Origin of the sequence: Lactiplantibacillus plajomi (assembly GCF_005405405.1) — a bacterium.
Lineage (GTDB): Bacteria > Bacillota > Bacilli > Lactobacillales > Lactobacillaceae > Lactiplantibacillus > Lactiplantibacillus plajomi.
This window is the reverse complement of record NZ_BJDZ01000020.1, coordinates 1-49,529: the sequence shown is the minus strand read 5'-3', so window position 1 is coordinate 49,529 and position 49,529 is coordinate 1. Positions and strand designations below refer to the sequence as shown.

Genomic DNA, 49,529 nt, shown 5'->3' with positions numbered 1-49,529 from the left:
CAGTTTTAAAAATCAAAAGCGTAAGCAAATAGGACGAGAAACCAAAATTCGGTTTCTCGTCCTATTTGCTTATACAGAGGCTAGTTATGTCACAGCCCCGTTTTTGACTGAATTAATCCATAAATTGGAAAGAGTAATCTAAAATTTGAATCGTATCGTCGTTTTGCGCACCGGCTGCCCGCAACGCGTCGTCGACACCCATCCCACGTAATTGACGCGCAAACCGCATCAGACTTTCTTCGTGGTCGAGGTTGGTCATCTTGAAGAGCTTTTCTAGCTTTTCACCAGATAAGACGAACAAGCCCGGTTCCGGATTATCAATCGTGAAGTCCTGACTGGCTTCGGTCGTGTAATCCCGGTGCTTCAAGTCATCAACACCCTTGATTGGGAATTGTGGCGTCTGATCGAGTAAGTCGGCCGTTTGCGCCAATAGCGCCTTGATTCCTTGTTGCGTAATTGATGAAATCGGGTAAATAGCCGGCGTCGTTGCCAACGTATCGTCCGCCTTTAACTTAGCCGTAAACTTGTCCAAATTAGCTTGGGCATCCGGCATGTCCATCTTCGTTGCAACGACGATTTGTGGTCGCTTCAACAAGTCCGGGTCATAACTAGTCAATTCATGATTGATTTTGAGGTAATCCTCGAACGGATCATTTTCTTCAATTCCGCTCATATCGATTAAATGCAAAATAACGCGGGTCCGTTCAATGTGACGTAGGAACTGAATCCCAAGTCCGACCCCGTTAGCGGCCCCTTCAATTAATCCGGGTAAGTCCGCCATCACGAAGTCACGACCGTCATCTAGGCGGACCATCCCTAAGTTAGGCACCAGGGTTGTAAAGTGGTAAGCCGCAATCTTAGGCTTGGCACTCGTGACAACCGACAATAACGTTGATTTACCAACGGACGGGAAGCCAACTAGGCCAACGTCGGCCAGCACTTTCAATTCCATTCGAATGGTTAGTTCATCACCGGGTTCACCGTTTTCTGAAATTTCCGGTGCCGGATTTTTGGGGCTCGCGAAGTGAATGTTACCGCGGCCACCGCGGCCACCCTTGGCGACGACCAACTGCTGGTCCTTATCGGTAATGTCACCGATTAATTCACCGCTATCAGCATCGGTCACGACCGTACCAAGTGGAACGTGAATAACCATGTCCTTGGCTGAACGCCCGGTCATTTGTTTAATCATCCCGTTACCGCCGTTATCGGCCTTAAACTTGCGCGTATACCGGAAATCCATCAGCGTGCGTAACCCTTCATCAGCCACTAACACGACGCTACCGCCACGACCGCCGTCACCGCCAGCCGGGCCACCGTTAGGCACGAACTTTTCACGGCGGAAAGCAACCATGCCGTTACCACCGTTACCGGCCTTTACATCTACTTTAACTTGATCAACAAACATGTCTTTTTCCCCTGTTTCTTCTATATTATTTATCTACGAAAATGCTCGTGCGAAATTAGATACCTGACCTAGTATACAAATCTTCCGCCAAACAGTCAAAAGTTCCGCAGAATCCGTGGGTTCAGGCTGACCGAATTTTTAAAAAGGTGCAAGTCATGACCGGTTTTGAACTTTTTTGACGTTTTTTGGTGTTTTTTGTTGCGTTTTGACGGTGCAACGGGTATATTATTATGCGGAGGGATTTGAAAATGCTTACAGAGGAACGACAACAGTACATTTTAAATACGATCCGCTTCAAGGGCATTATTAAAATCAAGGACATTGTTTCGAACACGAACTGTTCAGAGTCAACGGCCCGCCGTGACCTCCAGCAGTTAGAGGAACAGGGTGAATTAGTTCGCGTCCACGGTGGCGCGAAGTATATGAACTCACTCCAAGAAGAACCCGCGATGAACGATAAGGTTTCGCGCAACGTCGACGCAAAGGACCGGATTGCGCAACAGGCGGTCGCCAACATTCAAGTCGATGACGTCATTTACTTAGACGCCGGTACCTCGACTCTGGCAATGATTCACCACCTTAATCCGAGTTATAACCTACGCGTTGTCACTAACGGGGTCGTGCACGCGTCAGCCCTGGCTGACATGGGCATTCAAACCTACCTACTAGGTGGCAAGCTGAAGGACGTGACCAAAGCGGTCATTGGTCCCGAAGCCGTCAAATCGTTGCAGGAATACCGCTTCAACAAAGTCTTCTTGGGAATTAACGGTGTCCACCCGAAGTTTGGGTTAACAACGCCCGATCCCGACGAAGCGGTCGTTAAAAAGACCGCAATTGCCCAAAGTGAAGAAAGTTTCATTTTGGTCGATAGCTCCAAGTTTGACCACGTTTCGTTTGCGCGCGTCGGTGATTTATCCAGTGCAATTATCATCACCGACCAGTTAACCCCAACGTTGGCTGAGCAATACCAACCACTTACAGCGATTCAGGAGGTTCAATCATGATTTACACCATTACCGTCAATCCATCGATTGATTACGTGGTTCAACTACCCCACATGGAACTGGGCAGTGTCAACCGGTTAGCACATACCGCCAAGTTACCTGGTGGCAAGGGCATTAACGTGTCCCAAATTTTAAACGACCTTGAACAACCGAACCAAGCGCTCGGGTTCCTCGGCGGTTTCACCGGTACGTTCATCAGCGACGCCCTCAAGCAAAAGGGCTTGGATTGCCACTTCACGAAGATTGCTGACGATACCCGGATCAACGTTAAGATTCACGCCGACGAAGAAACCGAATTAAACGGTGCCGGTCCGGACATTACGGCGGCGGAAATTGATGCGTTCTACCAGGAACTCGCCCATTTGACTCCCGCTGACGTGGTCGTCATGTCCGGGAGCCTGGCGCCTAGCCTACCCGACAGTTTCTATTATGATATTATTCAAAAAGTTCAGGCTGCCGGTGCCAACTTCGTGATCGATACGACTGGTGAAGCCTTAAAGAAGACCTTGCCGAGTCACCCGCTGGTGGTTAAACCTAACAACCATGAATTGGCAGACTACTATCACACCACCTTCAATAGCCAGGCGGACATCATTGCCGCTGGTAAACGGATGTTGAGCGAAGGCGCCCAACACGTGTTGATCTCAATGGCCGGTGATGGTGGGCTCCTGATCACCAAGGACGCGGTTTACTTTAGCGCCGCCCCTAAGGGTAAGGTTATCAACTCGGTCGGTGCCGGTGATTCAATGATCGGTGGCTTCGTCGGGACCTTTGCTAAGACCCACGACGCGGTCGAAAGTTTCCGTTACGGTTTAGCCTGTGGTTCCGCAACCGCCTTCTCCGAAGACATTGCGACCCGCGCCAAGATCGACGAAATCTTACCACAAATTAAGATTGAACAATTAACTAACTAATCCACTCAGAAAGGACTGTTATCACATATTATGGATATCCGCGACTTACTATTAAAAGACGTCATGATCATGGACATGCAAGCCAAGACCAAGGACGAAGCGATTAATGAATTAGTTCATAAATATGCCGAACAAGGCGTCATTAACGACGAAGACCTTTACAAGCAGGACATTATCAAACGGGAGGCTGAATCCACCACTGGGATCGGTGACGGTATCGCCATGCCCCACGCTAAGGATAAGGCCGTTCAACGTGCAACCGTCCTCTTTGCGAAAAGCAAGGACGGGGTCGACTTTAACGCCCTCGACGGTCAACCAGTGCACCTCTTCTTCATGATTGCCGCTCCCGAAGGTGCTAACAACACCCACTTGGCCGCCCTCGCCTCACTTTCCAGCTTACTGATCAACCCGGACTTGGTTGCGAAGCTGAAAGCCGCAACGACACCCGACGAAGTTCAACAACTCTTCGCCGACGCCCAAGCTGCTAAGGAAGAAAAGGACGCCAAGGACGAAGCTGCCCAAGCTGCTAAAAAGGCTGCTGAAAGCAGTGCTAAGGCGACCGAAAAGCGCCCTTACATCGTTGGGGTCACCGCTTGTCCAAACGGGATCGCCCACACCTACATGGCCGAAGCCGCTTTGATCAAAGCCGGTGAAGCCGCTGGGGTTGACATCAAAATCGAAACGAACGGTTCCGAAGGGGTCAAGCACTTACTGACCGCCGACGAAATTGCGAACGCTGACGGGGTCGTGATTGCCGCTGATAAGAAGGTCAAAATGGCCCGCTTTGACGGTAAGCACCTCGTTAACCGCCCCGTTATCGACGGAATCAACAAAGCCGACGCCCTCGTTCAAGAAGCCCTTTCCGGCAAAGCCCCAGTTTATCACGATGCCGATGGTGGTGCCGCTGATGACGAAGGCGAAGGCAACGCTAACGGGAGCATCTGGGGCGAAGTTTACAAGGACTTAATGAACGGGATTTCCCACATGTTGCCATTCGTTGTTGGTGGTGGGATTTTAATGGCCCTCTCCTTCATTATTGAACAATTCGCCGGTAGCAAGAGCCTCGCCTTTACCTTCTTCAACCAAGCTGGTAACATGGCGTTCGCCTTCATGGTTCCCGTTTTGGCCGCTTACATCGCCGAATCAATTGGTGACCGCCCTGCCCTAATGCCTGGGTTCGTTGGTGGGTTTATGGCCACGGTTTACACCGGCGCGTACGGTGGGGTCTACACCGCTTCAATCGCTGCTAACGCTAAGAGTCCGGCTGGGTTCTTAGGTGGGTTAGTTGCCGGGTTCCTTGCCGGTTACATTACCGTTTGGATGAAGAAGTGGACCAAGCACATCCCACAATCATTGGATGGGATGAAGCCAATGTTGATTTTCCCAATCTTAGGCTTACTGATCATCGCCGCTTTGATGTTCTTCATCGTTAACCCGATTTTCTCCGTTATCAACCAGTGGATCACCCACTTCTTGAACTCAATGGGTACCGGGAACGCGGTCATCTTGGGATTAGTCCTCGGTGGCATGATGTCGATCGATATGGGGGGCCCATTCAACAAAGCCGCTTACGTCTTCGCTACCGGTGCCTTTACCGCGACGAACGATGGTAACTTGATGGCCGCCGTTATGGCCGGTGGGATGGTACCACCGTTGGCCACTGCGATTGCCACGTCATTCTGGCCGAAGAAGTTCACCGACGACGAGCGTAAGGCCGGGATTTCAAACTGGTTACTCGGGATTTCCTTCATTACCGAAGGGGCCATTCCGTTTGCTACGGCTGATCCGCTGCACGTTATCGGTTCAAGTGTCGTTGGGGCCGCCGTTGCCGGTGGTTTAACCCAACTTTGGAACGTTTCCGTTCCAGCTCCTCACGGTGGCCTTTGGGTCTCACTCCTGGCTACTAACATCTGGGGGTACATCGCCGCAACCGTTATCGGTGCTGTGATTGCCGGTGTCATCCTTGGAATTTGGAAACCAGCTAAAAAAGCCGCTTAAGTTAAAATAACCGTTTAATCAAAGTTCTCCGCAAACTAATTGCGGAGAACTTTTTTTATTCCAAACAATTTGTTTCCAACCAAAGCTGGTAAACGCGTATAATTAATTTATTAATAAATGAGAAACGAGACGATAACCTTGACCTTAAAACGCACCCTCACCACTTGCGGCCTACTCGCCCTACTCTTCCTACTCTTCCTAGGCGGATGTCACGCTAAGTCGGCGGCCCGTCCGGCACCTAGCAACGCCCGGCAGATAACCGCCATGGTCCTAAGTGATAATCATACGATTGCACCAACGCTTCACGATAACGGTAATTCCTTTGACACCTACGCGGCCAACGACGGCGGTGCCGACTTAAAATACAGTGCAACCATCCTGCGCGCCTTCGTTCAGCAAGCATTAAAAACCAAGCCGGACGTCGTAATTCTCAGCGGTGATCTAACCAATAACGGCGAACGTGCTAGCCATGACTACGTTGCTAAACAATTAAAGCGCTTACGCACCGCGCACATCCAACCCTACGTCGTCCCTGGAAACCACGACATCAATAACCCGATTGCCCGCCGGTTTAAAGGTAAACAACAGTTCGAAGTCGACGGTGTCAGCCCCGAACAATTTAAAAAGGTTTACCACCAGGACGGTTACGCCCAAGCCGCTGAAACCGACAGCAACTCCCTCAGCTACCTGGTCAAACCCGGCAAAAAGACCTGGTTTTTAATGCTGAACTCCGCTATCTACCGCGGTAACTACCAGCAAGGCAGTGCAACCGTTGGCGGTGGCCTTAACGATGGCACTCTCAAATGGGTCAAACAAGTCGGCCAACGGGCTAAAAAGCAAGGGGCCACCGTGATTCCGGTGCTCCACCACAACACAATGGACCACACCATGATTCACCAGGACTACACGATTGGTTACGCGGATCAGGTTCGCGACGTCTTCACCAAGGCGGGCATCAAGTTATCACTATCCGGGCACATTCACGCGCAAAACATTACCCACCAGCAAGTTAACGGGACGCGCTTAACTGACATTGCGAGCGGTTCGCTCATCATCGCTCCACACTACTACGGCACGTTGACCGTCAACCAAAAAAGCGGGCAAGCCCGTTACCACGCGACCCGGCTTAACGTCAGTGATTATATTCAAACCCACCAGGGGAAAACGGCGGCGGCCACCTACCGCAAGTACGACCACGACGTCCTGTACGCCTCTGGCTACAACGCCGCCCTCGCCCAACTTTACGAGGGCCGCGGTGAGAGTAACCTGTCTACGGCCAAAATGAAACGCCTCGCGGACGGGATGGGCCGGGCTAACATCGCCATGTTCCGCGGGACCCCGATTAAAGACGCCAAACTACTCGACGAATGGCAAGCCATGCCGAAAGACACGCCCTTTCGCAGTTTCATTTTGAGAACTAACAGTCTGAAAAATAATTTGAATTGGCGGGGCGCCACCCGCTAAGCTGAAAAATGGCTGTTGACGGTCCAAGCCGTCAGCAGCCATTTTCTATACTTCATTTCGCCCAGACAGCCGCTCAACAAAAAAAGCATCGAATGTTAATCATCCAATGCTTATCGTTTACGTTCGGGTTAAAAGTCGTGACTAACGGACTACGTGGCACCCTTTTGATAGTGCTTCGGTGTCACCCCGGCGCCCGCTAACGAGAACTTAACGGTCTGGGCAACGTTCTTAGAAATTCCCAGTTTCTGAATTTCTTCGACCGGCGCCGCCGCGATTTTTGGCATCGAGCCAAATTTACGTAACAACTTATTGCGGGTCTTTGGGCCGACCCCCGGAATCTCATCTAGCCGTGAACTGAGTGAGTGCTTCGTATGGACTTGCCGGTGGAACGTGATGGCAAAGCGGTGAACTTCGTCTTGAATCCGCTGTAACAAGTAAAAACCCTGACTTTTAGGATCCAAGTGCAGGTGCTGGTCCCCAGCCGACTTTAATAAATCGGCCGTCTTATGGTGTTCATTTTTAACCATCGCCGCCACCGGGGTGTCAATACCCAACTCGTTTTCCAACACGTCCTTAGCCGCGTCCAGTTGAATATCGCCACCGTCCATTAAAATCAAGTCGGGCAGCGGCGCGTGTTCCTTTAAGAGCCGCGTGTACCGTCGGCGAATGACTTCACGGGTCGAAGCCGCCTCGTCCGCGTGGTCCACGGATTTCAGCTTATACTTGCGGTACAGTTTCTTATTCGGCTGGCCATCCGTAAAGACGACCATGGCCGAGACCAGGTCCGCCCCCTGAATATGCGAATGGTCAAAAGCTTCGATTTTGTGACCTTCCGGAATACCCAACGCATCGGTAATTTCCTTCATCGCACCGGTCGTCTTCCGTTCATCCAGCTCCAACAAGCGGAACTTTTCCTCCAGCACGATGCGCGCATTTTTTTCAGCCATTTCTAACAGATCGCGCTTTTGCCCACGCTGGGGGGTCCGAACCGGAATACCTAAAATATCACTCAGGACTTTTTTATCCAAACCCTTTGGAACTAGCACTTCCCGTGGTAAGACGTTATTCTTACGATTATAAAATTGCAAGATAAAGCTGGTGAATTCTTCGTTAGCGGTGGAAACGACCGGAAACAGCCGCTTTTCGCGCTTCATCAACCGGGCCTGGCGGATAAAGAAGACTTGAATCGACAGCCAGCCCTTATCCATGAAAAAGTTAAACAGGTCGCGTGGCGTATTATCGTTCGAAATGATTTTTTGCTTTTCAACCGTCATTTCAATGTACGTCAACTGGTCACGTAACTCCGCCGCCCGTTCAAATTCCAACTCCGCCGAGGCCGCTTCCATCCGCTGCGTCAATTCCCGCTTAACGGTATCAACGTGACCGTTGAGGAACGATTTAATATGTTGAATCTGCTCCGCATAGGCGCTTTCGGGAACCGTCTTAAAGCAGGCCCCCAAGCACTGCCCCATGTGGTAATACAGACACGGCCGGCCCTGATAACCATGGCACCGGCGCAACGGGTAAACTTTCTGAATAAAGTTGACGGTTTCTTGGGCCGCGTACACGTTCGGGTACGGCCCAAAGTAGTAGCCGCCGTCTTTGCGAACGTCGCTGACGATCAAAATCTGCGGGTCGCGTTCGTTCGTAATCTTAATGTACGGGTAACCGGTCCCCTTTTTAAGCTTAATGTTGAAATACGGCTGGTGCTTTTGAATCAGAGTAATTTCTAACAGGAACGCTTCCTTATCGGTCGACGTCACGATAAATTCGAAGTCCGCGATTTCAGAAACCAACCGCGCCGTTTTACCAGTGTGGCTACTCTTGAAGTATGACCGCACCCGGTTTTTAAGGTTCTTCGCCTTACCCACGTAAATGATCTGGCTGTTGAGATTTTTCATTAAATAACAACCAGGCAAATCTGGTAAGAGCGCTAGCTTATGTTCAATGTGTGCTGAAGCCATTGGGCGCCGTCCTTCCTTTTTAATTTAGTATTACTAGTATACCGCCCGCCATGACGGGGCTCAAGCAAACTGCCCGGAGAACCCGGGTAGGCACATAAAAAACGCGGTCACGTCGAATTAAGACGTCACCGCGTTTGGGCCCGTGAATAGGAGCTCGGGTTATTAGCTTATATTAAAATCTTGGATAAGAAATCTTTAGCACGTTCAGTTTGCGGATTGGAGAAGAACTCGTCCGGCGTACTGTCTTCTTGAATATAGCCGTCAGCCATGAACCAGATACGGTCGGCCACCGACTTGGCGAAGCCCATTTCGTGAGTAACGACGACCATCGTCATCCCGTCCTTCGCCAATTCCTGCATAACGTTCAACACTTCACCAACCATTTCGGGGTCCAAAGCGGAGGTTGGTTCGTCAAACAGCATCACTTCAGGATTCATCGCTAACGCGCGGGCAATCGCGACCCGTTGGGCTTGGCCCCCGGATAAACTACTTGGGAACGCATCCGCGTGATCTTCCAAACCGACCCGTTGCAATAATTCGTGGGCCGTTTTAGTTGCGGACGCGTCGTCCACGTTTTTAACCTTCATCGGCGCCAACTTAATGTTTTCCAGCACCGTCATGTTTGGAAAGAGGTTAAAGCCTTGGAACACCATCCCCATCTTTTCACGGAGGGAGTTAACGCTCTTAGTATCCAACGTCGTTAAGTCCTGACCCTCAAACGCGACCTTGCCACTCGTCGGCGTTTCCAACAAGTTCAGGCACCGCAAGAAGGTACTCTTCCCACCACCGGAAGGGCCAATGACCACGATCACCTGACCGGGTTCCACCTTTTCCGTAATGTCTTTTAAAACGTGATTATCGCCAAAACTCTTAGCGAGTGATTCAACTTCGATTACTGGTTTAGTCATGTTGCATTCTCCTTTCGAAGTAGTTCAAGATCCGTGATGCCGTAAAGGTCATGATGAAGTATAAGACCATGATGACCACGATCGGGGCAACCCCACGGTAAGTGTCGGAACGGACGATGTTACTTTGATAAATCAATTCGGTAACCCCGATAATCGACACGATCGAACTATCCTTGATCAACGTGATGAATTCGTTCCCTAACGATGGCCAAATGTTCTTCAATGCTTGCGGTAAAATTACGTAGCGCATCGTTGCACCGTTGGACATCCCGAGGCTTCGTGCGGCTTCGGTCTGACCAATGTTAACGGAATTGATCCCACCACGAATGTATTCAGCCACGTAAGCCCCCGAGTTCAGTGAAATCGCAATAATCCCGGAAGTCAGTGCTGGTAAATTGACAAACAACCCGAGGCCAAAGTAAACGAACATGACTTGAACCATCATTGGCGTGCCCCGAATGAATTCAACGTAGGCCGTTGCTAACCACCGTAACGCAGTTTTAAGCGGGTTACCCTTGGCCATCCGTGCGAGCGCTAATAAGATCCCAATAATGAACCCGAAGAAGACGGAACAAACGGTGATGATCAACGTATATTCAACCCCGGTTGCGAACGCCTTCCAGTAATGGGGCATCGACGTATCGACCGAATTAGTCTTGAGGTACTTCCCGGCAGCCGGCAAGTATTGCTTCTTCACTAAGTTCTGCTTCTTGATTTGATCAACGGTCTTGTTGACTTCATTGACTAAGCTGGTCGACCCTTTCCGGAACGCAATCGCCGAACTAGTTGCCGAAGAACTCATATTGAAGTGACTAGGAATTGACGCCAAGCTCTTGTTATTAGAAACGTAGGCTTGAGCAGATGGTTTTTCCATTGCGACCCCGTCGACCTTGTGACTTTGTAAGGCTAAAATCAAGTCGGATTGGGACGTCATCCCCTTAGTCTTGGTGCCACTGGTTTGTTTCTTAATCGCATTGTACTGGGTCGTCCCGGTTTGAGCGGCTAACGTCCCACCCTTGAAGGAATCCTTGTCTTTGTACTTCGCCTTGTCGGTCTTGTTGACCACGATGCTGTAACCACCCTGGTAATAGACGTGGGTAAACGCCACGTTTTTCCGCCGTGCGGGGGTCGGGTTCATCCCGGAAATGATCATGTCGATTTTCCCAGTTTGCAAAGCAACCAGCAAAGAATCAAAGGACATTGATTTCACCTTGAGCTTCACGCCCAAGTCCTTGGCAACCTTTTTCCCAATTTGAATATCCATCCCGACAACGGTACTCTTGCCGTTAACGGTCGCTTGAAATTCGTAAGGCGGATAGTCTGGCGAGGTCCCCATGACTAACGTCCCCTTTTTCTGAATCTCAGCTAGCGAATTATCCGCGGCCTGGGCGTGCTGAGCATTAAGCGGCACGACCGTCATGAATAACGCAACAATGATTGCTAATAATAACCCGAATCTCTTTTTCATAAGCGTTCTCCTTTGTTTTAATTTTACAAGTGTAAAGTATAGTCGCTTATGATTATTTATGCAAGTATTTTTGAAAAATCCTTTATTTTATGCATCATTTAACGTTTATACAGCCTTTAAGCCCCAATTTATGCATAAAAGACGAATAACTGACAAACCGGGCTAAATTTGCTATGATTAGCGGTAAACGAAAGGAATGATTCTATGAGCTTGAAGGTACAACGTCAAGATAACTTGGATAAGTTATTCGAAAAGTTCGCGATTGGTCCCGATGATAAGGACAAACTGTCGACCGAAGCCGTTCAAAAGACAATCGATGAACACGCCAAGCGGAAACAAACCGACAAAGAAAACCAAGATTCAACTAAATAATACTAAAAAAGGGGGTTAATTCCGAACTGGAATCAACCCCCTTTTCGTTTGCGGATATCCCGCTAATTATTAATTAACAAATTTTAGTACCGATCGTCTTCATCTTTTCGCGCCGTTCAGCTTCGGTTTCGGGTGAAACGTCCCGCCAATCCACGACTGACAAGGCCCCGTCCAACATACCACTGTCGTCCTTCAACGCTAAAGCGTTATGCCAACGGGTGATGTTTAAGCCGTTACCTAAGTACGCTTCATCCGCCGGTGCGGTGCTCATTTCGTAGCCGGCGTTATTTTCCAAAGTCGTCGTGTAGTCCGGATCCGCATCCTTTAAAATCACCAATTGGAATTTGTTCCCAATGGCACAGCTCCCACCTAGGCTGGAATACTTGTTCGAACCGTCGTCAGTGGTTAAAATAACCCGACTGCCAGCAGGAATCTTATCAGCTAAGTAAGCTTGTGCATCATCTTTGATATTAATTTTCATTAAACAACATCCTTTCCGTGGCAACAATTAAGTTGTGTACAATCCTTTTCGACAGTTATAAGAATACCGCGTTTACTAACCGAATGCAACCAAAGCGACTCACCACATCCTCAACATACCTGATAATTACTGACTAGACAAGTAATTGCAATCAACAAAAAAGGGCTGCGAATCGCAGCCCCTCGCCCCAAACGGCTAGCCTACTTAGCCGGTTTTCCGTTTGGATATTTATGATTTAACTTCGTAATATTTTGTTGCGCGACTTCGTCAAACGGAATGTCGGCCCACTCCGCAACTTGGGATAAATACCAGAGTACGTCACCCATTTGCTTAGTCAGCTGGTCCTTATTCAGGCGCTCGCCGTGAAACGTGTATTTCTTGACTAGGTCAACAACTTGACCAGTTTCAGAAGCCAGCCCGAGTGATAAATTCGTCAAGACCTGTTCATTACCGTATAACGTTCGGTTTGCCAACGATTGATAGTCATTAAATTCCAAACTAGTGCCCTCCCACAGTGTGCGCTTCGATCCATTGCCAAACGGCATCTTTACCCGTCTTGGTTTTGGCAGAAAAGGCGATAAAATCGTCATTTGCTTGGAACCCGAGCGTTTTTTTAATTAAACTTTCTTGCTTATTCCACTTACCACGCGGAATCTTATCGCTCTTAGTTGCGACCACTAAAATTGGCATCTCGTAATACCGCATCCACTCGTACATGGCAACGTCATCCTTCGTTGGCGCGTGCCGGGCGTCAACTAGGATCACGACGCCCTGGAGAGTTTCCCGGCTCGTCAGGTAGGTTTCAATCATATTACCCCACTTGGCGCGGTCCTTCTTCGACACCTTGGCGTAACCATAACCCGGTACGTCGACAAAGTACAGCTGTTCCTCGACCTTATAGAAATTCAAGGTTTGGGTCTTACCTGGCTGACTCGACGTCCGCGCATAGCTGTTCCGATTGATCAAAACGTTGATCAGTGATGATTTACCAACGTTTGACCGCCCGGCAAGCGCAATTTCCGGATAGCCGGTCGTGGGGTACTGACTAGGCGCGACCGCGCTCATAACAAGTTCAACGTTATGCACTTCCATCAAAATAACTCCCTTACAAATTAGTCTGGTCCCATTCTAACATACTTTAACGTACGTTCAGCAGCACGCTTAGCCACTAAACGCACAAAGAAGGCAGTTACAAGCGTCCTGCGACCCTTGAAACTGCCATCTTACGCACCACAATTACGCTAATTGTGCGCTAACTGCCATTAATAACGCTTTTAAGAAGCTTTCTGGTCTTCCAAGACTAATTCAGGCTCGGCATGACTGTCGACCGTCTCGCGCGTAATAATGACCTTCTTAACGTCCTTACGACTCGGAATATCGAACATGATATCACGCATCGTGTCTTCAATAATTGACCGTAGCCCGCGGGCACCGGTGTTGCGCGCAAGGGCTTCCTGGGCAATTGCCCGTAAAGCGTCTTCCTTGAAGTCTAATTCAGCACCGTCTAAGGCAAGGAGCCGTTGGTACTGTTTAACTAACGCGTTCTTCGGTTCCGTTAAGATCCGGACCAAGTCGTCTTCCGTCAACCGTTCCAAAGCAGTTAGAATTGGTAACCGGCCGATAAATTCAGGAATTAACCCGAACTGCAGCAAGTCTTCTGGGACGACTTGTTGCATCAGACTCTTAGTATCATACAGCACCGCGTTTTTGCCATCGGTGTCGGTACCAAAACCAATCGTCTTATCCCCTAAGCGGCGCTTAACAATGTCTTCGATGCCATCAAAAGCCCCACCAACGATAAAGAGGATGTTGGTCGTATCAATTTGGATAAATTCCTGTTGGGGATGCTTACGACCACCCTGCGGCGGCACGTTGGCAATCGTCCCTTCCAAGATTTTCAGTAAGGCTTGCTGAACCCCTTCACCGGAAACATCCCGCGTAATCGACACGTTTTCGCTCTTCTTGGCAATTTTATCAATTTCATCAATGTAAATAATGCCCTTTTCGGCACGTTCAACATCGTAATCGGCGTTTTGTAATAACTTCAATAAGATATTTTCAACGTCTTCACCAACGTAACCGGCTTCCGTTAAGGTCGTGGCGTCCGCAATCGCAAACGGCACGTCCAAGATCCGCGCTAAGCTTTGTGCTAAGAACGTCTTCCCGGAACCGGTCGGACCAACTAAACTAATGTTACTCTTTTGTAGTTCAGGACCGTCTTCGTCTTGATCCTGATCATCCGTCATCGCTTTAACCCGCTTATAGTGGTTATAAACCGCAACGGATAAGGTCCGCTTGGCTTCATCCTGACCAATGACGTATTGATCCAACTCGTCAACAATTTGTTTAGGCGTCGGGATATCTGTTAATTCGTGTGAGCGTTCTTCACTGAACTCTTCGTCGATAATTTCTTTACATAAATCGATACATTCATTACAGATATAGACGCCGGGACCGGCCACAATCTTTTTAACTTGATCTTGGGACTTCCCACAGAACGAGCAATTAACGGGACCATTTGTCTCGGTATTTTCAAACATTCATTCTCACCTCATCGATGTCTTTCCATGAATCAATCATAACAGAAACCCCCTGCTAAAACCAGCTTGGGCACTGTTTGCTTCGTCCATTACTATAACATGTCCCCTAATAAAGCCGAAATTATTTGTCTACTCGGTTGAACCCGCTGGTCAAAAACAAAAAAAGACCCCGGGAAACTAAATTCCCGGGATCCCCAACGTTAACTAACGGTTAAATTAGTCTTTGTCTTTTTTATCTTCAGCTTTGGCGTTTTGCTTAGCTGAATCCGTGATCAAATCAACGGCTTGGCGGATTGCAATGTCGTGTGACAACATGTCATCAGTCAAAGCACCACGAACGGCACTTTCTTCCATGTTGTATTGGCTTGCTAAGTCCTTAACTTCAGCATCAAGTTCATCCTTAGAAGGCTTGATCTTTTCAGCTTCAACAACGGCTTCTAAGACCAAGTTAGTCTTAACCCGACGTTCTGCATCAGCAGAGAATTGCTTGTGCAAGTCGTCTTCGGTCGTCCCAGTTAACTTGTAGTAAGTTTGTGGGTCGATACCTTGTTGTTGCATGTTTGCCAAGTATTGGTCCATTTGACGGTGGATGTCGTCTTCCTTCATGGCGTCAGGAATGGCTTGGATTTCGGCATTGTCAACGGCTTGGTTTAAAGCTTCGTCTTCAATGGCGTCATGAGCAGCCTTTTCCTTTTGTTCCTTAAGTTCGTCCTTGATCTTAGCCTTCAATTCTTCAAGGGTGTCAACGTCTTCGTCAACGTCCTTAGCAAATTCGTCGTCTAATTCAGGGAGTTCCTTAGTCTTAACTTCGTGAACAGTAACCTTGAAAGTGGCTTCCTTGTCTTGTAAGTCGGTTGCTTGGTAATCCTTAGGGAAGGTTACCTTAACGTCCTTATCTTCGCCAGCCTTAACACCAACTAATTGGTCTTCAAAGCCAGGGATGAAGGAGTTTGAACCTAATTCAAGTGAATAGTTTTCTGATTCGCCGCCTTCGAATGGTTCGCCATCAACGAACCCTTTGAAGTCAATAACGACCGTGTCGCCCTTAGCAGCTGGTTGGTCTTCTTTAAGAACCAATTCAGCTTGCTTTTCGCGCCGTGATTCTAATTCAGCGTCAACGTCCTTAGCGTAAACCCGGGTGTTTTGACGAGTGACACTAAGCCCCTTGTAGTCGCCTAATTTAACGTCAGGCTTAACCGTTACAACGGCTTTTAAGACCCAAGGTTGACCCTTTTCCATACTATCAACGTCGATTTGTGGTTGATCCACTGGTTCGATTTCAGTTTCTTTGATTGCTTCTTCATATGCTTCTGGGAGCACGATGTTTAAAGCATCTTGGTAAAGGGCTTCTTCACCGTACATTTGATTGAAGATTTGACGCGGAACCTTACCCTTACGGAAGCCAGGAACGTTTAAGTTCTTCTTAGTCCGTTGGAAGGCTTTGTCAATACCTTCTTTGATCTTATCGGCACCAATTTCGAACGTTAATTCGCCTTGGTTGCCTTCTTTCTTTTCCCACTTTGCAGCCATTGTATTCCCTCCGAAACATTATTATTATCAACAATTCTTGTCAATTGCATACTCGTTAATTCTAACCTATCAATTCCATAAAGTAAACCAAATCAGGGAAAAAACCGGGGGTTCCCCCGCTTAATTGGCAACTTTCTTAAAAAAAGAGACCTGGAAGCTAGCTTCCAAGTCTCTTAATGAATCAATGAAAATCAGTTAGAGATTAGTCATCAATTTCTGAAACAACCCCGGCACCAACGGTATGGCCACCTTCACGAACGGTGAACTTAGTACCCTTTTCGATGGCAGCTGGTTGAATTAATTCAACAGTGAACGTTACGTTGTCACCAGGCATAACCATTTCAACACCGTCTGGCAATTCAATAACACCAGTGATATCAGTGGTGTGGAAGTAGAATTGTGGACGATAGTTTGAGAAGAATGGCGTATGACGGCCACCTTCTTCTTTGCTCAAGATGTAGACTTCACCCTTGAACTTCTTGTGGGTTTGGATCGAACCTGGCTTAGCTAAAACTTGGCCACGAACAACTTGTTCACGGTTAACACCACGTAATAACGCACCAACGTTGTCACCGGCTTCACCTAAGTCAAGCGTCTTACGGAACATTTCAAGACCCGTAACAGTTGACTTCAAAACGTCGTCGTGTAAACCAACGATTTCAACTTCGTCACCGACTTTAACCGTACCACGATCGATACGACCAGAAGCAACGGTACCACGACCAGTGATTGAGAAGACGTCTTCAACAGGCATCAAGAATGGCTTGTCAGTATCACGAACTGGAGTTGGGATGTATTCATCAACAACGTCCATCAAGTGCATGATAACCTTTTCTTGTTCTGCGTCGCCTTCAAGGGCTTTAAGCGCTGAACCACGGATAACAGGAATATCATCACCAGGGAAATCGTATTCTGAAAGTAATTCACGAACTTCCATTTCAACTAAGTCAACTAATTCGTCATCGTCAACAAGGTCAGTCTTGTTTAAGAAGACAACGATGTAGTCAACACCAACTTGGCGAGCCAAAAGGATGTGTTCACGCGTTTGTGGCATAGGACCATCAGTTGCGGCAACAACTAAGATAGCACCGTCCATTTGAGCGGCACCAGTGATCATGTTCTTAACGTAGTCAGCATGTCCTGGGGCATCGATATGCGCGTAGTGACGCTTTTCAGTTTCGTATTCAACGTGGGCAGTGTTGATAGTAATACCACGTTCACGTTCTTCTGGTGCAGCATCGATAGCGGCGAAATCTTGTGCTTGTGCCAAGCCCTTTTCAGCCAATACCTTAGTGATTGCAGCAGTTAAAGTAGTTTTCCCATGGTCAACGTGGCCAATAGTACCAATGTTTACATGGGGTTTTGTTCTTTCATAATGTTCTTTTGCCATTAATGAAACCTCCTGTGATTTTCGCAAGAATTATGTCAGGGCAAACTGCCCCAGCAATTCTTTAGTTAATATTATACTACATCCTAGTAAAAAGGCCAAATCCCGCACCCATCACTAGGAATCCTTAAACATTATATATAGCCGGTCTGGATTTGTAAACAGCTATCATGCAAAAAAATTGAATTTTTGTAAGTAAAAGCTTATTAAAGTGGTAATTTTTCATTCCATCCGATTAACTTTGTGCTTGCAACTGGTTATTCAAGTCCTGAATTTTGCGTTGGACAGTCAACATCGCCTTAGCCTGCTGGTCCACTGTTGAAACGGGGGTCCCGGTCTGTTCAGCAACAAATAATTGCACCCACGTGGTCGGGTCAGCCACGATTTTGGGTTGATCAGGATAAATATACATTAATTGCAAGGTCAGTAAAGCGTTCAGACCAGTATAGAGGGTTGGGTCCCGCTGGCCTAAAGTTTTTTCGAGTGCTTGATGCGTCCGCTGACTAGTTGGATCAGTCCCCACTGCTGCTAACTCGCTGGGAATCAGCGCCGTTTGTTGCCCATCTAAGTGCCGAAATTGAACCGGCTGGTCGACCCCGATCGCCCGTAACGTATGCAAGACCTCGACCCGCGCAAGTTGGTGCAAGAACGGGTCAACTAATAAAAACTGAGCCGCTGTCAGGTAGCGCTGATACGTCAGGTGTTGAGCAGCTTGAATGCGCGCCGCTTGATTAGGAACCGGTTGATCAGATAAGTGGTAAAACTCCCGCATCGTTGTCGTTAACGTACTGGCCATCGTTGTTTCCGCAGCCCGTTCTGCTTGACTGATTCGCTGTTCGGCCAGGGACTGCCACGGCTGCCGTGGACGGGCCGTCACCACCATTCTCGCCACAATAAACTGGTGGCTCGCTAATAAGGCCGTTAAATAAAGGTCCGACCGCTGATCAGTTTGTAAATAGTCATTTTCAAATTCCGCCGCGTAGTTACTAGCAGCGAGGTACTGCTGATTTTGGACTAACGCAGTGACGAGCTGCTGATTAATGGCTAGGGTTTGCTGTTGCTGATAAAGTTCTTCCCACAACGCCGCGGCCTGCGACCATTTTTTGGCCTTAGTTGCCGCTTGCGCGGCCCGTTCCCGTTCCGCATCGGTCATCCCATTTCCTCCCTTTCACAACCTAGCAAAAAAGCCGGGAATTACACCCGGCTTTTAACTAAGCCTGTTTTTCGGTTTCATTTTCGGTTTTTTTTGCCTTTTTATGCCGCCGGTGGTGTTGGTTAACTTCCATAATAACCGGCAAGATAACTGGGTGGCGCTTCGTTTGATCCCACAAATAGTGGTTCAACTTTTCGCGAACCGCCTGTTTCAGGTGTCCCCAATCAAATTCCTTATTATCCAAGTTTTCCTGAACGGTTTCCTTAACGAGTTCGGCACTTTCTTGCATCAAGTCCTTACTGGTCTTGACGTACACGAACCCGCGCGACGTAATTTTTGGCGTAGAAATGATTTTCTTCTTCTTACGGTCAATTGTCACGACCGCCACGAAAATCCCGTCTTCAGACAAGATCTTACGGTCACGCAGGACAATATTACCAATATCGCCGACCCCGATACCGTCGATCATGGTATCACCCACTTCGACTGAACCAGCGAGGTGCATATTATCACCATCATACCGTAATTGGTCGCCCTTAGCGGTAATGAAGATGTGATCGTCTGGGATCCCAATTTCCTTTGCAAACGACGCGTGGGCGTCAAGCAACCGGTACTCGCCTTGAATTGGCAGGAAGTACTTGGGATTCATTAAATTCATCATTAATTGCAAGTCCCGCTTCGTTGCGTGACCAGACGAATTCATTTCGTCCGCAATCGCTTTAACGTCGGCACCCGCACGGTAGATCATATCGCGGGTCTTTGCAACTACCGTTTCCATTGAATGTGACGGTGTCGTCGTAATGAAGACCAAGTCACCACTTTCAATGTTCACCTTGCCCTCACGTTTATTGGCCATCCGCTGTAGTGCCTTAATTGGTTCGCCCATCCGGCCGGTTTGTAAAATCACAACCTTAGCAGGATCTAATTTACTGATGGACTTGAGCGGTACCACCACGTCTTCCGGCATTCGAAGTTTACCCAACTTCAACGCCGTCTTGATGATACTTTCGACGTCGCCAGGCATCAGCGCAACCTTCCGGTCAGACTGGGCCGCCGCATCTAAAACTTGTTGAATTCGTAAAATGTTCGATGCGACCGAAGCGACAATAATCCGCCCTGGATGGTACTTGAACGTCTCCAAGACGTAGGCCGCGATTTCGCGTTCGCTAACCGGTTGTTCGAAGTTTTCCGCGTTAGCCGAATCACTTAACAACGCTAATACGTGCTTTGACCCAATTTCCGCTAAGCGGGCAAAGTTGGTGCGGTAGTCGCCAACCGCCGTTGGGTCGAACTTAAAGTCCCCCGTATAAACGATCGGACCGGCGTCGGTTTGTAAGACGATCCCCATTGAATCCGGAATCGTGTGGGTCGTGCGGAAAAATGAAACCGTGACGTTACCAAAATCAATTTCGGTTTTCTCATCAACGACGTGAAAATCATTGAACTTTTTAGCTTTTGGATCTTTTTGTAATTGAATCTTAGCTAACTCGATGGTTAGTTCGGACCCAAAGACTGGCACGTTGAACTCGCTAACAAAGTACGGTAACGCCCCAATCGAGTCGGCATGCCCGTGTGTCAGGAAAACACCGACGATGCGGTCAGCATTTTCACGTAAGTAACTGAAATCTGGAATGACAATGTCAATTCCTAATAATTCGTTTTCCGGGTACTTTAACCCGCAGTCTAAGATGTAAATATCTTCATCAACTTCGACGGCGTATAAATTTTTCCCGGTTTCACGAACCCCACCTAAGGGGGTTATTTGAATATTAGCACTCAATTAATTCACCTTGATTCATTAAATATTTAAAGTTGTATAAAGTTGCTTAGATTGTTCGTCATTAAGCGGCAAAATTGGTAACCGCGGGTCGCCGACCGGCTGGCCTAAATGGTTCAAGGCTGCCTTCACTGGCGATGGTGACGGTGCGCTGAACAGCGCCGCCATTTTAGGCGTTAAGTCACGCTGATAACGCGCCGCTTTTGCAATTTCACCTTTGTCAACTGCCTGGAACATTGCCGTCATTTCATCGCCGTATAAGTGGCTTGCCACTGAAATAACCCCGGCACCACCAATTTCTTTGGCGGCTAAACTCTGGGCGTCCTCTCCCGTGTAAACGAGAAAGTCGGCCGGCGCATTTTCAACGATGGCCCCAAATTCTTCCATGGAGGCACACTGCTTAACCCCGATGATATTTGGATTCTGTGCTAAGGTCAGAATAGTAGCCACTTCCATCTTAACGATTACCCGGCCCGGAATATTATAAATAATGACCGGTAAGCCCCCCTGATCAGCAATTGCCGTAAAGTGGGCAATCATTCCGGCCTGGTTAGGCTTATTATAGTAAGGAACCACGACAAGCGCCGCATCGATTCCTTTGATTTGACTCACCTTTTTAGTGAACGCAATGGTGGCCGCCGTATTATTTGATCCGGTGCCGGCCACGATGGGTACCCGTCCGTCGACGATTTTAGCCGTCTTGGTCAATAAGTCGAGCTTTTCAGCTTCACTCAACGTTGGGGCTTCACCCGTCGTACCACCAACGATCAACCCCTGCGTGCCATGCGCAAGCAGGTGTTCAATCAAGCTTTTTAAGCGGTCGTCGTCCAACTGTTGTTGGTCATTAAACGGGGTCACCATGGCAGTCATTAAGTCAATATTTTCAAACTTCATGAATTAAAAACTCCTCTATTTATTTAGTTTTACAAGTATCTGCATACTTGCGCCGATTAAGTAACTCCCATAAGTTTACCACATTTTAATGTAAATCAATAGCTGAACCCATTCATAACACTTGACTAATGCCGACCTCTAAAGTAACCGACCCAACCTAACAACACTAGCGCTTCTAATCCGGCCGTAATTAAGAAGATTGGTTGGTAACCTAGCGTATTCGCTACGACCACAGCCATTCCGGGACCGAGGACGTTTCCCATTGCCTGAGCGGACTGGTTCAAACTGAACACCCGGCCGAACGTGGCCCGCGGAACGTGACTCACCGTCATGACTTGTAACGACGGTAACAGCGCGGCGTCCGCAATCCCTAAAAAGAACCGGGCAACCACCAATTGGGGCACGGTCCGCGTCAAACTCGTCACGGCTAAATCAACGACGGCAAGGGTAAAAAAACCGACAAGGCAGCGTTCTGCACCCCAACGGTCGATCAGCCGACCGACCCGTCCTGCCAGTAGAATCGTAGCCACACCTGGTGCAGCCGCAACTAACCCCGTCATCATCACCACTTGCCCCGGATCGGTTTCAATTTGTGCCATGAGTAGGCTTAATAACGGTGTCACGGCGTTGGTGGTTGCTTGAATGACGAACAACGATGAAAATAACGTTAGTAAAAATTGAGGACCTAGTTGTTTTAGTACCGGTCCTAAAGGCGCTAAGGCGGTCCGTTGAACGGGGTGCACTTCTTCATGCACGCCCCACCACGTACTTAAAAAAACCAGTCCCATCAACGCACTGGTCACAATAAACGCCCCGCGGTAACCCACCGTACGTGCTAATAAGCTCCCCAATAACGGGCCCAGCAGACTGCCGGTAATCGCTCCCGTGACTAGCCGACTTAAAAGTCGCCCGCGTGACGCTGGCGGGGCAGCTAGCGAAATTAGGGCATTCGCGTTGTTGATGTAGCCCGAAAAAATCCCCTGCAGCGCCCGCAAAATAAGTAAAATCGTCACGTTCGGGGCTAAGCCCACCCCTAAAATCGTTAAGGTCATCATCCCCGAGGCTCGCAAGCACATCAATTTACGTCCCTTCTGATCCGCCAAGCGTCCCCAAAGTGGTGCGACCAGCGCCTTACACCCGTACGTGATTCCAAACGCCAACGCCCCTAATAAATTCAGTTGGCTAGTCGTAAAGTCGCCTAAAGTTTGAATATAAAGTGCAATAAAAGGTAACGTCATGGCATTACCCAGATCCGTAATCATACTACCAAACCATAGGACCCTAAAATTTTGTTTCAGTCGTGGTGCCGTCGCCATTACTACTCCCCCAAATAATCATTTACGATGTCAGTATAGCGAACAACCGTTTGGGCTTGATGAAGTTTATGTATTATTTTTGTAAGCATAAAAAAAGAACCGCCGTAACGGCAGTTCTTCCGATAATCGATATTAACGACGAAGACCAAGGCTCTTGATCAAATCGCGGTAACGGTTAACGTCTTCTTTACGAAGGTAAGCTAATAAGTTACGACGATGACCGATTTTCTTCATCAACCCACGTTGTGAATGGAAATCCTTCTTGTGAACCCGGATATGTTCGTTCAATTCGTTGATGTCTTCAGTTAAGACCGCAACTTGAACTTCAACAGAACCAGTGTCGCCTTCGTGACGGCCATACTTATTAATAAGTTCCGTCTTCTTTTCGCGTGAAATTGCCATGTGTTTCAACCACCTTTCCAATAATTGCCCTAAACTGAGTAAATCGTCGGTGGTGCGCGGTAAACTAAGTAAAGGGTTGCTGAACACTTAAAATAGTCTAGCAAACAAACGTTTAAAAAGCAAGCTCGAACGCATATCAAGATAAATTACTTTACACATAACTGTTGCATTCAGGCTAGGGCTTATGTATAATAGCATTTGTTGAAAAAATGATGGAGGTGAATCTGATGCCAATTATCAAATCCGCTATTGAACGCGTGAAAACAAACAATAAGGCAAACGCCCGTAACACTGCTCAATTGAGCGCAATGCGTACTGCTGTTAAAAAATTCGAAAATGCTAAAACTGCTGGCGCCGACAACGTCGAAGAATTATACTTAGCTGCCGTAAGTGCCGTTGACAAGGCCGCTTCCAAGGGTCTTATCAAACGTAACAAGGCTTCTCGTGACAAGTCACGTATGGCCGTACGTTACGCCAAGTAATGTCATTTAACTCCTGAGCTTAGCGATGGAGTTTTTTTATACCCTCATGACCAAAAAAATCGGGTCACCGTGAGTTTCAAAACCACGGTGACCCGATTTTTTTTGACTAGCGGGCGGCAACCGTCCGCCGTTCATTAACAAATTGGACCATAAATAATTCAAATAATAATTCCGGATCACGCTGGGTCGTCTTCATTTGCACTTCCGTCTTCAACAGCCCCATGTAGGCCGCGCGCAAAGCCGCTTGGTCAAAATGACGGACCGTTTGCAGGGCTAACTTAACCCGGTACGGGTGGACCTTTAGCGTGCTTGCCAGACTTCCCTGACTATAACCCGCCCGTGCCAGTATTTTGACTTGTAACAACAGTCGGAACTGACCCAGTAAAATTGCGTTAATTTTAAGCGGCGCTTCCTGTGCCGCCACTAAATCGTGATAAAGCTCCACCGCTGCGCGCGTATGGTACCGTAAAACGTCGTTCACCAGATCGAACACGTTTTGGGTCAACGACTTCGTGACCAGGGCTTCAACCGCCGCTAGATCAATTCGTTGCGACTGGGCGGCGTAAATCATCAGTTTCGGGAGTTGCCCCATGATCAGACCTAGCTGCCCATCGGTCCGGTTGAAAAGCTCCTGCAGGGCATCCGCATCAATTGAAATTTTTTTAGCTGCGAGCGCCGTCTGAACGTATTGACGGGTCTCCTGCTCCGAAACCCGATTCACGTCGATCATTTCAGCCTGCTTTTTTAAGGTTTTAACTAGTTTCTTACGGGCGTCTAACTTCTCGTACGGTGCCATTAGAACGAGGACCGTACTCGGTTCGGGATGCTCGAAGTAGCGTTGCAGGGCGTCCAAATCGTGATCGACTTTCGCCTTGGAATGCTCACCCGTCAAGAAGTACGGATGGTTGACGTAAACCAAGCGGCGTTCACCAAAGAAAGGCGCTGACATGGCATCGTCAAGCGCCACGGCAACCGGCGTCGTTTCCATATCGTAGCTACCGACGTTCATAGTGCGTTCCTCGCTCGGAATATTTTGAAGTAACGCTGCTTTAAGTTGGTCGGCCAGGTAATCGACAGTCCCTAAGATCACGTAAATGGACGCTAAATCACCCTTGCGAATGGTTGTTAGGGCTTGTTGTACGTTGATAATAATTACCTTCTTTCAAAAATGTTTGCCAAGCAGCGGCGCGGCCAGCACCGAACCAGTAAGTCACCATCCCCTGCAATGCAGTTGAATAAGTATGGACGTTCAATGAGCGCAGGGTCGTGAGGGTTTCCAGATTGGGGTGCCCGTAACGATTATGGCGCCCAACCGATAAAATCCCGTAACGGACGCCCCAACGGTTTAAGGTTTGGGGATCCGAAGCCGTCTTACTGCCGTGATGTCCTAATTTTAACACGTCAACTCGTAAAGCGGGGTAGCGGCTTGTAATTGCCCGTTCCCCCGCCCGGTCTAAATCGCCGGTAAATAAGAAGCGTTGGCCACCAAACCGGCCGGTCAAAACTAACGAGTCCTGATTTTCGGCCCGCCCGCGGTGAAACGGGTGTACCGCCGTCAGGCCATCATCGAATTGCATCCCGGCCACCGCTTCAAGCACCGGTGGCGCCGGGTGACTGGTCAGTAACCGCCGGAATTTAGGCAGCCCCGCCATCCCCGCGGGAACGACCAGTCGTCTGACCGGCATCAGTTGTAATAACGCCCCCAAGTCCCCGATATGGTCAACGTCCTTATGGGACAAGTACACCGTATCCAGGTGGGTGATGCCCAGTCGGTGCAAATAATTCACCGTCACCGTTGCGACCCGCGGCCGGAATGGGGTCCCGTCGCGTTGCCAAGTAGGACGGGGAATCGTTAACCGACCACCCGTATCAATCAAGCTGACCCGCCGGTTAAACGGCTGCCGGATCAAAATCGAATCACCCTGACCGATGTCAATAAACTGAACGGCTCCCCGCAACGGAAACCGAATTATCAACCAACTAACCGCGTACGCCACCACTAGCCATTTCAACCAACGCCGCGGCGTTTTTAATGCCGCTAAGCTCAGGAGTGCCAGACCCCAAGCCATTAGCACCGGTGGCTGTCCGAAAATTAACGTTCCCGGCCAACTCGCCACGGCTGCAACTAACGCTTGAAACCCAGCTAATAGCCGATCACACCCGGCAGCAACCACCGGGTTGAACAGCCCCCAACTAGCGCCGATAACGGTCACGGGTAATAGTCCCCAACTAAATACCGGAGCCACTAATAAACTTAACAGCAAGGTCAAAACGTGCCACTGCCCCGTCGCCGTCAGTAAAACCGGCAAACTCAGTAACTGAATGCGCCAAGCCAGGCCCCAAACCGAGGGAGTTGTTCTCAACATCAGTAAGAGGGCTAACCCGTAACTCAACTGACCGCCCAGTTGCAATAGCACTAACGGGTTTACGGCTAACCCCATTAATAAAGCAACGCTCCAACCCACTAAGGCGCTTTGAGGGCGTTTTGTGACCAGGCGACTCATAATCATTAAGGCAACCGTTATGACTGCACGTCGGAGACTATCCGCCCCACCACCGAGAATCAGGTAGACTGGTAAACTCACTAATAGCCACAAGTCCACCGTCTGCGCACTCAACCGGCAGCGAATCAAGCCCCAGCGCAAGGCTTTAATAAACAGTAAAACGTGCATCCCAGACAAACTAAATAAGTATAACAGTCCCAGTCGTTGAATTCCGGCCATCCGTTGTTGGAAATCAGCGGGGCGTAGCCCAATTAGCAAACTGGTGGCGTACAGCCTTAGCGTCGCTGGCAAGCGTTGCGTTTGGCGAAAAAACGACTGCCGGACCTGGTGGATTGCGTCCAACCACCCTAACAAGCCACCCCGAGGGGCCGCCGTTACGGCTTGAATCCGCTCAATTTGCAGTTGCCGATAGATCCGCTGACTACGATAATAACTCGGCGCGTCAAACTGGCCAGGATTCGTTGGTGGCGGGATTGGTGATAGCGTTCCTTGAACCAGCCAGCGGCTCCGTCCACGTAGTTGATTAAGTTGGCGCTTCTGTCCAACCGTTGTCAGCCGGCCCAACACTCGCAATTTTCCGTAACGCAACGACCGGCCCGTTAATTGAAACTGGCCGCCCCGGAGCGTCACCGCGTCCGGCTGAACGCCCAGCTGGACATGGACTTGGCGGGGACTTTCCCGACTAATCCGCTCAAAACGCTGATTTTGCCAATGAAACCAACTTCCGAGACCAATCAGTAGCAGTACCGTCACGATCAGACACTGCCGACTTTTAAGCGCCACGATCCGGGCTAACCACAGGCCTAACAGTCCAGCCGCGACCCACTGGTGGCCAACCAACCAACTACTGAGTAACCCGGTCGCAACCGCCGCAAAAAAGGCCGTTCTCATTAATGATCATTCAATAAAACGTGGTCCAGTCCTAACTTATCTAAATCTGATTGGTCAAACTTAACTTGTTGCAACGCAACGTGCTTACGCTTAATCAGGCCCATCGCGTAGGCGTCGTTGTGATAGTTACGTAAGTAATGAATCTTGGTAATTCCCGCCTGCAATAACATCTTCGTGCATTGTAAACACGGAAAATCGGTCACGTAAATCTCAGCACCATCGGTCGCCGCCCCAAACTTTGCACACTGTAAAATTGCGTTCATTTCGGCGTGAATCGTCCGGACACAGTGTCCGTCAACCAAGTAACACCCCTCATCAATACAGTGGACGTCGCCCGCAACCGAGCCGTTATAGCCACCCGCAATGATTCGCTTATCGCGGACAATCGTTGCCCCCACCGATAGGCGTTCACAGGTACTCCGTGTCGATAATAGCACCGCCTGCATCATAAAATACTGATCCCACGCAATTCGTTGATCTTTCATAATCGTTGCCTCACTTTCAATGACAGTAGTATACCAAATTCCACTAATTGGAACTAGACGGACAGTTGGTCCTTAAACTTTGCAATCGTTTTAGCACCGAATCCCGAAACTTGTTGTAAGTCTTCGACCCGTTTAAAGGGCCCGTGCTGTTGGCGATAATCAACGATTTTTTGGGCTTTCTTCGCCCCGATGCCGCTCAACGTCTGGAAAGCCGCAACGTCGGCAGTATTCAAGTTGACCCGTTGTTGCGCGTTGCTCCCGGCGGTGGCCGTGACCGGACCGGACGTCACCAGGCCGGCGGGTGGGGTCTCCCCCTTAACCGGAACGTACACCACCTGCTGGTCGGTTAACTTAGCGGCCAGGTTGACCTGGCGTTGGTCAGCCTGCGCCAATAACCCGCCGGCCAGCTTAATCACGTCCGCCACCCGCATCCGTGCTTGCACCTGATAAAGCCCCGGTTGACGCACCGCCCCCTTCACGTCGACGTATAGGGGACCACTCGTTTCTAGCTGACGATTTGCCCGCGTTGGCCGTGGTTTGGCAGCCAGTCCCGCTGCTTGATCAGCGGCTAACGCCGGCTCACCAATACCTAAACTAGCCGGGGTCGGCCGACCCAACCACCAAATCGTCCCCACGCCCAGTAACATCACCACGGCTAATCCGAGCGCCAACCGTAAATGTTGCTGAATCCATTCCCACGCTTCTTCGATCATCTTAATCCCTCCTATCACTACCTAATTCCGTAACGGGGGACTAATTTCGCGAAAAAAAAGATTGGACTTTCGTCACAATCTTTTAGTGAGTTTCTAAATAATGGACAGCTTGTTTAAACGACGTCACCGGCACGACCCGCATCTTAGGCGCCACTTGCTTGGCGGTCGCCTTTGCGAGCTGATAGTTAGTCTGGTGATGTTCTTCTAGTGCCAAGAGGGCCTTAGTCGGCTTAACGTAGGGCGCAAAGAAAATGGTTGCCCCCGCCTTGTTCGCTGCCACGACCTTTTTGTCGATCCCGCCGATTTCACCGACCGTTCCGTCAGCGGCAATCGTCCCGGTACCCGCAATTTTACGACCACGCCGTAAATTACGGTTAGTCAGCTGCTGATAAATTTGCAAGCTAAACATCAGTCCCGCGGACGGCCCGCCGATTTCACCGGGATCGACCTTCACGGGAACTTTCGTCGTCACCTTGACGTTGTCAGTCAATTGAACGCCGATTCCCGCTTTATGATTATCTAGTTTAACCAGCGGTGCCTGGGCGTGACGGGTCTTGCCGTTATGTCGATAGGTTAACGTAACTTGCCGACCAACGCCTTGAGCCGCAATGTAGCGTTGATAACCAGCGGCATTTTTAAAATGCCGACCATTGACTTTCGTAATGGTGTCACCGACTTGAATGCGGCCCTTAAACTTGGAGTCAGCCTGAACGGCCAGCACGTAAATCCCCTGATAATCTTTTTGGTAAGACTGCCCCGCCGCAGCGTAGGCCGTCGCAATCGCTTCATTGATCGCACTTTGCATATAAAACTTTTGCACTTTATCGTAAGTGGCGTTGTTCTGACCACCGTCGATTTCATCCTTCGGAACCACGTCGTAATGCGGATGAAGTTGACCATACAACCACAGTGCCGGGGTCGCCCGGGCAACGGCGACCGAAGTCAGCATAAACTTACCCGCCCGCTTATCCGGATGCTGCTTGACCGTCACAAACGATTTTAAGTTATCGGCACTACCCGGGCCCTCAACGTAATACGGTAACGGTAGCCAGAACACTACCGCAATGACGGCTAACGCGAGCAGCCACTTCCAAGAATGCCGCCACCAGCGTCTCATGAGCGGCGCGCCTTAAATCGTTGCTGAAGTTGCTGGGCAACCGCGGTCGGTACGTATTCTGATACGTCAGCACCCATTTTGGCGATTTCTTTAATCAAACTCGATGAGAAGTAGGCAAACGGCGGGCGGGCAATCATGAAAATCGTCTCCACGTGGTCGTTTAACGACTTGTTCATCCAAGCGATGTCGCGCTCATAGCCAAAATCCTGTTCGTTACGAAGGCCGCGGATCAGAACGGTGGCCCCGACTTGATCCATAAAATCGACCGTCAGTCCGGTCGCCGCCTGCACCGTGACGTTCGGTAGATCCGCAACTTCGGCTTGAATCATGGCAACTTTCTCCGGCATACTAAATAACGGCTGCTTACTCGTATTGACCATCACCGCAACAATCAAGTGGTCCACGAGGTGACTCGCCCGTTGAATTAAATCAACGTGCCCGCGCGTCACCGGGTCAAAGCTCCCTGGAAATACTGCCGTTGTCATTAGTCAGCCCCCGTTTCTAACTTTTGATAAATCGTAATTACCGTAATCCCGTAATCCTGTACCCGAATCTGCTCAAAGCCGGGTAGTTCAGTCGGCAAATTCGCCTGGGTATCGGTCTCACAAATAATTCGGCAACCCGGATTCAGTAACCTTAATTGATCACAACGTTGAATATCCTTAACGATCTGCTGTTTCGCGTACGGCGGGTCTAAAAAGACCAAGTCGAAGCGTTCGGCTTGCGCCGCTAACCGGTCTAACACCCGCTGTGCGTCGCCCTTGATGACTTCAAAACGGTCCGGTGCCTTGGTGACACTAATATTATCCTTAATCGTTTTAATCGCTTGGTACTGCCGGTCAATCAAAACGGCACGGTCAATCCCACGCGAAACGGCTTCAATGCTTAGTCCGCCACTACCCGCGAATAAATCGAGCGACTGACCGCCATCAAAGTACGGTCCAATGATATTAAAAACGGCTTCCTTGACCTTATCGGTCGTCGGTCGCGTTTGCATTCCCGGGACCGCTTTTAAACGGCGACCGCCGAAATCTCCTGCTACAATGCGCATACTTACTTCACCAACTTAATCTTCATCATCGATTGGCAACGACTTGTCTTCGGGCTTAAAAAAGCCCTGATCCACCCGTTCACCAAAGTTCATGGCAACGTCTGGCCGGTAAGACGGCTCGACGCGTCGAACAAAGTTCAACTTATTAATCTTCGCCGTCGCCGCGGCAACTTGCGGTTCATCCATGTACAGGACAACGTAGTGCTGCTTACGCGACTGGTACTGAATAATTCCAAACCGCTTAAGCTGACGCACCTGTTTCATTGAGTTCATATGGACGATCAACGCCCGGCGTGGCTTTACTTCAAAGACCATCTGACGGTCACCTCTTCTACTATAAATTACTGGTTTAAATGTTAGGCTAGATTAGTGATTTCGTCAACTACTAGTCTTGACGTAAAACGGTCCAACCCCAAAGGCTGGACCGTTTAAATCTTTTTTATTGCGGTGTGATTTCCAATAATAAGTCATCCGTTTGAATCACGTCACCCGCATCGACGTAAACGTGTTCCACCACGCCACTTTCTGGCGCTTGAATGGTCGTTTCCATCTTCATGGCTTCCGTAACTAATAACGGCTGCCCCTTGGTGATCTGGTCACCCTTCTTAACTAGCACCTTCAACACGGAACCGCTCATCGTCGCCCCAACTTCATTCTCATTAGTTGGTTCGGCTTTACGGGTACTCGTCGCCGTTTGGTGAATGGCGTTATCCTTAACGGTGATTTCCTGGTTCTGACCGTTAATACTAAAGTATAACGTCCGCACCCCGTCAACGTCCGGATCACTGATTTGGTTCAACTTCAAGATCATCGTCTTACCCGGCGCCATTTCAACGTTGACCGTTTCACCAAAGCGCATGCCTTGGAAGAAAGTCGGCGTATCAAGTAACGCCACCGGACCGTACTGCTTATTCTGCTTAACGTAATCCAAAAAGACTTTCGGGTACAATAAGTAACTCAGTACTTCTTGGTGGCTGGCTTCGTGACCAATTTTAGCCGTCAATTCTTTTTGCACGTTAGCAAAATCAGCCGGCTTGGCCAAGCTGCCCGGACGAACCGTCAACGCTGGCCGCCCCTTCAAAATGATCCGTTGTAACTTTTCGGGGAACCCGCCGACCGGTTGACCGAGGTTGCCCGCAAAGAAGTTGATTACCGAATCTGGGAAATCATACTTTTCACCGTGGTCATACACGTCATCCGGGGTCAGGTTATTTTCAATCATGAAGAGCGCCATATCACCGACCACCTTGGAACTTGGGGTCACTTTGATAATGTCACCGAACATGGTATTAACACTGGTATACATCGCCTTAACGTCTTCCCAACGGTCCCCTAAGCCCATTGCCTTAGCTTGCTGTTGCAAGTTCGAATACTGACCACCCGGCATCTGGGTTTGGTAAATATCGGTTTGCGGCCCGGTCATTCCGTTCGAGAAGTCCTGGTAATAAGGACGAACCCCTTGCCAGTAACGGTTAACGGCTTCCACATTGTTGATGTCCACGTCGGGCTGGCGGTCATTATGTGCCAGCGCGTAATACAGCGAACTCATTGACGGTTGGCTGGTGGTTCCGGACATGGCACTGGCCGCCACGTCAACCACGTCAACGCCGGCCGCTACCGCCCGGGCGTACGTAAAGATCCCGTTCCCAGTCGTATCGTGGGTGTGCAAATGAACCGGAATATCGAGGGCATCCTTTAAGGTCGAAACGAGTTCGTAAGCCCCTTCCGGCTTCAAAACACCAGCCATGTCTTTGATGGCAATAATATCTGCACCGGTTGACTGTAAATCTAACGCTAGTTGTCGGTAATAGGCCAAGTTATACTTCTGACGTTCCGGATCCATAATGTCGCCAGTATAGCAAATCGTGGCTTCAGCAATCTTGCCAGTTTCTTTAACGGCCTGGATACTCTTTTCCATTTGTGGGATCCAGTTCAAACTGTCAAAGATTCGAAAAACGTCGATACCGCTCTTAGCGGCTTCCAAAATAAATTCGCGAATAACGTTATCCGGATAATTTTGGTAACCCACGGCGTTACTACCCCGGAACAACATTTGCAATAAGGTTCTTGGCATGGCTTGCCGGAGTTGCTTTAACCGGTCCCACGGATTTTCATGCAGGAAGCGGTAGGCCACGTCGAACGTCGCCCCGCCCCACATTTCGTACGAGAATAATTGTGGGAGCGCCTTTTGGGAGGCCGCTGCGACCGCCAGCATGTCCTTGGTCCGCATCCGCGTCGCAAATAAGCTTTGGTGGGCATCCCGCATGGTCGTATCCGTTAGTAAAACGCGCTTTTGCGCTAATAACCATTCTTGTAATCTGGCGACGCCCCGTTGATCCAAGACGTCCTTAGCCGTGACGATTTCGGGCTTTATCGGCTTGAAATTATCTTCAAACGCGACGTCCGGATAATACTTCTTGGAGTGGCGAACCACGTCCGCAAAACCGTTAACGGTCACGTTACCAATGTACTTCAACATCTTATCTTCCCGCTGCGTATCATCCGGGAATTTAAATAGTGACGGCGTCTCATCGATAAAGCGGGTATTGGCTTTACCAGCGCGGAAAATTGGGTTCTTAATAACGTTCAGCATGAACGGAATGTTGGTCTTGACCCCGCGAATATCAAATTCCTGTAAGACCCGTTCCATTTTGGAGGCAGCCGTCGGAAAATCACTGGCAACCACGCAAGCCTTAACGAGTAGCGAATCAAAGTAAGGCGTCACAACGGCGCCGGAATACGTGTTACCAGCATCCAAACGCACCCCGTTACCACCCGGTGACCGGTAAGTTTCAATCAAACCGGTGTCCGGCATGAAGTTGTTCGCCGGATCTTCAGTCGTGACCCGGCACTGAATAGCCGTCCCGTTATAAGTAAGGTCTTTTTGTTGCGGTAAGTGTAAGTCTTTGTGTAAATCCCCACCCTGGGCAATTTCAATCTGGGCGTGAACAATGTCAATTTCAGTAATCATTTCGGTTACGGTGTGTTCCACTTGGACCCGTGGGTTAACTTCCATGAAGTAGAACTGGTCACCTTCAACCAAAAATTCAACCGTTGCCGCGTTCAGGTAATGAACACTCTTCATCAGCTCAACCGCAGCGTCACAAATTTTATTCCGTAATTCAACCGGTAAAGCAACCGCCGGAGCGAATTCGATCACCTTTTGGTTCCGCCGTTGAACGGAACAGTCCCGCTCAAAGAGGTGCATCACGTTACCGTGTGAATCACCCAAAATCTGAACTTCAATATGTTTTGGATCCGCAATAAATTTTTCTAGGTAAATCTCGTCATCGCCAAAGGACTGCTTAGCTTCCGAACGGGCACGGTCGAACGCTTCTTGTAATTCCGAAGCTTCACGGACGATCCGCATCCCGCGACCGCCACCACCCATGGCCGCCTTGATCATAATTGGAAAGCCGTACTTTTGCGTAAAGGCTAGGGCTTCGTTAAGGCTAGTTACCGGGTGTAAGGTACTGGGAATCGTCTGTACACCTGCGTCATTAGCAACTTGCTTAGCCGTGATCTTGTCACCAAACATTTCCAATTGTTCGGGAGTCGGGCCGATGAAGGTCATCCCGGCTTCAGCAACCCGCCGCGCAAAGGTGGCGTTTTCCGATAAAAATCCGTAGCCCGGATGAATGGCATCAACGTGATTTTCCTTCGCAATTCGAATAATATCATCAATATCGAGGTACGCCGCAATCGGCGCGTCACCGGCACCGACGAGGTAGGCTTCGTCAGCTTTGAAGCGGTGAACGGAAAACTCATCTTCTTTGGCGTAAATCGCAACGGTCTGCAAGCCAAGTTCATGGCAGGCCCGGATGACCCGGGTCGCAATTTCACCACGGTTAGCAATTAATACTTTTTTCACCAATATCCCCTCATTTCAAAATATCTCGTCTTAATCTGCCTCGTGAACGGTCGCGGACGTCCGTTCAATTTTTTCAAGGGCACTGATATTGAGTACCAGACCCAACGCCAGCGTTAATACCATCATACTGGAACCACCGTAACTAATGAACGGGAACGTGACCCCAGTAATCGGAATCAGGCCTAACAGCCCACCAACGTTAATGAATGCTTGGACCGTTAAGTAGGTCGCAACCCCGTAACAAACTAACGTATTATAGCGGCTCTTGGACTTCACACCGATTTTAACGATGCGGTGGACCATGAACGCCAGCAAGAACATAATAACCAGGACGCCGATTAAGCCCAGTTCCTCCGCAATGATTGACATGATAAAGTCGGTGTTCGGTTCCGGCAAGTAACCACGCTTTTGCAAGCTATTCCCAATCCCAACACCGGTCAAGCCACCGTTAGAAATCGCGTAGTACGAGTTGACCAACTGAGCCCCGGCACCAGAAGCCGTTTCAAACGGGTTTAAAAAGCCGATAAAACGGCGTAACTTGTAAGAACTTTGGAGGACGCTTTGTGGTAACCGACTGACGGCCGGGATAAGTACAAATTCGACCAGCCCAACGGCACCACCAAGAATACCAACCCCGATAAAGTAGTGAATCCCGCTAGCAAACAGGATCACGATGGCAATCATCAGGTTGATCGCCGCTCCACCTAAATCCGGTTGAATCAAAATCAGGACTAGCATCGCCCCAATCATCACAAACTGTTTGACCATGTCACCCCAATGCGCTAAGCCCTGATTATCAGCCCGTTGGGTGACGAACTCCGCCAAGTAAACGATGATAAAAAACTTACAAAACTCGGCCGGTTGTAGCGAGACCGACCCCAGCGTAATCCAGCCCGCGGCACCGTTAATGGTTTTACCACGCACCATCAAAAAGCCGAGCATGGCAATTAATAACATACCAACTAAGCCCAACATCGTCCGGTTTTTCAACACCCGAATTCGTAAATTCATAACGATAAAGGTCATGCCGAGGCCAATTACCACCCACACAATTTGCTTAATTAGGTAGCCCGTCGGCGTCAAGCCGTTTTGCGCGGCGACGTACGAGCTTGACGAGTAGACCATCACAATCCCGATTCCGGACAAAATCAAGTACGGAATCAGCAGTGTATAGTCCATGTAATGCATTTTCTTTAACATGAACTTGAATCCCACCCATCGTTTTCAATATCGGGCCACGTTTCGTCAGGACGTGCCCGTAGTTCGCATGCAGTAATTATAGCATAGTCCGTTTTCGACGGGCATGTGCAACGATTAATTTGCTAATTTTTTAGGTTTCTTTGTTAAGTACGCCCAGCAATGCCCACTAAAAAAAGTGCCGACCAGAGGAAACGTTCCCCTAGTCGGCACTCAATTACTAAAATTACTTGTTCATTTTACGTTTCTTGGATTCTTTTTCACGGGCGTTGGTGTTCAAAGTCCGTTTCCGTAACCGAACGTGGTCCGGCGTGATTTCACAGTATTCGTCACTGTTCAAGAATTCAAGCGATTCTTCCAACGTTAAGTGGGTTGGTGTCTTGATCGTTGCGGTCAAGTCCTTGTTTGAAGAACGGACGTTGGTCATGTTCTTACCCTTGGTGATGTTAACCGAAATATCGTTTTCACGACTATTTTGACCCACGATCATCCCTTCGTAAACGTCAGTACCTGGGTCAACGAAAATCGTTCCCCGGTCTTCGATTCCCATCGTTGCGTAAGTGGTGGTCTTACCTTGGTTAATTGAAACTAAGGCACCGTTACGACGACCCGGGTTCCAGTTCTTAATAACTGGCAAGTACTTCGAGAAAGTGTGGTTCATGATCCCGTAACCACGGGTCAACGATAAGAATTCGGTTGAGTAACCGATCAAGCCCCGTGAAGGTGCTAAGAACGTCAAGCGGGTCTGGTTGTTACCAGTGCTTTCCATGTTCTTCATTTCAGCCTTACGCTTCGACAAGGTATCAATGATGGCACCGGTGTATTCATCCGGCGTATCGATTTGAACGGATTCGAACGGTTCGCAACGTTGACCATCCACGTCACGGTAAATAACTTCTGGACGGGATGCTTGTAGTTCATAGCCTTCGCGGCGTAACGTTTCGATTAAGATTGACAAATGCAATTCCCCACGACCAGAAACGACCCATGACCCAGGTTCGTCTATATCGTCAACTCGTAACGACACGTCGGTTTCCAATTCAGCCTTCAAGCGCATTTCCAATTGACGCGCCGTCACAAACTTACCGTCTTGACCAGCAAATGGTGACGAGTTGGTTCCAAAGGTCATCTGTAAGGTCGGTTCGTCAATCCGTAAAATTGGCAACGCTTCTGGCGTAGCGGAGTCCGCAACGGTTTCCCCAACGTTGATGTCTTCCATCCCGGAAACGGCAACTAAGTCACCAGCGTGGGCTTCGTTGATTTCCAAACGTTGTAAACCGAAGAACCCGAATAACTTCGTCACCCGGAAGTTCTTCTGGCTACCGTCAAGCTTCATAACCGTAACGCTATCGCCGACTTTGATAGTTCCGCGGAAGACCCGGCCAATCCCAACTCGACCAACGTAATCGTTATAATCCAACAAGGCCACTTGGAATTGAAGTGGTTCGTCAGAGTTGTCGATTGGTGACGGAATCGTCTTGATAATCGTATCAAAGATTGGTTTCATCGTGTGTTCTTGCTTAGCAGGGTCTGATTCGTAACTAGACGTCCCGTTTAAGGCTGAAACGTAAACAACTGGGAAGTCCAATTGTGATTCGTCCGCACCTAATTCGATGAAGAGGTCTAACACTTCGTCGACAACTTCTTCAGGACGAGCACCCGGACGGTCGATCTTGTTAATCACAACGATCGGTGTCAAGTGTTGTTCTAAGGCTTTTTTAAGCACGAACCGCGTTTGTGGCATCGTTCCTTCAAAGGCGTCAACAACTAATAAGACCCCGTCGACCATTCGCATGATCCGTTCAACTTCACCACCGAAGTCGGCGTGTCCTGGGGTGTCCAAGATGTTGATTTGCTTGTCGCCGTAACGAACGGCCGTGTTCTTAGAAAGGATCGTGATACCGCGTTCCTTTTCAATGGCATTAGTGTCCATGGCCCGGTCACCAATCGTCGTGTGTTCATCCAGGGTATCCGATTGTTTAAGCATTTCGTTAACCAACGTCGTTTTACCGTGGTCAACGTGGGCAATAATGGCAATGTTGCGGATATCATCTCTAAATTTCAAATTGATCTTCCTTTCATCCTTCAAAATTCTTACCGTCAGCTGACAGCAGAAATCCTACATATATTAATACAATCCGGCGCTACTATCAAGTTACATCAGTTGATTTAAGGCATGCAAGCGCCGTTTTCACCGATTTTCATCCGGTGACATAAAAAAACTGTGACGTATGGGTCACAGTCCCATCTGCTTTACTTGGCTAGTGCCAAGACGGCGCGGTGTGCGCGCTTAGTCGCAACTAGTACAGCACCAGATGATAACATATTTACCGGGGTGCCGTCAACTTGAGTGACGACCAACCCGAGCGTCTCAGCTAAAACTCGTCCGGCCGCAAAGTCCCACGGGCGTAAATAGGATAAGTAACCGACTAATTCCCCCGCTAAAACCTGCGCAATTTGTACTCCGGCACTCCCCAGGATGCGAGCACCTAGGCTGGCAGCAATCACTCGTTGCATCTGGAATTTGTTAGCAATCAGTAGCGGGCCGCTTGCCCCGAATAGTCCTTCACTCAGTGTTAGGTCAGCGGGGGCCGCTAACGGTTGGCCGTTGAGCGTGACCCCGACTACCGGACCACCCGCAAAGAGTCGGTCGGCCACCACGTCGTAAATATAACCCAAGGTCGGGGCACCATCCACGTAATATCCCACCATGATGGCAAAGTGGTTGCGCTGGTGGACAAAGTTCATCGTGCCGTCGATCGGATCCACAATCCAAACGTGGCCGCGCATCGACGTCACGTGGTCACCCCGACCTTCTTCAGCCAGAACCTTGGCTTGTGGGTCCAACTCACGAATCCGCTCAACCAGATAGTCTTCGTTGCTGTGATCAACGTTAGTCACTAAGTCGCGGCGACTCGTCTTTTCGGCCACCGTTAAGTGACTCCCCATCGCCACAAGGACCCGTTGCCGGTCGGCCTTCATGACCGCTTGCATCGCTTGATTTAACTCTTCTAACTTTGTCGTCACCACGTTACCACCTAACCTCGATACTGGAATTGTTGACGGGTTGCTTGTTGCGCCGCCTGAACCGTCCGGTAAATGCTGTATCCCGAAGCACTTTCAAACGCCCGTCCTAACTGCTTTTCTTCCGATTTTGCCGGAACCACTTGTTTGAACGCCCGGTAGGCCGCCAAAAAGTCCGCGGTTACAACCCGCTGCTCGTTTGCCCGTTCAACTAAACCGTAAAACTGGGTCACCGTGATGATTTCCGTGGTCGTCCAGCTATCGTTTAATGGGTACTGGTAATTATCATGATTGTTCGTCATCCTGTTCAAACTCCCCCGCTTCGACCCGGTCGAGTTCTACTCGAACCTGACGTGCGATTTCTGCGTATTCTTTTTGCTCTTCATCCGATAAAACCAGGTCGGCTAACCGTTTAATGCCGTTAACGCTGATCAGCACCGGTGAAGCCAAACCAACCAGCTTGTCATCTTCACCAGTCTGGACGTTGGTGACCGTCCCGATAAACGGCGCCTGGTTATAAAACGCATTCAAGACCTGCACTAATGCTAACACACTAAGGGTCGGATTGGTAACGATTTCCGGGGCATCGATCTGTTCGGCAGCCGCACTCATTTCTTCCATGCCAAAGCTCGTATCCTGATTAGCTAGGTACGTCATGACCGGTGACGGTCCGATGTACGAACGACTCCATGAAATCAAATGCGACTGAGCCGTTCCCACAACGAACGCGTGGACGTCGTTCATCCCGACGCTCAGTTGCCGCCGGAGCCGTTGCTCTAACAAACGACTCTGTGCCAGAGTTCCCAGTCCCAAGACCTTTTGATGGTCAACGCCGCTAAAACGGGCAGCCAGGACACTCAACACGGCGTCGTTCGAGCCGGTTAAAATTAGCTTACCGCTAAAGCCGGCCGCCATCGCCGCGTTCACGAAAGCCCGAAAGCGCGGCAAGGTTGCCTTCAAATCCGCCTCGGCGTCGTTGTCAGCCGCCAGTGGGACCAAATTCCCGATTATCAACGCGTCCGCTTGCGAGTAGTCCGGTTTGGCTTGCGCCAACAAACTAAATTGACGGCAAGTCAGGCTTGCCGTGATCAAGCCTTGATAACGCGGTGTCTCATCCGCTTCCGTTGCCACCACGAGTTTTAACGGCAAGTCCCGTGCCATGGCAATTAAAATCAACTGTTGAACAAATTCAAATAAGCCCCGAACTATGACAGTATTATTCATCATGCATCTCCCTACTAGTCCCGCGGCTCGTTCTTACTGCTCGAGCGGGTGCGCGACTAATTTTCTTTACTTGGTAGCCCACCGTCGATGCGGTACGCTACAACTGTAATTTGACGCTCTTAGGCAACGTAGCTCGTACTACGCCACGCATAGAAAAAAAGTGAGCGTCGGGCCGTAAATACGCATCAGCCTTCGTAATAATTGTACCTAAGCTGTCAACGAATACAAGTAAAGATTAATGAAAAGTTTAGCTTTTTGTAACATTTGCCGAACGTGGTCTAGTCCGGATGAATGACCAACATCATAGGAAAAGCCCTGTAAAACCGACTGTTTTACAGAGCTTTTGCTAGTATGTGCTGTATTAATTGATAGTGTTAAATATGGGTTGGGAAGCCCATGGCCACGTCGGCCGCTTCCTGGATCACTTCGCCTAAGGTTGGGTGCGGGTGAACCGTCAATGCTAAGTCTTCGGCATTCAAGCCACCGTTGACCGCAACGCTCATTTCAGAAATCAGGTCACTAGCACCCGCACCAGCGATTTGAGCGCCAACGATCGTCCCCTCGTCCTTAGTCGTCACTAAGCGGAAGAAACCGTCCGTCGAGTCCAAGGAGATCGCACGTCCGTTCCCAGCAAATGGGAACTTGGATGCGACAACTTTCAGGCCCGCTTCTTCTGCTTCGGCTTTGGTCATCCCAACTGAGGCTAATTCGGGGTCGGTAAAGCAGACGGCTGGAATCGAAACGTAATCGTTCGCCGTCTTCTTACCACTAATTGCACCGGCAGCAACCTTTGCTTCCGCAAAGGCTTTGTGGGCTAAGGCCGGCCCGGCAACGATGTCACCGATGGCAAAGATGTCCTCGGCCGCCGTGCGTCCCTGTTGATCAACTTCGATCAAGCCGCGGTCGGTCGTTTTGACGTCCGTGTATTCCAGGCCCATGTCGTCGGTATTCGGCCGCCGACCAACGGTAACCATCACGTAGTCTGCGTGGATACTGTTTTCCTTACCGTCAACCGCGTACGTTACCGTGACACCGCTGTCGTCCTGCTCAGAGTTCTTGGCCATCGCGTTGGTAATCACGTCGATGCCCTTCTTCTTGAAGCTACTTGTGACCAACTTAACCATATCTTTTTCAAAGTTTGGCAAAATTGACGGGGTCCCTTCAAGAATCGTGACGTGGGCACCCAGGTTCGCGTACGCACCGGCCAATTCAGAACCGATGTAGCCGCCACCGATAACAACTAATTCCTTTGGTACTTCCGGTAAATTCAAGCCACCGGTCGAGTCCACGACCCGGCCACTGAACTTAAAGCCCGGAATTTCAACTGGGCGTGAGCCGGTTGCTAAAATCAAGTGCTTAAATTTGTAGGTCTGACCGGTATGATCGCCGTTCATCACGCGTAACGTGTGGTTATCATGCATGTACGCTTCACCGCGAACGACTTCGACCTTGTGCTTCTTTAATAACATTTCAACACCGCCGGTCAAGCGGTCAACCACCGAGTGGTCCTTCCAGTCCTGAGTGACCTTGAAATCAAGGACCGGATCTTGAATGTTTTTAATTCCGAACAGCTTGCTGTCCTTCGCTTCCTGATAACGGTGACCAGCACTGATCAGGGCTTTTGATGGAATACAGCCAACGTTCAGGCAAACCCCACCGATGTATTCCTTTTCAACGATGGTGACCTTTTGGCCGAGTTCAGCGGCCCGGATCGCAGCGACGTACCCTCCTGGGCCAGCGCCCACGATCATGGTGTCGCGTTCTTCAGCAAAATCTCCTACAACCATTCTGACCTCATCCTTCCATCAATAGTAATTCTGGATCATGCAACAATTCCTTCAATAAGTTCATGGCTTTTTGGGCCGTCGCACCGTCGATTAAGCGGTGGTCGAAACTTAAGGAAAGCTTTTGCATCTTACCAACCACGATTTCGTCGTTTTCGTTGACGTACGGTTCCTTACCGATACGACCAACCCCGAGAATCGCAACTTCTGGTTGGTTGATAACCGGCGTGAACCAGCCACCACCAATTGAACCGATGTTACTAATGGTCATTGAAGCGCCACTCATTTCGTTGGCTTTCAACTTACCATCGTAAGCCTTTTGCGTGTTATCGGTAATTTGTTGTGCAATCGAGAACAAGCCCTTGGCTTCGGCGTGCTTGATAACTGGTACTAACAAGCCCCGGTCAGTGTCGGTTGCAACCCCAACGTTAAAGTAGTGCTTGTACACGATTTCTTTACTTGCATCGTCGATCGACGCGTTAAATTGTGGGTACTGTTGAAGCACGGCAACTAACGCCTTAACAATGTATGGTAAGAAAGTCAGGTGGATGTCGCGGTCAGCGGCAATCGTCTTGTACTTCTTGCGGTGGGCCATCAGCGCGCTAACTTCGACTTCGTCAAACAAGGTAACGTGTGGCGCGGTATGCTTACTGTTGACCATCGCTTTAGAGATGGCTTTCCGAATCGGCGTCATCTTTTCGCGCGTTTCCAATTCCGGCGTATCTGAAACGTACGGCTTAACCGGCGTTGGGGCTGGCGCTGCTTCGGCAGCCGCTGGCGCAGCCTTTTCGGGTGCTGGCGTTCCAGTAGCGGTTGGGGCACCGGTATAATTATCAATGTCCTGCTTCGTGATCTGACCATGCGCACCGGTAGCGGTTACCAAGTTGATGTCAATGTCCTTATCACGGGCGTATTGACGTACGGATGGCATTGCCAAAATGTGCTTATTCGGGTCAGCAACGGCTGGCGCACCGTTAGCAGCTGGCGTAGCTGCAGGTGCGGCGTCCGCCGGCTTGTCCTCAGCTTGATCAGCTGCCGGCGCTGCGGCGGGTTCCGCGTTATCACCCGAGCCGTCATCGATTGTCACGATGACGTCACCAATTTTAGCGGTTTCACCTTCCGGAACTTTAATTTCAATGATTTTTCCGTCAACCGGTGATGGTAATTCTTCCACCGATTTGTCGTTTTGAATTTCTACTAATGAGTCGTCTTCCTTGACTTCATCGCCAGGTTTTACGAGCCATGATGCAATTTCGCCTTCTTCAAGACCTTCACCAAGCTCTGGTAATTTAAACTCGTAAGCCATTCGATATCTTCCTTTCATGACGGCGCTAAACGCCGCTTTTCAATGTCGCGTGACCGCGATTAATAATTTAGAATCTCGCGCGTTTTTGCTTCGATTTCATCTTCAGCTGGTAACCAGTCGTCTTCGGCCAAACCAAACGGATAAACCGTATCCGGGGCGTACACCCGTCCAACCGGTGCACTGAGGTAAAGGGCACCCTTTTCGGCAATCAGAGCCGCGACGTTCGCCGCGATCCCGGCTTGCCGTTGAGCTTCCTGAATCGCAACGGCACGGCCAGTCTTTTGAACCGACTTCAGAATCGTTTCTTCATCTAATGGTGATAACGTTCGTAAGTCGACCACTTCAACCGAGATGCCTTCTTTTTCAAGTTTTTCAGCGACCTTTAAGGACTGGTTAACTTGGGCACTATAAGCGATCAGCGAAATGTCGGTTCCTTCACGAACCACCTTGGCTTTATCTAACGGTACCGTGTAGGCTTCATCCGGAATATCAGCCTTCATTGAACGGTACAGCTTCAAGTTTTCAAGGAAGAAAACTGGGTCATTATTACGAATTGATGAAATCAATAGGCCCTTCGCATCGTACGGGTTTGAAGGGGTGACCACCCGCAACCCAGGAATCTGGGCTAAGTAGCCTTCCAATGAATCCGCGTGCATTTCCGGCGTATGAGTCCCACCACCGTATGGTGAACGAATCGTTATTGGCATGTGACGGGTACCACCGGTCCGAAAACGTTCCCGTGACATTTGACCCGCAATTGAATCCAAGGTTTCAAAAATGAAGCCTAAGAATTGAATTTCAGGAATCGGTCGGAACCCTTCAAGGGCTAACCCAATCGATAAACCGCCAATCCCGGATTCAGCTAAAGGAGTGTCGAAAACACGGTCTTCGCCGAATTCAGCTTGCAGACCATCGGTGGCGCGGAAGACCCCACCGTTCTTACCAACGTCTTCACCGAACAGCAAGGTCTTATCGTCGGACCCGAGTTCTAATCGAAGTGCATCGGTAATCGCTTGAATATAAGTTTTCTTTGACATGTTACTTCGACTCCTTTGCTTGGAATTCCGTAATTTGTTGTTGAATGTTTTGTGGTTGTTCTTCAAAGACATTCCCCAAGAATTCGGTCATTTTTTGCTTTGGCGCATCGTCCGCTTGTTTTACGGCCGCTTTAATATCTGCCTTAACTTGTTCAACGTATTCATTTTCTTGTTCTTCAGACCAAGCGCCTTGATCCGTCAAATACTTACGGTAACGGATCAATGGATCGTTATCGAACCAGGGTTCTTCTTCTTCCTTAGTCCGGTAGCGCTTCGGGTCGTCCCCAGCGTTAGTATGCGGACCAAAGCGGTAGGTCAAGGTTTCGATCATGACCGGTCCATTACCAGCGGCCGCAAATTCACGGGCCGCCTTGGCAACTTCGTAAACGGCCAGGAAGTCCATCCCGTCAACTTGGACGCTTGGAATCCCAGCAGCAACGGCCTTTTGGGCTAACGTGCGGGCCGCCGTCTGTTTACGACGCGGAACCGAAATCGCGTAACCGTTATTTTGAACGAAGAAGACGGCGGGTGCTTGGAACGCACCAGCAAAGTTCATGCCTTCGTAGAAGTCCCCTTGCGACGTCCCACCGTCACCGGTGTAGGTGTAGGCAACTTTATCCGGGGTCCCATTCTTCTTGATCCCGAGGGCCACACCAGCAGCTTGAACGTATTGCGCACCGATGATAATTTGTGGTGGCATTGCGTGTAAGTCTTCAGGGTATTCGTTGCCCAGTACGTGTCCGCGTGACCACAGGAAGGCTTTATAAACGGGTAAGCCGTGTTGAATCAGCTGTGGAATGTCACGATAGGCCGGCAACATAACGTCGGTCCGCTTCATCGCGGCATTACTTGCCATTTCACTAGCTTCCTGGCCTTCGGTTGGGGCGTAGAAACCGAGGCGCCCTTGCCGGGTTAACGCGTTGGAGCGTTGGTGCAATGTCCGTTCCCAGATCATTAGCTTCAAGAACTCAACTAACTGATCGTTTGAATATTTAGAGACAATTTCAGGTTTGATCACTTTAGCCTGACCATCCATGACTTGCACGGGTTCGTAATCCTTACCCAGTGCGTCACGGATTGCGCTAAAATCAACAATTGGTTTTTCGTTGTCCATAAATGACACATCCCTTTCATGAACGTACGGCTGGTGGCCACTGCCAACTCATCCGTAATCGTTTTCATAATTACAAATCTAATTTACCATTGCTTTTCATTTTTTGCAAGCCCTTTCAAAGCCCGTGACCACGGTTTTTTTGCTAGATAAATTGTGAACTATTGAATTTGTTGTTTTCGGCGCTTTCATGAATTTTCTCACGGCTTTCTACTATTTGTTGGTGGCTTATGATAAACTAGTTTGTAAGTGTAATCAGCGCGATCTATTCAGATCACAGCAAAGTTTTGGAGGTCATTTAGATTGATTAAAATGCGAGATATCATCCGCGAAGGCAACGACACGTTACGCGCGGAAGCTAAGCCGGTTGAATTTCCGCTTAGCGAAGCTGATCAAAAGTTGGCTAAGGATATGATGGAATACTTGGAAAACAGCCAGGATCCCGAATTAGCCAAAAAGTACGGACTACGGGCGGGTGTTGGTTTAGCAGCACCGCAAGTAGACGTTTCCAAACAGATGGCGGCGGTACTAGTCCCCGCCGAAGATGAATCAAAGGCGCCGATTTTTAAGGACGTCATCATCAACCCGGTCATCATTAGTCACTCGGTACAACCTGGTGCGCTAACGGAAGGTGAAGGTTGCCTTTCAGTTGATCGCGACATTGATGGTTACGTCATTCGCCACGATCGAATTACCCTGCGGTACTACAACACGGCTGGTGAACAAAAGAAGATTCGGCTTAAGAACTACCCGGCAATCGTTTGCCAACACGAAATCGACCACCTACACGGTATCCTGTTCTACGATCATATCAACATGGACAACCCGTTTGCGGCCGACGACGACCTTGTTTTGATTTCTTAATTTGGTTAGGATTTAAAAAGGACCGGTACTTGAAAAAAATTCAAGTACCGGTCCTTTTTAATCGCTTAATTATGCTGATCAAGTCGACGGAGATCTTCTAAATATTCTTGAGTGGCGCGGTTGACCAGATAGGCAACGTCTAAGTGTAACTGGCCGTCACGTAACCACGTATCCGTGACCCGCAATGGCGCCTGGTCGGCCTGAATCGCGGTTAGTTGGTCACGCTGTGCGTAGCGCGCCAGTTGGTTGTTAAATAGTCGGCGAACTTCAACGAGGTCGGCAGTGGTCATTCCGGGTGTCTCCAAAACGTATTCAAAGACCATCACGCCCCGCCCCCAAACATCCGCCACCGGGACCGAGTGAATCGTCCCGTGAACCTCTTGGACCTCGACCGCACTCGCTAACTGACCAAGCGCCGCTTGCATCGCCGCGTCAACGGTTCGTTGACCAGCCCGGCGGATTTTTAACGCACTCCGCTTTAAAACTTGGCGCCGTAGGATTTCATAAACCACGACGGCTAAAATCAAACCGAGCACAACAATGATAACGGTTCGCATCGATTTCCCTCCCGCTCCAACATTTGTAATAGTTTTCACAACACACCGCTATTCGCGGTCAAAACTTATTATCAGCATAGCATGTTTCACCTAAAAAAATCGCTAATCCGTGCATAATTTGGGAGAAAGTTAACATTGTATACACCTTCCTGGAATTATGCTAAAATGAAAGATAATTGTTGTGTTTACACAACCTGGTGTACGGATCAAACTTTTATTTTTGCTACTATTTAGAACGTTAGTTTCTAAATAAATCTTTTTATAAGGAGTTTTGTTAATGATTTACAAAGTCTATTACCAAGAAACCAAAAAACGGAACCCACAACGGGAGAACACCAAGTCACTGTACTTAGAAGCAGAGACTGAAGTGGCCGCCCGCGTTTTAGTGGAAGATAACACTGAATACAACATTGAGTTTATCGAACCGTTAGAAGGTAACTACTTGGATTATGAACAAAAAAATCCAGCGTTTCAACTAACGGAGTTTAATCAATGAAACGGTTAAACGTTAAAAATAACGAAACCGCTGTTTTTGCAGTCGGCGGTTTAGGAGAAATTGGGAAAAACACTTACGGTGTCCAATTCCAAGATGAGATTATTCTGATCGATGCGGGGATCAAATTCCCAGAAGACGAACTTCTCGGCATTGACTACGTTATCCCGGACTATTCTTATCTAGTTGCAAATCAGCAAAAAATAAAAGCTCTGGTAATCACCCACGGGCACGAAGATCACATTGGGGGCATTCCGTTCCTATTAAAGCAGATCAACGTCCCAATTTACGCTGGTCCCCTCGCCTTAGCCTTGATTAAGGGTAAGTTGGAGGAACACGGCTTGTTAAAAACGACCGAGTTACACGAAATTAACGAAGACACCGTCTTAAAATTCCGTAAAACCCGCGTTTCGTTTTTTAGAACCACCCACTCGATTCCCGACACCTTAGGAATTGCGGTGCAAACCCCACCTGGTACCATCGTGGAAACCGGGGACTACAAGTTCGACCTGACGCCAATCACCAACCAGCCACCGAATTTACAAAAGATGGCGCGGCTCGGTGAACACGGCGTACTCGCGTTAATGTCCGATAGTACTAACGCGGAACGCCCGATTTGGACCAAGTCGGAACAGTGGGTCGCCCATTCGATCCGTCATATTTTCGAAGGGGTGGAAGGTCGGATTATTTTTGCCACCTTCGCCTCCAACATTTCACGGATTCAAGAAGCTGCCCAAGTGGCCTTGGAACACCACCGTAAAATCGCCGTTTTCGGTCGCAGTATGGAAGCAGCCATCGTCAACGGTCGTGAATTGGGGTACTTAGACATTCCCGATGAAGCCATTGTGGATGCAAACGACCTACGTTCCCTACCAGCCAACAAAGTCATGATTCTATGTACCGGCTCGCAGGGCGAACCCATGGCGGCGCTTTCGCGGATTGCTAACGGAACCCACCGCCAAATTTCGGTGGAACCGGGCGACACGGTCATCTTCTCCAGTTCACCGATTCCTGGTAACACTTTAAGTGTCAACCACGTCATTAACGAACTTGAAGAAGCCGGTGCCCACGTCATCCACGGTAAGGTCAATAACATTCACACTTCCGGCCACGGTGGTCAGGAAGAACAAAAGTTAATGTTGCGTCTGATGAAGCCCAAGTTCTTTATGCCGATTCACGGTGAATACCGAATGTTGAAGATTCATACGGAACTCGCCGAACAGTGCGGTGTCCCACTTGACCATAGTTTCATTTTGGAAAACGGCGACGTGCTCGCCTTCACCAAGGATTCCGCGCGGGTCGCGGGCCACTTCGGTGCCGGTGACGTTTACGTTGACGGGTCCGGAATTGGCGATATCGGTAACGTGGTTCTCCGTGACCGCCAAGTGCTTTCAGAAGAAGGCCTAGTCGTGGTCGTCGCCACCATTAACTTGAAGAAAAAAGAAATCCAAGCAGGACCGGACATTCTCTCACGCGGATTCGTGTACATGCGTGAATCCGGCGACCTGATCAATGAAGCCCGCCGCCACGTCTTCCGGACGATCCGCCGCAAGATGAAGTCGGATAAGGCTAGCGAAGCAACCATTCGCAACGCGATCATTGATGATCTCCAAAGCTTCCTGTTTGATAAAACTGAACGTCACCCAATGATTTTACCGATGCTAATTATGAACTAATTACTTGCCGGAACGATCCTGTTCCGGCTTTTTGTGGTGTAAGGGTCGGCCCGACCGACTTGATTTATGCGAGGTGTAAATTTGATTGCAGAATACGACATTATTATTAACGAACTAGCCGGTAACGGTCGCGGCAAAACGGTGTGGGAAACGGTCAAACCGATTCTGGAACAACGCCAAATCAACTTTGACTACCACGTCTCAAAGTACGCCGGCCACACCACCCGGTTAGCCGCCCAGTTCGCCAAGGTGGCCCGGTTTAAACCGGACGTGACGCCGGTTCTGCTCGTCATCGGTGGTGACGGAACCCTCAACGAAGCCCTCAACGGCTTAATGAGCGTCCCACGCAAGCAGCAGGTTCCCCTCGCCTATATTCCCGGCGGTTCCGGGAATGATTTTGCCCGTGGACTCGACATGGCAACTAAGCCGGAGATCGCCCTCGCCCAAATTTTAAATAATATGCGCCCGCGGATGCTCAACATCGGTTATTATCACGAAACCTTGAAAAATGATCACCGCTACTTCGTCAATAACGTGGGGCTGGGATTCGATGCCCAAATCGTTGATGATACGAATCGCAGCAAGCAGAAAGGCCGCTTGGGTCACTGGGCATACCTTAGCAACGCTTTAAAAGCCTACACTCAGCAGGAAGGCTTCTCACTGACGGTCCACGTCGGTCGGCAACGTGATTACTATAAGCACGCTTTTCTATGCACGACCTCAAACCAACCGTACTTCGGTGGTGGTGTGAAGATTTTACCGCAAGCAAACTTGTACGACGACCAGCTAGAACTGATTGTCCTCGAAACGCCCCACTGGTGGACGGTTGCGTGGCTTTTTTGCTTGTTACTCGCCGGAGGACGCCACCTGAACTCGCGGTTTATTCACCACTACCGCCAAGCCAACTTACACTTACTGGTGAATTCCGTTGAAATCGGTCAGATGGACGGCCAGGTGATTGGTAACCGCAACTACGACCTGTACCTGTCAACTCAGCCCTACCCGTTCTGGATCGATACCAGCATTCATGATCATTAACAAAAACCCCTAACTTCAGGTGAAGTGTACTAGTCCCTGTCAAGTTGACAGGTGAAATAATATAATTCTCGGACGTAACTTAAGCGGCTTTATCGCGATATTCTTTCGCGGTGGAGCCGTTTCT

44 protein-coding genes are annotated in these 49,529 nt (G+C 49.3%); 10 read left to right on the top strand and 34 right to left on the bottom strand.

The genetic code is table 11. From position 1 onward, the window contains the following. Positions 1–112 precede the first annotated feature (112 nt). Entirely contained in the window at positions 113–1,408 is a 1,296-nt protein-coding gene (obgE, locus tag FFM82_RS09165) for a GTPase ObgE (protein WP_137645536.1), read from the bottom strand. A 248-nt stretch (positions 1,409–1,656) separates the two neighbouring features. Between obgE and FFM82_RS09160 the strand changes: the two genes are divergently transcribed. The 4 genes from FFM82_RS09160 to FFM82_RS09145 all read left to right on the top strand — a co-directional run bounded on the left by FFM82_RS09160 (position 1,657) and on the right by FFM82_RS09145 (position 6,788). Continuing rightward, positions 1,657–2,412, top strand: coding sequence for a DeoR/GlpR family DNA-binding transcription regulator (locus tag FFM82_RS09160; protein WP_137645535.1), 756 nt, complete (start codon positions 1,657–1,659; stop codon positions 2,410–2,412). Continuing rightward, complete coding sequence (pfkB, locus tag FFM82_RS09155) at positions 2,409–3,326, top strand: 1-phosphofructokinase (RefSeq protein ID WP_137645534.1); 918 nt, start codon at positions 2,409–2,411, stop codon at positions 3,324–3,326. The genes FFM82_RS09160 and pfkB overlap by 4 nt, the downstream gene beginning before the upstream one ends. A gap of 30 nt (positions 3,327–3,356) precedes the next feature. Then, positions 3,357–5,324, top strand: coding sequence for a PTS fructose transporter subunit IIABC (locus tag FFM82_RS09150; RefSeq protein ID WP_137645533.1), 1,968 nt, complete (start codon positions 3,357–3,359; stop codon positions 5,322–5,324). 138 nt (positions 5,325–5,462) lie between these two features. After that, the gene (locus FFM82_RS09145; RefSeq protein ID WP_225425669.1) at positions 5,463–6,788 is read left to right on the top strand and encodes a metallophosphoesterase family protein; all 1,326 of its coding nucleotides are present in this window, start codon (positions 5,463–5,465) and stop codon (positions 6,786–6,788) included. Positions 6,789–6,937: 149 nt separating this feature from the next. Here FFM82_RS09145 and uvrC read toward each other — a convergent pair whose 3' ends face one another. The 3 genes from uvrC to FFM82_RS09130 all read right to left on the bottom strand — a co-directional run bounded on the left by uvrC (position 6,938) and on the right by FFM82_RS09130 (position 11,128). Beyond that, entirely contained in the window at positions 6,938–8,752 is a 1,815-nt protein-coding gene (gene uvrC / locus FFM82_RS09140) for an excinuclease ABC subunit UvrC (protein ID WP_137645531.1), read from the bottom strand. Between the two features lie 167 nt (positions 8,753–8,919). Further along, a complete protein-coding gene (locus tag FFM82_RS09135; RefSeq protein WP_137645530.1) occupies positions 8,920–9,660 on the bottom strand; it encodes an amino acid ABC transporter ATP-binding protein in 741 nt (246 codons plus the stop codon). Then, positions 9,653–11,128 (bottom strand): ABC transporter substrate-binding protein/permease, encoded by a 1,476-nt coding sequence (locus tag FFM82_RS09130; protein WP_137645529.1) that lies wholly within the window; start codon positions 11,126–11,128, stop codon positions 9,653–9,655. Before FFM82_RS09130 ends, FFM82_RS09135 begins: the two co-directional genes overlap by 8 nt. A 204-nt stretch (positions 11,129–11,332) precedes the next feature. On the opposite strand from FFM82_RS09130, the gene FFM82_RS09125 reads away from it, so the two are divergent. Further along, positions 11,333–11,500, top strand: a complete 168-nt coding sequence (locus FFM82_RS09125; protein ID WP_137645528.1) for an SPJ_0845 family protein — start codon at positions 11,333–11,335, stop codon at positions 11,498–11,500. A gap of 73 nt (positions 11,501–11,573) precedes the next feature. On the opposite strand, the gene FFM82_RS09120 is transcribed toward FFM82_RS09125, so the two are convergent. The 11 genes from FFM82_RS09120 to rpsO form a co-directional block, all read right to left on the bottom strand. After that, complete coding sequence (locus FFM82_RS09120; RefSeq protein WP_137645527.1) at positions 11,574–11,981, bottom strand: iron-sulfur cluster biosynthesis family protein; 408 nt, start codon at positions 11,979–11,981, stop codon at positions 11,574–11,576. A 200-nt stretch (positions 11,982–12,181) separates the two neighbouring features. Then, on the bottom strand, positions 12,182–12,478 hold the full coding sequence (locus FFM82_RS09115; RefSeq protein ID WP_137645526.1) for a nucleoside triphosphate pyrophosphohydrolase family protein: 297 nt from the start codon (positions 12,476–12,478) through the stop codon (positions 12,182–12,184). Position 12,479: 1 nt separating this feature from the next. Further along, entirely contained in the window at positions 12,480–13,073 is a 594-nt protein-coding gene (yihA, locus tag FFM82_RS09110) for a ribosome biogenesis GTP-binding protein YihA/YsxC (RefSeq protein WP_137645525.1), read from the bottom strand. Positions 13,074–13,255: 182 nt separating this feature from the next. Next, positions 13,256–14,521: an ATP-dependent Clp protease ATP-binding subunit ClpX gene (gene clpX / locus FFM82_RS09105; RefSeq protein ID WP_137645524.1), complete on the bottom strand. Its 1,266-nt coding sequence runs from the start codon at positions 14,519–14,521 to the stop codon at positions 13,256–13,258. Between the two features lie 216 nt (positions 14,522–14,737). Further along, positions 14,738–16,051, bottom strand: a complete 1,314-nt coding sequence (gene tig, locus FFM82_RS09100; protein WP_137645523.1) for a trigger factor — start codon at positions 16,049–16,051, stop codon at positions 14,738–14,740. A gap of 202 nt (positions 16,052–16,253) precedes the next feature. Further along, complete coding sequence (tuf, locus tag FFM82_RS09095; RefSeq protein WP_137645522.1) at positions 16,254–17,441, bottom strand: elongation factor Tu; 1,188 nt, start codon at positions 17,439–17,441, stop codon at positions 16,254–16,256. Between the two features lie 232 nt (positions 17,442–17,673). Then, positions 17,674–18,591 carry a hypothetical protein gene (locus FFM82_RS09090; protein WP_137645521.1) on the bottom strand — a complete coding sequence of 306 codons (918 nt, stop codon included), beginning with the start codon at positions 18,589–18,591 and terminating at the stop codon, positions 17,674–17,676. A gap of 58 nt (positions 18,592–18,649) precedes the next feature. Further along, positions 18,650–20,371: a ribonuclease J gene (locus FFM82_RS09085; protein ID WP_137645520.1), complete on the bottom strand. Its 1,722-nt coding sequence runs from the start codon at positions 20,369–20,371 to the stop codon at positions 18,650–18,652. An 18-nt stretch (positions 20,372–20,389) separates the two neighbouring features. After that, positions 20,390–21,262 (bottom strand): 4-hydroxy-tetrahydrodipicolinate synthase, encoded by an 873-nt coding sequence (gene dapA / locus FFM82_RS09080; RefSeq protein ID WP_137645519.1) that lies wholly within the window; start codon positions 21,260–21,262, stop codon positions 20,390–20,392. Positions 21,263–21,387: 125 nt separating this feature from the next. Continuing rightward, positions 21,388–22,578: an MFS transporter gene (locus FFM82_RS09075; protein ID WP_137645518.1), complete on the bottom strand. Its 1,191-nt coding sequence runs from the start codon at positions 22,576–22,578 to the stop codon at positions 21,388–21,390. Positions 22,579–22,710: 132 nt separating this feature from the next. Further along, positions 22,711–22,980, bottom strand: a complete 270-nt coding sequence (gene rpsO / locus FFM82_RS09070) for a 30S ribosomal protein S15 (RefSeq protein WP_137643317.1) — start codon at positions 22,978–22,980, stop codon at positions 22,711–22,713. Between the two features lie 227 nt (positions 22,981–23,207). Here rpsO and rpsT point away from each other — a divergent pair, with 227 nt between their 5' ends. Then, complete coding sequence (gene rpsT, locus FFM82_RS09065; protein WP_137645517.1) at positions 23,208–23,462, top strand: 30S ribosomal protein S20; 255 nt, start codon at positions 23,208–23,210, stop codon at positions 23,460–23,462. A gap of 106 nt (positions 23,463–23,568) precedes the next feature. Here the strand turns inward: rpsT and holA are convergent, their stop codons facing one another. The 18 genes from holA to pdhA form a co-directional block, all read right to left on the bottom strand. Then, positions 23,569–24,609: a DNA polymerase III subunit delta gene (gene holA / locus FFM82_RS09060; protein ID WP_170178266.1), complete on the bottom strand. Its 1,041-nt coding sequence runs from the start codon at positions 24,607–24,609 to the stop codon at positions 23,569–23,571. Next, the gene (locus FFM82_RS09055) at positions 24,569–26,857 is read right to left on the bottom strand and encodes a ComEC/Rec2 family competence protein (RefSeq protein WP_137645515.1); all 2,289 of its coding nucleotides are present in this window, start codon (positions 26,855–26,857) and stop codon (positions 24,569–24,571) included. The genes holA and FFM82_RS09055 overlap by 41 nt, the downstream gene beginning before the upstream one ends. After that, positions 26,857–27,342 carry a ComE operon protein 2 gene (locus FFM82_RS09050; protein WP_137645514.1) on the bottom strand — a complete coding sequence of 162 codons (486 nt, stop codon included), beginning with the start codon at positions 27,340–27,342 and terminating at the stop codon, positions 26,857–26,859. The genes FFM82_RS09055 and FFM82_RS09050 overlap by 1 nt, the downstream gene beginning before the upstream one ends. Before the next feature lie 53 nt (positions 27,343–27,395). Continuing rightward, positions 27,396–28,055: a ComEA family DNA-binding protein gene (locus FFM82_RS09045; RefSeq protein ID WP_137645513.1), complete on the bottom strand. Its 660-nt coding sequence runs from the start codon at positions 28,053–28,055 to the stop codon at positions 27,396–27,398. An 82-nt stretch (positions 28,056–28,137) separates the two neighbouring features. Continuing rightward, positions 28,138–29,172, bottom strand: a complete 1,035-nt coding sequence (locus FFM82_RS09040; protein ID WP_137645512.1) for a SepM family pheromone-processing serine protease — start codon at positions 29,170–29,172, stop codon at positions 28,138–28,140. Then, the gene (gene coaD / locus FFM82_RS09035) at positions 29,169–29,657 is read right to left on the bottom strand and encodes a pantetheine-phosphate adenylyltransferase (protein WP_137645511.1); all 489 of its coding nucleotides are present in this window, start codon (positions 29,655–29,657) and stop codon (positions 29,169–29,171) included. The genes FFM82_RS09040 and coaD overlap by 4 nt, the downstream gene beginning before the upstream one ends. Then, positions 29,657–30,223, bottom strand: a complete 567-nt coding sequence (gene rsmD / locus FFM82_RS09030; protein ID WP_137645510.1) for a 16S rRNA (guanine(966)-N(2))-methyltransferase RsmD — start codon at positions 30,221–30,223, stop codon at positions 29,657–29,659. The genes coaD and rsmD overlap by 1 nt, the downstream gene beginning before the upstream one ends. A 15-nt stretch (positions 30,224–30,238) precedes the next feature. Next, positions 30,239–30,538, bottom strand: coding sequence for a YlbG family protein (locus tag FFM82_RS09025; protein ID WP_137645509.1), 300 nt, complete (start codon positions 30,536–30,538; stop codon positions 30,239–30,241). A gap of 124 nt (positions 30,539–30,662) precedes the next feature. After that, a complete protein-coding gene (locus FFM82_RS09020; RefSeq protein WP_137645508.1) occupies positions 30,663–34,094 on the bottom strand; it encodes a pyruvate carboxylase in 3,432 nt (1,143 codons plus the stop codon). Between the two features lie 30 nt (positions 34,095–34,124). Beyond that, a complete protein-coding gene (locus FFM82_RS09015) occupies positions 34,125–35,294 on the bottom strand; it encodes an FtsW/RodA/SpoVE family cell cycle protein (protein ID WP_137645507.1) in 1,170 nt (389 codons plus the stop codon). A gap of 223 nt (positions 35,295–35,517) precedes the next feature. Next, positions 35,518–37,356 carry a translational GTPase TypA gene (typA, locus tag FFM82_RS09010; protein WP_137645506.1) on the bottom strand — a complete coding sequence of 613 codons (1,839 nt, stop codon included), beginning with the start codon at positions 37,354–37,356 and terminating at the stop codon, positions 35,518–35,520. A 188-nt stretch (positions 37,357–37,544) separates the two neighbouring features. Continuing rightward, a complete protein-coding gene (locus FFM82_RS09005; protein WP_371852248.1) occupies positions 37,545–38,285 on the bottom strand; it encodes an inositol monophosphatase family protein in 741 nt (246 codons plus the stop codon). 44 nt (positions 38,286–38,329) lie between these two features. Beyond that, positions 38,330–38,617 (bottom strand): UPF0223 family protein, encoded by a 288-nt coding sequence (locus FFM82_RS09000; protein WP_137645504.1) that lies wholly within the window; start codon positions 38,615–38,617, stop codon positions 38,330–38,332. Next, positions 38,601–39,542: a Rossmann-fold NAD(P)-binding domain-containing protein gene (locus FFM82_RS08995; protein ID WP_371852246.1), complete on the bottom strand. Its 942-nt coding sequence runs from the start codon at positions 39,540–39,542 to the stop codon at positions 38,601–38,603. The genes FFM82_RS09000 and FFM82_RS08995 overlap by 17 nt, the downstream gene beginning before the upstream one ends. Before the next feature lie 371 nt (positions 39,543–39,913). After that, a complete protein-coding gene (gene lpdA, locus FFM82_RS08990) occupies positions 39,914–41,326 on the bottom strand; it encodes a dihydrolipoyl dehydrogenase (RefSeq protein WP_137645503.1) in 1,413 nt (470 codons plus the stop codon). A 7-nt stretch (positions 41,327–41,333) separates the two neighbouring features. After that, positions 41,334–42,629, bottom strand: a complete 1,296-nt coding sequence (locus tag FFM82_RS08985; RefSeq protein ID WP_137645502.1) for a 2-oxo acid dehydrogenase subunit E2 — start codon at positions 42,627–42,629, stop codon at positions 41,334–41,336. Positions 42,630–42,688: 59 nt separating this feature from the next. Next, positions 42,689–43,666 carry an alpha-ketoacid dehydrogenase subunit beta gene (locus FFM82_RS08980; protein WP_137645501.1) on the bottom strand — a complete coding sequence of 326 codons (978 nt, stop codon included), beginning with the start codon at positions 43,664–43,666 and terminating at the stop codon, positions 42,689–42,691. Between the two features lies 1 nt (position 43,667). After that, entirely contained in the window at positions 43,668–44,780 is a 1,113-nt protein-coding gene (gene pdhA / locus FFM82_RS08975; protein WP_137645500.1) for a pyruvate dehydrogenase (acetyl-transferring) E1 component subunit alpha, read from the bottom strand. 300 nt (positions 44,781–45,080) lie between these two features. On the opposite strand from pdhA, the gene def reads away from it, so the two are divergent. Further along, the gene (def, locus tag FFM82_RS08970; RefSeq protein WP_137645499.1) at positions 45,081–45,641 is read left to right on the top strand and encodes a peptide deformylase; all 561 of its coding nucleotides are present in this window, start codon (positions 45,081–45,083) and stop codon (positions 45,639–45,641) included. Between the two features lie 65 nt (positions 45,642–45,706). Here the strand turns inward: def and FFM82_RS08965 are convergent, their stop codons facing one another. Beyond that, complete coding sequence (locus FFM82_RS08965; RefSeq protein ID WP_137645498.1) at positions 45,707–46,198, bottom strand: hypothetical protein; 492 nt, start codon at positions 46,196–46,198, stop codon at positions 45,707–45,709. Between the two features lie 277 nt (positions 46,199–46,475). On the opposite strand from FFM82_RS08965, the gene FFM82_RS08960 reads away from it, so the two are divergent. From FFM82_RS08960 to FFM82_RS08950, 3 genes are all read left to right on the top strand, one after another. After that, the gene (locus FFM82_RS08960) at positions 46,476–46,694 is read left to right on the top strand and encodes a DNA-directed RNA polymerase subunit epsilon (protein WP_137645497.1); all 219 of its coding nucleotides are present in this window, start codon (positions 46,476–46,478) and stop codon (positions 46,692–46,694) included. Then, positions 46,691–48,367 carry a ribonuclease J1 gene (gene rnjA / locus FFM82_RS08955; protein ID WP_137645496.1) on the top strand — a complete coding sequence of 559 codons (1,677 nt, stop codon included), beginning with the start codon at positions 46,691–46,693 and terminating at the stop codon, positions 48,365–48,367. Before FFM82_RS08960 ends, rnjA begins: the two co-directional genes overlap by 4 nt. A gap of 81 nt (positions 48,368–48,448) precedes the next feature. Next, complete coding sequence (locus FFM82_RS08950; protein WP_137645495.1) at positions 48,449–49,405, top strand: diacylglycerol/lipid kinase family protein; 957 nt, start codon at positions 48,449–48,451, stop codon at positions 49,403–49,405. Positions 49,406–49,529 lie beyond the last annotated feature (124 nt).

Excerpts from the sequence above, each read along its gene's own strand:
- FFM82_RS09130 (WP_137645529.1), bottom strand. The coding sequence starts at position 11,128 with ATGAAAAAGAGATTCGGGTTATTATTAGCAATCATTGTTGCGTTATTC.
- lpdA (WP_137645503.1), bottom strand. The coding sequence starts at position 41,326 with ATGGTTGTAGGAGATTTTGCTGAAGAACGCGACACCATGATCGTGGGC.
- rnjA (WP_137645496.1), top strand. The coding sequence starts at position 46,691 with ATGAAACGGTTAAACGTTAAAAATAACGAAACCGCTGTTTTTGCAGTC.
- FFM82_RS08985 (WP_137645502.1), bottom strand. The coding sequence starts at position 42,629 with ATGGCTTACGAGTTTAAATTACCAGAGCTTGGTGAAGGTCTTGAAGAA.
- FFM82_RS09015 (WP_137645507.1), bottom strand. The coding sequence starts at position 35,294 with ATGTTAAAGAAAATGCATTACATGGACTATACACTGCTGATTCCGTAC.
- FFM82_RS09025 (WP_137645509.1), bottom strand. The coding sequence starts at position 30,538 with ATGGTCTTTGAAGTAAAGCCACGCCGGGCGTTGATCGTCCATATGAAC.
- FFM82_RS09005 (WP_371852248.1), bottom strand. The coding sequence starts at position 38,285 with ATGCAAGCGGTCATGAAGGCCGACCGGCAACGGGTCCTTGTGGCGATG.
- FFM82_RS09050 (WP_137645514.1), bottom strand. The coding sequence starts at position 27,342 with ATGAAAGATCAACGAATTGCGTGGGATCAGTATTTTATGATGCAGGCG.
- FFM82_RS08965 (WP_137645498.1), bottom strand. The coding sequence starts at position 46,198 with ATGCGAACCGTTATCATTGTTGTGCTCGGTTTGATTTTAGCCGTCGTG.
- FFM82_RS08995 (WP_371852246.1), bottom strand. The coding sequence starts at position 39,542 with ATGATGAATAATACTGTCATAGTTCGGGGCTTATTTGAATTTGTTCAA.
- FFM82_RS09000 (WP_137645504.1), bottom strand. The coding sequence starts at position 38,617 with ATGACGAACAATCATGATAATTACCAGTACCCATTAAACGATAGCTGG.
- FFM82_RS09090 (WP_137645521.1), bottom strand. The coding sequence starts at position 18,591 with ATGACCGATGCGGAACGGGAACGGGCCGCGCAAGCGGCAACTAAGGCC.
- FFM82_RS09125 (WP_137645528.1), top strand. The coding sequence starts at position 11,333 with ATGAGCTTGAAGGTACAACGTCAAGATAACTTGGATAAGTTATTCGAA.
- FFM82_RS09055 (WP_137645515.1), bottom strand. The coding sequence starts at position 26,857 with ATGAGAACGGCCTTTTTTGCGGCGGTTGCGACCGGGTTACTCAGTAGT.
- yihA (WP_137645525.1), bottom strand. The coding sequence starts at position 13,073 with ATGGAAGTGCATAACGTTGAACTTGTTATGAGCGCGGTCGCGCCTAGT.
- FFM82_RS09160 (WP_137645535.1), top strand. The coding sequence starts at position 1,657 with ATGCTTACAGAGGAACGACAACAGTACATTTTAAATACGATCCGCTTC.
- FFM82_RS09075 (WP_137645518.1), bottom strand. The coding sequence starts at position 22,578 with ATGGCGACGGCACCACGACTGAAACAAAATTTTAGGGTCCTATGGTTT.
- rsmD (WP_137645510.1), bottom strand. The coding sequence starts at position 30,223 with ATGCGCATTGTAGCAGGAGATTTCGGCGGTCGCCGTTTAAAAGCGGTC.
- FFM82_RS09120 (WP_137645527.1), bottom strand. The coding sequence starts at position 11,981 with ATGAAAATTAATATCAAAGATGATGCACAAGCTTACTTAGCTGATAAG.
- rpsO (WP_137643317.1), bottom strand. The coding sequence starts at position 22,980 with ATGGCAATTTCACGCGAAAAGAAGACGGAACTTATTAATAAGTATGGC.
- pfkB (WP_137645534.1), top strand. The coding sequence starts at position 2,409 with ATGATTTACACCATTACCGTCAATCCATCGATTGATTACGTGGTTCAA.
- FFM82_RS09135 (WP_137645530.1), bottom strand. The coding sequence starts at position 9,660 with ATGACTAAACCAGTAATCGAAGTTGAATCACTCGCTAAGAGTTTTGGC.
- clpX (WP_137645524.1), bottom strand. The coding sequence starts at position 14,521 with ATGTTTGAAAATACCGAGACAAATGGTCCCGTTAATTGCTCGTTCTGT.
- FFM82_RS08980 (WP_137645501.1), bottom strand. The coding sequence starts at position 43,666 with ATGTCAAAGAAAACTTATATTCAAGCGATTACCGATGCACTTCGATTA.
- FFM82_RS09040 (WP_137645512.1), bottom strand. The coding sequence starts at position 29,172 with ATGAGACGCTGGTGGCGGCATTCTTGGAAGTGGCTGCTCGCGTTAGCC.
- dapA (WP_137645519.1), bottom strand. The coding sequence starts at position 21,262 with ATGAAGTTTGAAAATATTGACTTAATGACTGCCATGGTGACCCCGTTT.
- tuf (WP_137645522.1), bottom strand. The coding sequence starts at position 17,441 with ATGGCAAAAGAACATTATGAAAGAACAAAACCCCATGTAAACATTGGT.
- FFM82_RS08960 (WP_137645497.1), top strand. The coding sequence starts at position 46,476 with ATGATTTACAAAGTCTATTACCAAGAAACCAAAAAACGGAACCCACAA.
- tig (WP_137645523.1), bottom strand. The coding sequence starts at position 16,051 with ATGGCTGCAAAGTGGGAAAAGAAAGAAGGCAACCAAGGCGAATTAACG.
- obgE (WP_137645536.1), bottom strand. The coding sequence starts at position 1,408 with ATGTTTGTTGATCAAGTTAAAGTAGATGTAAAGGCCGGTAACGGTGGT.
- pdhA (WP_137645500.1), bottom strand. The coding sequence starts at position 44,780 with ATGGACAACGAAAAACCAATTGTTGATTTTAGCGCAATCCGTGACGCA.
- uvrC (WP_137645531.1), bottom strand. The coding sequence starts at position 8,752 with ATGGCTTCAGCACACATTGAACATAAGCTAGCGCTCTTACCAGATTTG.
- rpsT (WP_137645517.1), top strand. The coding sequence starts at position 23,208 with ATGCCAATTATCAAATCCGCTATTGAACGCGTGAAAACAAACAATAAG.
- FFM82_RS09150 (WP_137645533.1), top strand. The coding sequence starts at position 3,357 with ATGGATATCCGCGACTTACTATTAAAAGACGTCATGATCATGGACATG.
- FFM82_RS09045 (WP_137645513.1), bottom strand. The coding sequence starts at position 28,055 with ATGATCGAAGAAGCGTGGGAATGGATTCAGCAACATTTACGGTTGGCG.
- coaD (WP_137645511.1), bottom strand. The coding sequence starts at position 29,657 with ATGACAACGGCAGTATTTCCAGGGAGCTTTGACCCGGTGACGCGCGGG.